The following is a 55,752-nucleotide window of genomic DNA, read 5'->3' as shown; positions in this document are numbered from 1 at the left end:
TAGTCGCCCCCTCCTACTCGATCATCCACGCTAATCTGAAACAGATACGAGGGCGTGCTTTAGCCAACCACGTCTGATAAACAAGTCGCTTTTCCCGCCTGTTTTTGGCATAATATACCATAACAACCAAAAGCAACGACAGCTCATCCAGATAGGCTAGGCTGAGCTGAGCGGAAAAAGCAAACTCGGACAGGAAAGGAACTGGAGAATGAATAGTAGCGCTCTATTTCAGGAGTTTCCGGTGTTGAAATCGGACCATTTGATACTGCGAGAGATTGAAGATTGTCACCTGGAAGAAGTGTTTGAAATTTACAGCAACGATAGCGTCTTTGAGTATTGCGGCATCATTCCCAAGCACAAAAAGGATACCGTTCTGACCATGATCGGCCATTTTAAAAGAGATTACCTGAAAAAATCGAGAGTGAAATGGGGGATTTTCCCCGTTCAGCAGAGCGATACATTAGTCGGCATTATCGAAGCCTTCGAGTTGAATCAACGCGTAAACATGGCAACGATCGGTTACTTTTTGGCGGAAGCGCACTGGGGAAAAGGGATTGCCTCGGAAGCGGTCAAAATGGTTGTGCGCTTCCTGATGGAAGAAGTCAACGTGAACAGAATCCAGGCAGAAGTCATGCCGCCAAATGAAGCGTCCAAAAAGGTGTTGCGCAATAATGGCTTCCTCATGGAAGGAACGCTCAGACAGGCAGCGCTCTGGTCAGGCAAAGGAATTGTCGATTTAGAAATATACGGCTTGCTGCGGGAAGACTACCAAAGCCTGCAAACGAGGTAGACAGATCGTGCAACGAGCAGTTATCCGCTGAATTGAGCTGTTTTGTCGGCCGCAAGCGGTCACATCCCATTTCAAAAAAGTCGAGACGTTATTCACAAAAAAAGGTTTCATCCCCGGCAGCGAAGAGGGGATGAAACCTTTTTTGTTGCCACGCTGTCAATCAACGGCTGAGAAAATACGAAACGAGCGTATCCATCGGCACGATTTCCACGGTTTCACAAAACGAATCGTTTTGCGCACAAGCAGTCAAGGTGTATTCGTCATCCAGAAAGTACGTCTTGAAGTGCCACCTCGCTTGTTCAAATACGCGCGCGCCCTCGACAGTTCCCTGGCTGACAGTGGAGAAGCTGTTCAGCGGAAGCGAAAGCCCTTTGCCGATCGCTTTGATGTAGCTTTCTTTCGCCGTCCAGACCGCAAAAAAACGTGCTTGTCTTCGTTCGCTGTCCGGTTCCTCCTCGATATACTCGTATTCCTCTGGCGCAAAAAACTGCCTGGCAATTTGCAAGTCAATCTGATGCTTTTTTTCAATATCGATTCCTACGGTACAGTCACCGGTGATACAGACCACCCAGTCGCCCGAATGGGAAAGGTTGTAGTGCAAGCGGTTCCACGGCCCTTGCAGGGATGGTTTTCCATAGGCGTTCGTGCCAAACGAAATGCTTTTCGCAGAAACGGCGAACGTTTCGGCGGCAATTTTTCTAATCAGCAGATCGGCCAGCAGTCCGCGGACGCGATCTTCGCGGCGGAAGAAAGCACCGAGCCGCTGTTTTTTGTCTTCGGCAACAAAGGACAGCAGGTGAGGAATGTAATCATCTGAAAAATCGGCAATAGAGACTGCGTATATGGGCATCATGCTGAACCTCCAACTCTGTATGCAAACACACTTTCTGTAAAAGGACGCGCGTGCAGTCTAGCTCATGTGCGGGTGTGGGCATGGCCTGATGACACCATTGGCTCGATCAGCTCAATGCCAAGGTCGATCATCCGCTCATCGCCCATGAGCGACACGAGCACTTTTACCCGCCGTTTGTGCTTGTCCACTTTTTTCACAATTCCTTCCATCCCTTTGAGTGGGCCAGACTCCACATATACCTTGGAATCTTGCGTGTAGACCTGGGAAAAATCAATCTGCTCATCGTGATTCAGCAGCCTGAGAATGATCGTGATTTCTTCCTCGGGAATCTTTTTGAAACAGAGCGCCTCTTCCCTGTTTTCCACCGGATCGCGGCTTTTCCGGGGAGAAGTCGATCTGTCGTACATCAGGTCGATTTTATTCAGATAGTTCAACATCCGAATAATTTTGGAGTGACTTCTAATAAAGTAATACTTCGAGAAATTCATGTCCGTTTTTACAAAAATGTAGCCTGGAAACAAATCCTTTTCAACCCGCATAATCTCGCCGTTTTTCTTCTCGGGAACGATACGTTGTGGAACCATGGAATACAGTGTTTCTTTGTCAAAAGATTTATTCAACCAATTTTTCACAGAATGTTCATAACCCGTTTTCACATAAAACGCATACCAGTTCATAAAAATGCAAGACTCCTTTTCATAACGTTTCTAAGATCATTGGCAGGTGCAGCAGCTCAGAAATCCTCAGCCTTCATTAAACTCGTCGCTCTCTAGTTGGTTCCTGACTCGGCTCGTTGAAGCTCTTTTCCTGTAACAACCATTGGGAAACCTTATGTCTCGCTTCGCATACATGAACCGGATTTTCGGTCTGCAAATGGAAGCAACATCAGCCATGCGCAATAATGTGCGATATAAGTAGTTATTTACATAATATTATTTTATTTTACAAATAATGGTAACGAAAAGTTTACTCATCGTCAAGGTCATCCAGAAACAGTAGTCGTTCTGGTCACTATTCGGGCTTGCATTTTCCATAGGCTGAATGTAGAGCTTCTGTAGGTGAGCAGGGAACGAAAGAGAGCAAATACTGACGAATATGTATAGACAGCTGGTGGATCGCAAAGTACATGCCAAACTGCTGGTGGATTTTCCTTGAACCAAATTTCGCTGGCAGCCAGCATGGTTCAAACCTTTTCTCTAAAAAGCTGCGTACGTCAAAAAAGAGGGGGTAGGAATTGTGCCTTTTTATCACATGCCTTTTTACGAAAGTCTGCGGACTGATCAGGACAATAGCTGCTGATCCAGATAGGCAGCACACAGGAAAACAGCCTCTCGTTTTTCCGTAGAAGAAAATTCCTGTTTTCCCAGTATAAAGCATTATATGGCTTGTGAACATATAAAAATTTTAATGTTATGAAAATATTTATCGTCAAAATATAGCCGCTACGCTTTCCTTTTTTATAGACAAGTTGAAAAGGAAAAATGTTGCAGCGCCGAAACGAGCCAATCACTGGCTTCACCAAAGGGAAAAACACGTGTGCCGCTTATTGATTACGCAAGCGGGAGCAGGTTTGCCAAGCAAAACTTGGATTTACGTAAAAAGGTTGTAAAAAAACTTGTTGAATTTTTTGCAAAATATCCCTATTTTTTAATCGACTTCCAATTTTTCTCTGCTATAATGAGTTTCAGCGTCAGTAACCTAGTGCTTTCAGCCTGTCAGCCGATCGGGGAACTTCCTGTGATTGTTTTCATGCAAATCAGTTTTCCTTCGTTCGCAGGCGGTAAGCAGGGCCGTATCCGGCAGGCGGGAATACCAGCACCCATTTTCCGCTACAGCATGAGCAAAATATGACTTTAGTATGAAGGGAATTTCCCAGAAACAGGAAATTTTCTTGTTGTTAAAATTACCCAAATGATGGAAAATGGGAAATTGGGAATGGAACGTTGACCTTGCCTGTCTCTTGTTGGCAACCATTTCGTCACACTTCATGATAAGCAGAAGTAATTCCATTATCGGAGGGGACATATGTTAGCAAATCAGGCCAATCTCATCGACAACAAGCGGGAACTGGAGCAGCATGCGCTAGTTCCATATGCACAGGGCAAGTCGATCCATCAATTGTTCGAGGAACAAGCAGAGGCTTTTCCAGACCGCGTTGCCATCGTTTTTGAAAACAGGCGGCTTTCGTATCAGGAGTTGAACAGGAAAGCCAATCAACTGGCAAGAGCCTTGCTCGAAAAAGGGGTGCAAACAGACAGCATCGTCGGTGTGATGATGGAGAAGTCCATCGAAAATGTCATCGCGATTCTGGCCGTTCTTAAAGCAGGCGGAGCCTATGTGCCCATCGACATCGAATATCCCCGCGATCGCATCCAATATATTTTGCAGGATAGTCAAACGAAAATCGTGCTTACCCAAAAAAGCGTCAGCCAGCTCGTGCATGACGTCGGGTACAGCGGAGAGGTAGTTGTACTCGACGAAGAACAGTTGGACGCTCGCGAGACTGCCAATCTGCACCAGCCCAGCAAGCCTACGGATCTTGCCTATGTCATTTACACCTCAGGCACGACAGGCAAGCCAAAAGGCACCATGCTTGAACATAAAGGCATCGCCAATTTGCAATCCTTTTTCCAAAATTCGTTTGGCGTCACCGAGCAAGACAGGATCGGGCTTTTTGCCAGCATGTCGTTCGACGCATCCGTTTGGGAAATGTTCATGGCTTTGCTGTCTGGCGCCAGCCTGTACATCCTTTCCAAACAGACGATCCATGATTTCGCTGCATTTGAACACTATTTGAGTGAAAATGAATTGACCATCATCACACTGCCGCCGACTTATTTGACTCACCTCACCCCAGAGCGCATCACCTCGCTACGCATCATGATTACGGCAGGATCAGCTTCCTCCGCACCCTTGGTAAACAAATGGAAAGACAAACTCAGGTACATAAATGCATACGGCCCGACGGAAACGAGCATTTGCGCGACGATCTGGGAAGCCCCGTCCAATCAGCTCTCCGTGCAATCGGTTCCGATCGGCAAACCGATTCAAAATACACATATTTATATCGTCAATGAAGACTTGCAGCTACTGCCGACTGGCAGCGAAGGCGAATTGTGCATCGGCGGAGTCGGCTTGGCAAGAGGCTATTGGAATCGGCCCGACTTGACCGCAGAAAAATTCGTAGACAATCCGTTCGTACCAGGCGAAAAAATGTACCGCACAGGTGACTTGGCCAAATGGCTGACGGATGGAACGATCGAGTTTCTCGGCAGAATCGACCATCAGGTGAAAATCAGAGGTCATCGCATCGAGCTTGGCGAAATCGAGTCTGTTTTGTTGGCACATGAACACATCACAGAGGCCGTGGTCATTGCCAGAGAGGATCAACACGCGGGACAGTATTTGTGCGCCTATTATATTTCGCAACAAGAAGCAACTCCTGCGCAGCTCAGAGACTACGCCGCCCAGAAGCTTCCGGCTTACATGCTGCCATCTTATTTCGTCAAGCTGGACAAAATGCCGCTTACGCCAAATGACAAGATCGACCGCAAAGCGTTGCCCGAGCCTGATCTTACGGCAAACCAAAGCCAGGCTGCCTACCATCCTCCGAGAACCGAGACAGAATCGATTCTCGTCTCCATCTGGCAAAACGTTTTGGGAATTGAAAAGATCGGGATTCGCGATAATTTTTACTCGCTCGGCGGAGATTCGATCCAAGCGATCCAGGTCGTGGCTCGTCTGCATTCCTATCAATTGAAGCTAGAGACGAAAGACTTGCTGAATTACCCGACGATCGAGCAGGTTGCTCTTTTTGTCAAGAGCACGACGAGAAAAAGCGATCAGGGCATCATCGCTGGAAACGTACCGCTTACACCCATTCAGAAGTGGTTTTTCGGGAAAAACTTTACGAATACAGGCCATTGGAACCAATCGTCTGTGCTCTATCGCCCGGAAGGCTTTGATCCTAAAGTCATCCAAAGTGTCATGGACAAAATCATCGAACACCACGACGCGCTCCGCATGGTCTATCAGCACGAAAACGGAAATGTCGTTCAGCACAACCGCGGCTTGGGTGGACAATTATACGATTTCTTCTCTTATAATCTGACCGCGCAACCAGACGTCCAGCAGGCGATCGAAGCAGAGACGCAACGTCTGCACAGCAGCATGAATTTGCAGGAAGGACCTCTGGTGAAGGTTGCCTTATTTCAGACGTTACATGGCGATCATTTGTTTCTCGCAATTCATCATTTGGTCGTGGATGGCATTTCCTGGCGCATTTTGTTTGAAGATTTGGCAACCGGATACGCGCAGGCACTTGCAGGGCAAGCGATCAGTCTGCCCGAAAAAACGGATTCTTTTCAAAGCTGGTCACAATGGTTGCAAGAATATGCGAACGAGGCGGATTTGCTGAGCGAGATTCCGTACTGGGAGAGTCTCGAATCGCAAGCAAAAAATGTGTCCCTGCCGAAAGACTATGAAGTGACCGACTGCAAACAAAAGAGCGTGCGAAACATGCGGATACGGCTGCACCCGGAAGAGACCGAGCAGTTGTTGAAGCACGCCAATCAGGCCTATCAAACGGAAATCAACGATCTGTTGTTGGCGGCGCTCGGCTTGGCTTTTGCGGAGTGGAGCAAGCTTGCGCAAATCGTCATTCATTTGGAGGGGCACGGGCGCGAGGACATCATCGAACAGGCAAACGTGGCCAGAACGGTCGGATGGTTTACGTCGCAATATCCGGTATTGCTCGACTTGAAGCAAACCGCTCCCTTGTCCGACTATATCAAGCTCACCAAAGAGAATATGCGGAAGATTCCTCGTAAAGGGATCGGTTACGACATCTTGAAGCATGTGACACTTCCAGAAAATCGCGGTTCCTTATCCTTCCGCGTGCAGCCGGAAGTGACGTTCAACTACTTGGGACAGTTTGATGCGGACATGAGAACGGAACTGTTTACCCGCTCACCCTACAGCGGCGGCAACACGTTAGGCGCAGATGGCAAAAACAATCTGAGTCCTGAGTCAGAGGTGTACACCGCTTTGAATATAACCGGATTGATTGAAGGCGGAGAGCTCGTCCTCACATTCTCTTACAGCTCGGAGCAGTATCGGGAAGAGTCCATCCAGCAATTGAGCCAAAGTTATCAAAAGCATCTGCTTGCCATCATCGCGCATTGCACCGAGAAAAAAGAAGTAGAGCGAACGCCCAGCGATTTCAGCGTCAAAGGTCTCCAAATGGAAGAAATGGACGATATCTTCGAATTGCTTGCAAATACACTGCGCTAAACAGATGTTGGCCACCATTTTCAGGGGCAACTGCGTGCTTTCATTCCCATTTTTATACATTTATAACAAATAAAGATATATCCGAGGTGCCGTAATGAGTGTATTTAGCAAAGAACAAGTTCAGGATATGTATGCGTTGACCCCGATGCAAGAGGGGATGCTGTTTCACGCCTTGCTCGATCAAGAGCACAACTCGCATCTGGTACAGATGTCGATTTCGTTGCAGGGCGATCTTGACGTTGGGCTATTTACGGATAGCCTGCATGTGCTGGTAGAGAGATACGATGTATTCCGCACGTTGTTTCTCTATGAAAAGCTGAAGCAGCCTTTGCAAGTTGTCTTGAAGCAACGGCCTATTCCGATCGAATTTTACGACTTGTCTGCCTGCGACGAGTCCGAGAAACAACTTCGCTATACGCAATACAAAAGGGCGGATCAGGAGCGGACGTTTCATCTGGCAAAAGACCCGTTGATGCGGGTCGCCCTTTTCCAAATGTCCCAGCACGACTACCAGGTCATCTGGAGCTTTCATCACATCCTCATGGACGGCTGGTGCTTCAGCATTATTTTTGATGACTTGCTTGCCATCTACTTGTCCTTGCAAAACAAGACGGCACTCTCCCTGGAGCCCGTACAGCCATACAGTCGCTTTATCAACTGGCTGGAAAAACAAAATAAACAGGCCGCTCTCAACTATTGGAGCGACTATCTGGAAGCCTATGAACAAAAGACTACCTTGCCGAAGAAGGAAGCTGCCTTCGCCAAAGCATTTCAACCAACCCAATACCGCTTTTCGCTGAACCGCACCTTGACCAAGCAGCTCGGGACCATCGCCAGTCAAAATCAAGTGACGCTATCGACGGTGATTCAAACGATCTGGGGAGTTCTCCTGCAAAAATACAATGCGGCCCATGATGTGCTGTTCGGCTCTGTTGTATCCGGACGCCCTACAGACATCGTCGGAATCGACAAAATGGTTGGCTTGTTTATCAATACGATTCCATTCCGGGTGCAAGCGAAAGCTGGTCAAACGTTTTCCGAGCTGTTGCAAGCTGTGCACAAAAGAACTTTGCAATCACAGCCGTATGAGCACGTGCCTTTGTACGACATTCAAACTCAGTCCGTCTTGAAGCAGGAGCTGATTGACCACCTGCTGGTCATCGAAAATTACCCGCTGGTAGAGGCTTTGCAGAAAAAAGCATTGAACCAGCAGATCGGCTTCACGATTACTGCTGTGGAAATGTTCGAGCCGACCAATTACGACTTGACTGTCATGGTGATGCCAAAAGAAGAGCTTGCCTTCCGTTTTGACTACAATGCGGCTCTGTTTGACGAACAGGTCGTGCAAAAACTGGCGGGGCACCTCCAACAGATCGCGGATTGCGTGGCAAACAATTCGGGAGTCGAGCTTTGCCAGATTCCGTTGCTGACAGAAGCAGAAACTAGCCAGCTGTTGGCAAAGCGTACGGAAACAGCGGCTGACTATCCTGCCGCAACCATGCACGAGCTGTTTTCGCGGCAGGCAGAAAAAACGCCTGAGCAAGTGGCGGTAGTCTTCGCGGATCAGCACCTGACGTATCGGGAGCTGGATGAAAAATCCAATCAGCTCGCCCGCTTTTTGCGCAAAAAAGGCATTGGCACGGGCAGTCTTGTCGGCACGCTGCTGGATCGCTCGCTGGACATGATCGTCGGAATCCTCGGCGTCTTGAAGGCAGGCGGCGCATTTGTGCCGATCGACCCGGAGTTGCCTGCCGAACGAATCGCTTACATGCTGACGCATAGCAGAGTTCCATTGGTCGTGACGCAAAATCATTTGCGGGCAAAAGTGACCACGCCTACAGAAACAATTGACATCAACACAGCGGTGATCGGGGAAGAGAGCCGCGCCCCTATCGAATCGCTCAATCAGCCGCATGACTTGTTTTACATCATCTATACGTCCGGAACGACAGGGCAACCGAAAGGCGTCATGCTGGAGCATCGCAACATGGCGAACCTGATGCATTTTACGTTTGATCAGACGAACATCGCTTTTCATGAAAAAGTGTTGCAGTATACCACGTGCAGCTTTGATGTTTGCTACCAGGAAATTTTCTCCACGCTGCTATCCGGGGGCCAGCTCTACCTGATCACGAACGAGCTGAGACGGCATGTGGAAAAGCTGTTTGCTTTCATCCAGGAAAAGCAGATCAGCATTTTGTCTCTCCCGGTGTCCTTCCTGAAATTTATTTTTAACGAACAAGACTACGCGCAAAGCTTCCCGCGTTGTGTCAAACATATCATCACGGCCGGGGAACAACTCGTCGTCACACACGAGCTGCAAAAGTATCTGCGCCAGCATCGCGTATTTTTGCACAATCACTACGGCCCGTCGGAGACGCATGTGGTGACGACATGCACGATGGACCCGGGACAGGCGATACCAGAGCTGCCGCCCATCGGAAAGCCGATCAGCAACACAGGCATTTACATTTTGGATGAAGGGCTGCAATTGAAGCCGGAGGGGATCGTCGGGGAGTTGTACATTTCCGGCGCAAACGTAGGAAGAGGGTATTTGCACCAGCCGGAGCTGACCGCGGAGAAGTTTCTCGACAATCCGTATCAGCCAGGCGAAAGAATGTACCGAACGGGTGATCTGGCGCGTTGGTTGCCGGATGGCCAGCTCGAATTTTTGGGCCGAATCGACCATCAGGTAAAAATCAGGGGCCATCGCATCGAGCTGGGAGAGATCGAATCGCGCCTGCTCAACCATCCCGCCATCAAGGAAGCGGTGGTTATCGACCGAGCAGACGAGACAGGCGGCAAGTTTTTGTGCGCCTATGTCGTCCTGCAAAAAGCGCTCAGCGACGAAGAGATGCGGGCATACTTGGCGCAAGCGTTGCCGGAGTATATGATCCCTTCCTTTTTCGTGACGCTGGAGCGGATTCCAGTCACGCCGAACGGAAAAACAGACAGGCGAGCTTTGCCGAAGCCGGAAGGAAGTGCCAAGACGAAAGCGGATTACGTCGCCCCGACGACTGAGCTGGAACAAAAGCTGGTCGCGATTTGGGAGCAAATTCTTGGCGTGTCGCCGATCGGCATTCAGGATCATTTTTTCACGCTGGGCGGCCATTCGTTAAAAGCGATTCAGCTCATTTCCCGCATCCAAAAGGAATGCCAGGCGGATGTCCCGCTGCGCGTCCTGTTTGAGCAACCGACGATTCAAGCGCTGGCAGCGTATGTGGAAGGCGGGGAGGAAAGCGCGTATCTCGCCATTCCCCAGGCCGAGCCGCAAGCGTATTATCCCGTATCGTCTGCGCAAAAACGCATGCTCATCTTAAACCAGCTCGATCCGCACAGCACGGTTTACAACCTGCCTGTCGCGATGATCCTCGAAGGAACGCTGGATAAAGCTCGGCTGGAGCACGCCATTTCCAACCTGGTGGCTCGCCATGAGTCGTTGCGCACGTCGTTTCATACGATCAACGGGGAGCCAGTTTCCCGCATCCATGAGCAAGGCCACTTGCCGATTGTTTACTTGGAAACGGCGGAAGAGCAAGTGAACGAGGTCATTTTGGGGTTCATGCAGCCGTTTGATCTGGTAACAGCTCCGCTATGCCGGGTTGGCTTGGTGAAGCTCGCAGAGAACCGTCACGTCCTGATCATCGACATGCACCATATCATTTCGGACGGAGTCTCTTCTCAGCTCATCCTGAATGACTTTTCCCGTTTGTATCAAAACAAAGCTTTGCCAGAGCAGCGCATTCACTATAAAGACTTCGCCGTTTGGGAAAAAGCGTGGACACAAACGACCGATTACCAAAAACAGGAAAAATATTGGCTCGATCGATTTGCGGGCGAAATCCCGGTTTTGAACCTGCCGATGGATTACCCGCGGCCAGCTGTTCAAAGCTTTGAGGGCGAACGTTATTTGTTCCGCACAGAAAAACAGTTGTTGGAAAGTTTGCAGGACGTAGCCCAAAAGACAGGCACGACCTTGTACATGGTGCTTCTCGCAGCCTATCATGTGCTGCTTTCCAAATACTCCGGGCAGGATGACGTGATGATCGGCACCGTGACTGCCGGCAGGGTGCACCCGGATACGGAGAGCATGACGGGGATGTTCGTCAACACGCTGGCGATGCGCAATCAGTCTGCGCCGACCAAAACGTTCCGGCAATTTTTGCTGGAGGTAAAAGACAACACGCTGGCCGCTTTTGAACACGGGCAATATCCGTTTGAAGAGCTTGTCGAAAAGTTGGCGATCCAGCGAAACCGGAGCCGAAACCCGCTGTTCGACACCTTGTTCATTTTGCAAAACATGGATGCCGACCTGATCGAGCTGGATGGACTGACCGTGACGCCTTATGTGCCAGAGGGGGAAGTCGCCAAGTTCGATCTGTCGCTGGAAGCAAGCGAAAACCAGGCGGGACTTTCCTTCTGCTTCGAATTTTGCACCAAGCTGTTCGCACGCGAGACGATCGAGCGCATGTCGCTTCATTACTTGCAAATTTTGCAGGCAGTCAGCGCAAACACGGAGCAGGAGCTGGCGCAAATCGAGATGCTGACTGCGCATGAGAAGCAGGAGCTGCTCGTTCACTTCAACGACACGGCCGCCCTGTATCCAGCGGAGAGCACGCTGTCGCAGCTGTTTGAAGATCAGGCACAGAAAACTCCTGAGCAAACCGCCGTCGTCTTCGGTGACAAACGACTGACGTACCGCGAACTGAACGAGCGGGCCAACCAGCTCGCGCACACTTTGCGGGCAAAAGGCGTGCAGGCTGAGCAAAGCGTAGGGATCATGGCGCAAAGATCGTTGGAAATGGCGATCGGAATTATCGCTATTCTCAAAGCGGGCGGGGCGTATGTGCCGATCGATCCGGATTATCCGAATGAGCGGATTGCTTACATGCTGGAAGATTGCGAAGCCCGTCTGGTGCTGACCCAGCAGCAGCTCGCCGAAAAGATGACCGCAAACGTGGAATGCCTGTATCTGGATGAGGAGGGCAGCTACTCGCCTCAGACGGAAAACATCGAGCCGATCCATACCGCTGCTGATCTCGCTTACATCATCTACACATCCGGTACGACAGGCAGGCCAAAAGGCGTCATGGTAGAGCATCGGGGAATCGTCAACAGTGTGACGTGGAACAGGGACGAGTTTGCCCTTTCTGTCCGGGACAGTGGAACGCTGTCGCTATCTTTTGCCTTCGATGCCTTTGCCCTTACTTTCTTTACGTTGATTGTATCAGGCTCCACGGTCGTCCTGATGCCGGATCACGAAGCCAAAGATCCGATCGCGCTACGCAACCTGATTGCCGCTTGGGAATGCAGCTACGTCGTTTTCGTGCCCAGTATGTTCCAGGCGATATTGGAGTGCAGCACTCCGGCAGACATCCGCTCCATCCAGGCAGTCATGCTCGGGGGCGAAAAGCTGTCGCCGAAGCTTGTTCAGCTGTGCAAAGCGATGCATCCGCAGATGAGCGTGATGAATGCATACGGCCCGACGGAGAGCAGCGTCATGGCCACCTACCTGCGAGATACACAGCCAGATCAGCCGATCACCATCGGGCGGCCGATTGCCAACACCGCCATTTACATCGTAGACCAGCACCATCAACTGCTGCCTGTCGGGGTGGTAGGGGAAATCTGCATCGGCGGTCACGGCTTGGCGCGGGGCTATTGGAAAAAGCCGGAGCTTACTGCGGAGAAATTCGTGGCCAATCCAGCTGTTCCGGGAGAGCGCATGTACAAAACAGGCGATCTGGGCAGATGGCTCCACGACGGCACGATTGATTTTATAGGCCGCGTCGATGACCAAATCAAGGTGAGAGGATACCGGATTGAGGTCGGGGAGATTGAAGCGGTTTTGCTCGCTTACGATCAGACGAATGAAGCTATCGTCGTCGCTTATCAGGACGATCGCGGCGATTCCTATCTGGCTGCGTATGTCACGGGAAAAACGGCGATAGAGGAATCCGAGCTTCGCGCGCATCTGTTGCGAGAGCTTCCGGCCTACATGGTGCCGACCTACCTGATTCAACTGGACGCTTTCCCGCTCACGCCAAACGGCAAGGTCGACCGCAAGGCACTGCCCAAGCCGGAAGGAAAGCCTGCAACAGGAGCAGCTTATGTCGCACCCGCTACAGAAGTGGAGGCGAAGCTGGTCGCCATTTGGGAGAATGCGCTGGGGATTTCCGGCGTCGGGGTGTTGGATCACTTTTTTGAGCTGGGCGGTCATTCCTTGAAAGCGATGACGGTTGTGGCGCAAGTGCATCGCGAGTTTCAAATCGACCTTTTGCTGAAGCAGTTTTTTGCAGCGCCAACCATCCGGGACTTGGCCCGCTTGATCGAACATAGCGAACAGGCAGCCGGCGCCGCCATTCAACCGGCAGAGCCGCAAGCGTATTATCCGGTATCTTCTGCTCAGCAGCGGATGTACTTGCTCCATCAGCTTGAAGGTGCCGGAATCAGCTACAACACACCGGGCATCATCATGCTGGAAGGCAAGCTCGATCGCGAGCAATTGGCGAATGCGCTGCAAGCGTTGGTAGATCGTCACGATATTTTGCGGACGTCTTTTGAGATGGTCGGAGACGAGCTGGTGCAAAAAATTCATGACCGCGTGGCCGTGAACATGGAGTATGTGACGGCAGAAGAGCAGCAGATCGATGACCTTTTCCACGCGTTCGTCCGTCCGTTTGATCTTTCTGTGCCGCCATTGCTCCGCATGAGCCTGGTGAAACTCGCGGATGAGCGTCACCTGCTCCTGTACGACATGCACCATATTGCTGCCGATGCCGCATCGATCACGATCCTGTTCGATGAACTGGCTGAATTGTACCAGGGAAGAGAACTGCCGGAAATGCGCATCCAGTACAAAGATTTTGCTGTCTGGCAAAAAGCCTTGCATGAGTCGGATGCCTTCAAGCAGCAGGAAGCGTATTGGCTGAGCACGTTCGCTGGAAATATCACCGCTGTCGATGTGCCGACAGATTTTCCGCGCCCAGCCGTGAAAAGTTTTGCAGGGGGGCAAGTCACCCTGTCCATGGACCAAGAGCTGCTCAGTGCTTTGCACGAGTTGGCTGCGCATACGAATACGACGCTGTTTATGGTTTTGCTGGCCGCCTACAACGTGCTGCTCGCAAAATACGCTGGGCAAGACGACATCATCGTGGGAACGCCGATCTCCGGCAGGTCACGCGCCGAGCTTGCGCCTGTCGTCGGCATGTTCGTCCATACGCTGGCGATCCGCAACAAACCGACCGCCGAGAAGACATTCAAGCAGTTTTTGCAGGAGGTCAAGCAAAACGCGCTCGATGCTTTCGACCACCAGGACTACCCGTTTGAAAGCCTTGTGGAAAAGCTGGGCATTCCGCGCGATCCGGGGCGCAATCCGCTGTTTGACACCATGTTCATCCTGCAAAACGATGAGTTGCACGCAAAAACGCTGGATCAGCTCGTCTATCGCCCTTATGAATCGGACAGCGCGCTTGACGTGGCGAAATTCGACTTGTCGTTCCATCTGACCGAGCGGGAAACCGACCTGTTCTTGCGCCTGGAATACTGCACCAAGCTGTTCAAGCAACAAACGGTAGAACGAATGGCGCACCACTTCTTGCAAATTTTGCGAGCGGTCACGGCCAATCCGGAAAATGAATTGCAAGAGATCGAGATGCTGACAGCAGCAGAAAAGCAAATGCTGCTGGTGGCGTTCAACGATACGCACAGAGAATACCGGGCAGATCAAACAATCCAGCAACTTTTTGAAGAGCTGGCGGAAAAAATGCCTGAGCACACGGCGCTCGTATTCGAAGAAAAGCGCATGTCGTTCCGGGAGCTGAATGAAAGAGCGAACCAGCTCGCAGCCGTTTTGCGGGAAAAAGGAGTCGGGCCAGCGCAGATCGTCGCTTTGCTGGTAGAGCGTTCCGCCGAGATGGTCATTGCCACGCTTGCCACGTTAAAAGCGGGCGGCGCCTTTTTGCCCGTCGATCCTGATTATCCGGAAGAGCGAATCCGCTACATGCTGGAGGACAGCCAGGCAAAACTGGTGGTGACCCATGCGCACTTGCTGCACAAAGTGAGCAGTCAGTCCGAAGTCGTTGATGTGGATGACCCTGGAAGCTACGCAACACAGACAGACAACCTGCCGTGCGCAAACACACCGTCTGATTTGGCTTATATCATTTACACGTCCGGTACGACGGGCAAGCCAAAAGGCGTCATGCTGGAGCACAAAGGGGTAGCGAATCTGCAAGCGGTATTTGCCCATCATCTAGGCGTCACGCCGCAAGATCGGGCAGGGCATTTTGCCAGCATCTCGTTTGACGCATCGGTGTGGGATATGTTTGGCCCGTTGCTGTCGGGAGCGACCTTGTACGTCTTGTCCCGAGACGTCATCAACGATTTTCAACGATTCGCCGAATACGTTCGCGATAACGCGATCACCTTCCTCACTTTGCCGCCGACGTACGCGATTTATCTGGAGCCGGAGCAGGTGCCGTCGTTACGCACCCTGATTACAGCCGGATCGGCTTCCTCCGTTGCATTGGTGGATAAATGGAAAGAAAAAGTCACCTATGTCAATGGATACGGCCCAACAGAGAGCACCGTTTGCGCGACACTGTGGAAAGCCAAACCGGATGAGCCAGTCGAAACGATCACGATTGGCAAACCGATTCAGAACACCAAGCTGTACATCGTGGATGACCAGTTGCAGTTGAAAGCGCCGGGGCAGATGGGAGAACTGTGCATCAGCGGCTTGTCGCTGGCGAGAGGCTATTGGAATCGTCCAGAGCTGACCGCCGAGAAGTTCGTCGACAACCCGTTTGTGCCAGGAACAAAGATGTACCGGACAGGCGACCTGGCAAGATGGCTGCCAGATGGAACTATCGAGTATCTGGGCAGAATCGATCACCAAGTGAAAATTCGCGGACATCGTGTGGAACTCGGCGAAGTGGAAAGCGTGCTGCTGCGGTATGACACGGTCAAAGAGGCAGCTGCCATCACACATGAGGACGACCGCGGCCAAGCTTACTTGTGCGCCTACTACGTAGCGGAGGGAGAAGCCACGCCTGCGCAACTTCGAGCCTATATGGAAAACGAGTTGCCGAACTACATGGTTCCCGCCTTCTTTATCCAGTTGGAAAAGATGCCGCTGACACCGAATGACAAGATTGACCGAAAAGCGCTGCCGAAGCCGAACCAGGAGGAGAACCGGACTGAGCAATATGCAGCGCCGCAAACCGAGCTGGAACAGTTGCTGGCTGGCATCTGGGCAGATGTACTGGGGATCAAGCAAGTCGGGACGCAAGACAACTTCTTTGAATTGGGCGGCGATTCGATTAAAGCGATCCAGGTATCCACCCGCCTGAATGCGTCAGGCTGGACGCTTGCGATGAAAGAACTGTTCCAGTACCCGACGATTGAAGAAGCTGCTCTGCGCGTCATCCCGAACAGCCGAGAGAGCGAGCAGGGTGTCGTAGAAGGCGAGATTGCCTTGACACCGATCCAGAAATGGTTCTTCGCGAACAACTTCACGGATCGTCACCATTGGAATCAGGCTGTCATGCTGTTTCGCGAGGACGGCTTTGACGAGGGACTCGTGCGGCAAGCGTTCCAGCAAATCGTCGAGCATCACGATGCGCTGCGCATGGTCTACAAGCAAGAGGACGGGGCGATCAAGCAAATCAACCGCGGGCTGACCGACGAGCGCTTCCGTTTCTACTCTTATGACTTGAAAAATCACGCGAACAGCGAAGCTCGCATCCTGGAGCTGTCTGATCAGATCCAGAGCAGCATCGATTTGGAGCACGGCCCACTCGTTCACGTGGCTCTGTTCGCCACAAAAGACGGGGATCATTTGCTGGTCGCGATCCACCATCTTGTCGTGGATGGCGTCTCCTGGCGCATTTTGTTCGAAGATTTTTCCTCAGCCTACTCGCAGGCTCTCCATCAGCAGGAGATCGTCTTGCCGAAAAAGACGGACTCCTTCAAAGACTGGGCGGCTCAATTGCAAAAGTACGCGGACAGCGACGAGCTGTTGCGGGAAGTGGCATATTGGCACAACTTGGAGACTACAACGACGACTGCGGCACTGCCAACAGATTTTGTCACGGCAGATCGCAAGCAAAAACATACGCGGACACTGTCGTTCGCGTTGACAGTCCCGCAGACAGAAAACCTTTTGCGTCACGTTCATCATGCCTATCACACAGAGATGAACGACCTGCTGCTGACAGCGCTCGGCTTGGCCGTAAAAGACTGGGCACATACGAATGGCGTCGTCATCAATCTGGAAGGCCATGGGCGCGAAGACATCCAGAACGAAATGAACGTCACGCGCACGATTGGCTGGTTCACTTCGCAATATCCGGTGGTGCTCGACATGGAAAAAGCCGAGGACTTGCCGTACCAGATCAAGCAAACCAAAGAAAACTTGCGACGGATTCCGAAAAAAGGGATCGGCTACGAGATTTTGCGCACGCTGACGACAAGCCAGTTGCAGCCGCCATTAGCCTTTACGCTGCGGCCGGAAATCAGCTTTAACTATCTCGGTCAATTCGAGTCGGACGGAAAAACAGGCGGGTTTACATTCTCGCCGCTCGGAACAGGGCAGTTGTTCAGCCCGGAATCGGAGCGAGTGTTCCTGCTGGACATTTCCGCCATGATCGAGGACGGCGAGCTGCGGATCAGCGTGGGGTACAGCCGTCTCCAATATGAGGAAAAAACGATTGCCAGCCTGGCAGACAGCTACCGGAAGCACTTGCTAGGCATCATCGAGCATTGCATGGCAAAAGAAGAAGGCGAGTACACCCCGAGCGACCTGGGGGATGAAGAGCTGTCCATGGAGGAGCTGGAAAACATCCTGGAATGGATTTGACCCGGCGACAACAAAATTGATTTTCCTCCAATAAAAGTGGGGCACGCGGCGCTTTTATTGGAGGAACCCTCTTTGAACCGATAAATCACAGAGTTGAGGTGCCAAATGAAAAAGCAGGAAAACATCGCAAAAATTTACCCGCTAACCCCATTGCAAGAGGGTATGTTGTTTCACGCTGTCACAGACACGGGCAGCAGCGCCTATTGCCTCCAGATGTCTGCAACGATCGAGGGCGATTTTCACCTGCCGCTTTTTGAAAAGAGTCTGAACAAGCTCGTGGAAAACTACGAAGTATTGCGCACGGCTTTTGTATACCAAAACATGCAGCGACCTCGCCAAGTCGTGTTCAAGGAAAGAAAAGTGACCGTTCCTTGCGAAAACATCGCGCATTTGCCAAGCGCAGAGCAGGACGCGTACATACAAGCGTACACGAAGCAACATCATGCATTCGACCTGACAAAAGACAACTTGATGAAAGCAGCCATTTTTCAAACGGCCGAGAACAAGTACCGATTGGTTTGGGCCTTCCATCATATTATCGTGGACGGTTGGACATTGGGCGTCTTGCTGCATAAGCTGCTGACCTATTACGCAGCGCTGCGAAAAGGCGAGCCGATTCCGCGGGAAGCGACGAAGCCGTACAGCGAATATATCAAGTGGCTGGATAAGCAAAACAAGGACGAGGCCCTCGCTTATTGGCAAAACTACCTGGCAGGGTATGACCATCAGGCTGCTTTTCCGAAAAAGAAGCTTGGAACGGAAGCAAGCCGCTATGAACATGTCGAGGCGATGTTCACGATCGCTCCCGAGAAGACGCAGCAGCTGATCCAGATCGCGAACCAAAATCAGGCGACGATGAGCAGCGTGTTTCAAGCTCTTTGGGGCATTTTGGCCAGCACATACAAAAATGCGGACGATGTCGTTTTCGGCTCGGTCGTATCAGGCCGCCCGCCGCAAATCCAAGGAATTGAGAGCATGGTCGGCTTGTTCATCAACACGATTCCGACCCGCGTCCAGACGAACAAACAACAGACGTTCAGCGAGCTGCTGCAAACCGTGCAAAAGCAAGCCCTGGCGTCTGCCACCTACGATTTCGCGCCGCTGTACGAAATTCAGAGCACAACAGTGCTGAAACAGGAATTGATCGATCATTTGGTCACGTTTGAAAATTACCCCGATCATTCGATGAAGCATCTGGAAGAATCATTAGGGTTTCAATTCACCGTAGAAAGCGGAGATGAGCAGACCTCCTATGATTTGAACGTGGTCGTCGCCCTCGCTCCCTCGAACGAGCTGTACGTGAAGCTAAGCTACAATGCCGCGGTGTATGAATCGTCATTCGTAAACAGAATCGAAGGGCATCTCCGCACCGTCATCGACCAGGTGATCGGCAATCCGCATGTACACCTGCACGAGATCGGCATCATCACCGAAGAGGAAAAGCAGCAACTGCTCGTCGCCTACAACGACACGGCTGCTGAATATCCGCGGGACAAAACGATTTTCGAGCTGATCGCGGAACAAGCGAGCCGGACACCAGCGAAAGCAGCAGTTGTTTGCGGCGAGGACACCCTGACCTATCAGGAGCTGATGGAGCGTTCTGCCCAGCTTGCCAATGCTTTGCGCGAAAAAGGAATCGCCAGCGGCAGCATCGTCTCGATTATGGCGGAACATTCACTGGAGCTGATCGTGGCGATCATGGCTGTCTTGCGGTCAGGTGCTGCCTACTTGCCGATTGATCCCGAGTACCCGCAAGATCGCATCCAGTATTTGCTCGATGACAGCCAGACCACGCTGCTGTTAACCCAGTCGCATCTGCAACCAAACATCCGGTTTGCAGGCAGCGTGCTTTATTTGGACGATCGTTCCTTGTACGAAGGCGGCAGCACATCCTTCGCACCCGAGAGCAAGCCTGATGATTTGGCGTACATGATCTACACTTCCGGTTCTACCGGCAATCCAAAAGGGGCGATGATTACTCATCAAGGCCTGGTCAATTACATCTGGTGGGCCAACAAGGTGTACGTCCAAGGCGAAGCGGTGGACTTTCCGCTGTACTCATCTATTTCGTTCGATTTGACCGTCACCTCGATCTTCACGCCGCTTCTGTCCGGCAACACGATTCATGTGTACAGAGGGGCAGACAAGGTACAGGTCATTTTGGACATCATCAAAGATAACAAAGTCGGGATCATCAAGCTGACGCCGACACACCTGAAGCTGATTGAACACATCGACGGCAAGGCCAGCAGCATCAGACGGTTCATCGTCGGCGGCGAGAACTTGCCGACAAAGCTGGCGAAGCAAATATACGACCATTTCGGAGAGAACGTGCAAATTTTCAACGAGTACGGACCGACCGAAACCGTTGTCGGTTGCATGATTTACTTGTATGACCCGCAAACAACGACCCAGGAGTCGGTGCCAATCGGTGTCCCGGCAGACAACGTCCAGCTTTATTTGCTCGATGCTTCCATGCAGCCGGTGCCCGTCGGCTCGCTTGGCGAAATGTACATAGCCGGAGACGGCGTAGCCAAAGGGTATTTCAACAGACCGGAGCTGACGAAGGAAAAGTTTATCGACAACCCGTTCCGTCCGGGAACCAAAATGTATCGAACAGGCGACCTGGCAAAATGGCTGCCTGATGGAAACATGGAGTATGCAGGCAGAATGGACTATCAAGTGAAGATTCGCGGCCATCGGATCGAGATGGGCGAAATCGAAACGCGCCTGACGCAGCATGAGGCGGTCAAGGAAGCGGTCGTGATCGTGGAAAAGGATGAGAGCGGCCAAAACGTGTTGTACGCGTACCTTGTTTCCGAGCGGGAACTGACGGTAGCTGAGCTGAGAGAATTTTTGGGGCGCACGCTGCCTTCCTATATGATTCCTTCCTTCTTTATTCGCTTGGCGGAAATTCCGCTGACCGCGAACGGAAAAGTAGAGCGAAAAAAATTGCCGAAGCCAGCTGGCGCAGTCGTTACAGGCACCGCGTATGCAGCTCCGCAAAATGAAATCGAGGCAAAGCTGGCCGAGATATGGCAGCAAGTGCTGGGCATAAGCCAGGTAGGGATTCACGACGATTTCTTTGACTTGGGCGGACACTCGTTGAAGGCGATGACTGTCGTTTTCCAAGTCTCGAAAGCGCTGGAAGTGGAATTGCCCGTAAAGGCCTTGTTCGAACATCCAACCGTTGCGGAGCTGGCCCGCTTCCTTTCGCGGTCGGAAAAAACCGAGTACACCGCGATTCAACCCGTGGCAGCGCAGGAGTTTTACCCGGTTTCATCTGCGCAAAAAAGAATGTATATCCTGCAACAGTTCGAAGGCAACGGAATCAGCTACAACATTTCGGGTGCGATTCTCCTGGAAGGAAAGCTGGACTACGCCCGGTTTGCCAGCGCTGTGCAACAGCTGGCAGAGCGCCACGAAGCTTTGCGCACCTCGTTCCACCGGATCGACGGCGAGCCTGTGCAAAAAGTGCACGAGGAAGTAGAAGTGCCGCTTTTCATGCTGGAGGCTCCCGAAGACCAGGCGGAGAAAATCATGCGCGAGTTTGTCCGTCCGTTTGATCTCGGGGTCGCTCCGCTGATGCGAACAGGTTTGCTCAAGCTGGGCAAAGACCGCCATTTGTTTTTGCTCGACATGCACCATATCATCTCGGACGGCGTTTCTTCGCAAATTTTGCTGCGTGAATTTGCCGAGTTGTACCAGGGAGCAGACTTGCAGCCGCTTTCGCTGCAATACAAAGATTTCGCTGCTTGGCAAAATGAGCTGTTTCAGACGGAGGCATACAAGAAGCAGGAGCAGCACTGGCTGAACACGTTTGCTGATGAAATTCCGCTCTTGAACCTGCCGACTGACTATCCGCGCCCTAGCGTGCAAAGCTTTGCAGGCGATCTCGTCCTTTTTGCCGCCGGAAAAGAACTGCTGGAGCGGTTGCAACAGGTAGCGTCAGAAACAGGCACCACCTTGTACATGATTTTGCTTGCCGCCTACAATGTGCTGCTGTCCAAGTATACCGGCCAGGAAGACATCATCGTCGGGACGCCTGTCGCTGGACGTTCCCATGCGGACGTGGAAAACATCATGGGCATATTCGTGAACACATTGGCGCTGCGCAACCAGCCTGCCAGCAGCAAAACGTTTGCGCAATTTTTGCAGGAAGTCAAGCAAAACGCGCTTGCAGCCTATGACCATCAAGATTATCCATTTGAAGAACTCGTGGAAAAACTGGCGATTCAGCGGGATATTAGCCGAAATCCGTTGTTTGACACGTTGTTTTCTTTGGAAAACGCGAACCAGCAGTCGCTTGCCATCGCCGAGCTGACAGCGTCGCCCTATGAGCTGTTCAACAAAATTTCCAAGTTTGATCTTGCTTTGAACGCAAGCGAATCGCCAGCGGACATTCAGTTCCAGCTCACATTCGCAACCAAGCTGTTCAAGAAAGAAACGGTCGAGCGAATGGCCCGGCATTACCTGGAAATTTTGCGCTGGATCAGTGAGCAGCCAACGGCAAGCCTCGCGGACATCGACATGATGACGGAAGCGGAAAAACGCACACTCCTTCTGAACGTGAACGATACGTTTGTCGAGCGGACTGCCGCGACCGCCTTGCATCAATTAGTGGAGGAGCAAGCAGCACGCACGCCTGATGAAGTGGCCGTCGTGTACGAAGAATATGCCTTGACCTATCGCGAGCTGAACGCCAGGGCGAACCAGCTGGCCCGTTTGCTGCGCAGTCACGGAACCGGACCAGATACGTTGATCGGCATTATGGTGGACCGTTCGCCAGGCATGGTCGTCGGGATGCTGGCTGTGCTCAAAGCAGGCGGCGCGTACACGCCAATCGACCCAAGCTATCCGCCAGAACGAATCCAGTACATGCTCAGCGACAGCCAGGCGCCGATTTTGCTGACGCAGCGTCATTTGCAGGAGCTGGCTGCTTATCAAGGGGAGATCATCGACGTAGACGAGGAAGCGATTTACACCGGAGCCGACACGAACCTGGACAACGTCGCTGGCAAAGACGACTTGGCCTATGTGATCTACACATCGGGATCGACGGGCAATCCGAAAGGCGTCATGATCTCCCATCAGGCGATTTGCAATCACATGTTGTGGATGAGAGAGACGTTCCCGCTGACGACCGAGGATGCTGTCCTGCAAAAAACGCCGTTCAGCTTCGACGCTTCCGTATGGGAGTTTTATTTGCCGCTCATCACCGGAGGACAACTGGTGTTGGCAAAGCCGGACGGGCATCGCGACATCGCCTACATGACTCGTCTCATTCGAGATGAGAAAATCACGACCTTGCAGATGGTTCCGTCCTTGCTGGATCTGGTCATGACCGACCCGGGCTGGAGCGCATGCACGAGCTTGCAGCGAGTGTTCTGCGGCGGGGAAGCATTGACGCCTGCCCTCGTCTCGCGTTTTTACGAGACACAGCAAGCTCAGTTGATCAACTTGTACGGCCCTACAGAGACAACCATCGATGCGACTTATTGGCCTTGCCCGCGCCAGCAGGAATACAGCGCAATTCCGATCGGCAAACCGATCGACAACGTCCGGCTGTATGTCGTCAATGCCAGCAACCAGCTTCAGCCAGTAGGCGTAGCGGGAGAGCTGTGCATTGCCGGAGACGGTTTGGCCCGCGGCTATTGGCAGCGCGAGGAGCTGACGAAAGCAAGTTTTGTCGACAACCCGTTTGAGCCGGGCGGCACCATGTACCGTACCGGAGACATGGTCCGCTATTTGCCAGATGGCCATATCGAGTATTTGGGACGCATCGACCATCAAGTCAAAATCAGAGGTCACCGCATCGAGCTGGGGGAAATCGAAGCCACGCTTTTGCAGCATGAAGCGGTCAAAGCGGTCGTCGTCATGGCCCGCCAGGATGGCAAAGGGCAAAACAGCCTGTACGCCTATGTCGTAGCGGAGCAGGACATCCAGACAGCGGAGCTGAGAACGTACCTGTCTGCCACCTTGCCAGCCTACATGGTTCCGTCCGCTTTTGTTTTCTTGGAGCAGCTGCCGCTTTCAGCGAACGGCAAAGTGGATCGCAAGGCATTGCCTCAACCGGAGGATGCCGCCGCCTCTGCTGCCGTGTATGTGGCGCCGCGCAACGAATGGGAAGCCAAGCTCGCAGCGATATGGGAAAGTGTGCTTGGAGTCGAGCCGATCGGGGTTCACGATCATTTCTTTGAACTGGGCGGACATTCTTTGAAAGCGATGCACGTCATTTCTTTGCTCCAGCGCAGCTTCCAGGTGGACGTACCGTTGAAAGTCCTGTTTGAATCGCCAACGATCGCGGGCCTGGCCCCACTTGTTGCGGCTGCCCGCAAAGGCACGTACACAGCGATCCCCCCTGTCGAAAAGCAGGAGTATTACCCGGTTTCCGCGGCACAGAAGCGAATGTTCATTCTGCAGCAAATGGAAGGAGCAGGTATCAGCTACAACATGCCAGGCTTCATGTATCTCGACGGCAAGCTGGATACAGAGCGGCTGCAACAGGCGCTGAAAAGTTTGGTGCAACGCCACGAATCGTTGCGCACCTCGTTCCACTCCGTGCAAGGCGAGACGGTTCAGCGTGTGCATGACGATGTCGATCTGGCCATCTCGTTTGGCGAAGCGACCGAAGCAGAGACCCGGCAAATAGCCGAGCAGTTTATCCAGCCGTTCGATCTGGGAACAGCCCCGCTGTTGCGTGCCGGACTCATCAAGCTGGCGCCGGAACGCCACCTGTTCATGCTCGATTTGCACCATATTGTCGTCGATGGCGTCTCCATCGGCCTGCTCATCGAGGAATTTGCCCAGCTCTATCACGGGGAAGAGCTGCCAGCGCTGCGCATTCAGTACAAAGATTTTGCCAAGTGGCAGCAGGACTGGTTCCAGACCGAGGAATTTGCCGAGCAGGAAGCCTACTGGCTCAACACCTTTACGGGAGAAATCCCCGTGCTTAATCTGCCGACGGATTATCCAAGACCGTCTGTGAAAAGCTTTGCGGGAGATCGCTTCGTCTTTGGCTCCGGCACTGCTTTGCCAAAACAATTGCATCAGCTCGCCCAAGAGACAGGCACGACGCTCTACATGGTTCTGTTGGCCGCCTACAACGTGCTCCTGTCCAAATACTCCAGGCAAGAGGACATCATCGTCGGCGCTCCTACGGCTGGCAGGTCCCATGCCGAAACGGAGTCCATCGTCGGAATGTTTGTCAACACACTGGCCTTGCGCAACGAGCCAGCCGGGGGCAAAACTTTCCGCGACTTTTTGGCCGAAGTGAAAATCAATACGTTGGGAGCGTTTGAGCATCAAGATTATCCGCTCGATGAACTCGTCGACAAGCTGGACATGCAACGGGATTTGAGCCGCAACCCTTTGTTTGACACGGTTTTCATTTTGCAAAACATGGAGCAAAAGCCGTTCGAAATGGAGCAGTTGACGATTACTCCTTATTCGGCAGAGGTGAAACAGGCCAAGTTTGACCTGTCGCTGGAGGCGTACGAAGAAAACGCGGAAATCATCTTTAGCCTGGATTACAGCACCAAGCTGTTTTCGCGCGAGACGATCGAAAAAATAGCGACCCATTTTATCCAAATCTTGCGGGCGGTCATTGCGGAACCGGAAATGCCGTTGTCCGAGATCACCATGCTCACAGAGGCGGAAAAGCAGCGCTTGCTGGTCGACTTCAACGGTGCGCACAAAGATTTTCCGCAAAACAAAACGCTTCAGGCGCTTTTTGAAGAACAAGCGGAAAAGTCGCCGCAGGCAACAGCCGTGGAAATCAGCGGGCAGCCCCTGTCCTATCAGGAGCTGAATGAGCGAGCCAACCAGCTTGCCGCTACGCTGCGGGAGCGGGGAGTACAGCCTGACCAACCTGTAGGGATTATGGCGAACCGCTCTGTGGAGATGGTCGTCGGCATCCTCGCCATCTTGAAAGCAGGCGGAGCTTACGTGCCGATCGACCCGGAATATCCGGAGGAGCGTGTCGCCTACATGCTGACGGATTGCCAAGCCCGCCTGGTGCTGACGCAAAAGCATCTGGGAGCGAAGCTTGGTTCCAGCGTGACCGCGGAATGCCTGTATCTCGACGACGAGAGCAACTATGGTGTGCACCGCTCGAATTTGCAGCCGATCAATACCGCTTCCGATCTGGCTTACATCATCTACACATCGGGTACGACTGGCAAGCCAAAAGGGGTCATGGTCGAGCACCGGGGCATCGTCAACAACGTGCTGTGGAAGAAAGCGGAGTACCAAATGAAGGTTGGCGACAGAAGCTTGCTGTCTCTGTCCTTTGCCTTTGACGCTTTCGTTCTGTCCTTCTTTACGCCTGTGCTTTCCGGGGCAACTGTCGTACTGGCGGAGGATGAAGAAGCCAAGGACCCAGTCTCTTTGAAAAAGCTCATCGCCGCTTCGCGCTGCACCTTGATGACAGGCGTGCCGAGCTTGTTCCAGGCCATTCTGGAATGCAGCACGCCAGCGGATATCCGTCCGCTGCAAACCGTCACACTCGGCGGAGAAAAAATTACGGCGCAGCTTGTTGAAAAATGCAAGCAGCTGAATCCCGATCTGGTCATCGTCAACGAGTACGGCCCGACAGAAAGCAGTGTCGTCGCCACCTGGCAGCGCCTTGCGGGTCCGGATGCTGCCATCACCATCGGGCGGCCGATTGCCAACACCAGCCTGTACATCGTGAACCAATATCACCAGCTACAGCCAATCGGCGTGGTCGGGGAGATTTGCATCGGCGGCCGCGGCTTGGCACGAGGCTATTGGAACAAGCCAGCGCTCACGGAAGAGAAGTTCGTTTCCCATCCGTTTGCGGCAGGCGAGCGCATGTACAAGACGGGCGATCTTGGCAAGTGGCTCCCGGACGGAACGATTGAATACATTGGGCGCATCGACGAACAGGTCAAAGTCCGAGGCTACCGAATTGAAATCGGCGAGATCGAGTCGGCTCTGCTGGCTGCGGAAAAGCTGACAGCGGCTGTTGTGGTCGTCTATGAGGATCAGCTTGGCCAGTCGGCTCTGGCAGCGTATTTTACCGCCGACGAACAGCTTGATGTCACGAAGCTGTGGTCGCATCTGTCGAAGCGACTCCCGTCGTACATGATTCCTGCGCATTTTGTGCAGCTCGATCAGCTTCCGCTTACGCCAAACGGCAAAGTCGACAAGAAAGCCTTGCCGAAGCCAGAAGGCAAGCCCGTAACCGAAGCGCAATATGTCGCGCCGACAAATGCGGTGGAAAGCAAGCTGGCAGAGATTTGGGAACGCGTGCTCGGGGTTAGCGGCATCGGCATTCTCGACAACTTTTTCCAGATCGGCGGACATTCCTTGAAAGCGATGGCTGTCGCTGCACAGGTGCATCGCGAGTATCAGGTTGAGCTTCCGCTGAAAGTGCTGTTCGCGCAGCCTACGATCAAGGCGTTGGCCCAGTATGTCGCCACGAGCGGAAAAGAGACGTATGTGCCGATCGAGCCTGCACCGTTGCAAGAGTATTATCCTGTTTCATCTGCGCAAAAGCGGATGTATGTCCTGCGCCAGTTTGCGGACACAGGCACGGTTTATAACATGCCGAGCGCGTTGTATATCGAAGGCGATCTGGATCGGAAGCGTTTTGAAGCCGCCATCCACGGATTGGTCGAGCGGCACGAATCGCTGCGCACATCCTTCCACACCGTAAATGGCGAGCCTGTCCAGCGCGTACACGAGCATGTCGAGCTGAATGTGCAGTACGCGGAAGTGACGGAAGCGCAAGTGGAGCCAACCGTCGAGTCGTTCGTGCAAGCATTTGATCTGACAAAAGCTCCGCTATTGCGGGTCGGACTTTTCAAGCTGGCAGCGAAACGGCATCTGTTCCTGCTGGATATGCATCACATCATCTCGGATGGCGTCTCGGCCGGAATCATTATGGAAGAGTTCTCGAAGCTGTATCGAGGCGAAGAACTGCCTGCGCTTTCCGTCCATTACAAAGATTTCGCCGTCTGGCAGTCTGAACTGTTCCAGAGCGACGTCTATACCGAGCATGAAAACTACTGGCTGAACGCGTTTTCTGGCGACATTCCGGTGCTTAACTTGCCAGCCGATTTTTCTCGTCCGCTGACACAGAGCTTTGAAGGAGATTGCGTTTCGTTCCAGGCAGACAAAGCGTTGCTGGACGATCTTCACAAGCTCGCTCAGGAGAGCCAATCGACGTTGTTCATGGTATTGCTGGCGGCTTACAATGTGCTGCTTGCCAAGTACAGCGGACAGGAAGACATCGTCGTCGGCACACCGATTGCGGGCAGATCGCACGCCGATATCGAGAACGTTCTGGGGATGTTTGTCAACACGCTCGCTTTGCGCAACTATCCGGTCGAGACGAAACACTTCCAGGCATTTTTGGAAGAGGTCAAGCAAAATACGCTGCAAGCATACGCCCATCAAGATTATCCGTTCGAAGCACTGGTCGAAAAGCTGGACATCCAGCGGGATCTCAGCCGCAATCCGCTGTTTGACACCATGTTTATTTTGCAAAACCTGGACCAAAAAGCTTACGAGCTGGATGGGCTGAAACTGGAGGCATATCCGGCACAAGCAGGCAACGCCAAATTCGATCTCACGCTGGAAGCGCACGAGGACGAGACAGGCATTCATTTTGCGCTCGTCTACTCGACCAAATTGTTCCAGCGAGAATCAATCGAAAGAATGGCGGGTCACTTCCTGCAAGTGCTGCGCCAAGTCGTTGCCGACCAAGCAACTGCCTTGCGCGAGATCAGCCTGCTCAGCGAGGAAGAGCGCCGAATTGTGACCGTTGATTTCAACAACACGTTTGCCGCGTATCCGCGCGATCTGACGATTCAGGAGCTGTTCGAGCAGCAGGCAGCAAAAACTCCGGAGCATGCAGCGGTCGTGATGGACGGACAGATGCTGACGTATCGGGAGCTGAACGAAAAAGCGAACCAGCTCGCCCATGTCCTTCGTCAAAACGGAGTCGGGAAAGAGAGCATCGTCGGTCTGCTCGCAGATCGTTCGCTGGAAATGATTACAGGCATCATGGGGATTCTCAAAGCGGGCGGCGCCTACCTGGGACTGGACCCGGAGCATCCGTCCGAACGCCTGGCTTACATGTTGGAAGATGGCGGCGTGAAAGTTGTCCTCGTGCAAAAGCACTTGCTGCCGCTCGTCGGCGAAGGGCTGATGCCAATCGTTTTGGAAGAGGAGAGCCTGCGCCCGGAAGATTGCGGCAATCCGGCGATTGTCAACGGTGCGAGTGACCTGGCTTATGTGATGTACACCTCAGGCTCTACAGGCAAGCCAAAAGGAGTCATGGTCGAGCATCGCAACGTCACCCGCTTGGTCATGCATACGAATTACGTGCAAGTGCGCGAGAGCGACCGGATGATTCAAACCGGCGCGATTGGCTTCGACGCCATGACATTTGAGATTTTTGGAGCCTTGCTGCACGGGGCCAGCCTGTATTTGGTGAGCAAGGACGTCTTGCTGGATGCCGAAAAGCTGGGCGACTTCCTGCGGACGAATCAGATTACGACCATGTGGCTGACCTCGCCGCTCTTCAACCAGCTTTCGCAAGACAATCCGGCGATGTTTGACAGCTTGCGCGCCTTGATCGTCGGTGGCGAAGCGTTGTCGCCGAAGCACATCAACCGGGTAAAAAGTGCCCTTCCTGACCTGGAAATCTGGAACGGATACGGCCCGACCGAAAACACGACCTTCTCGACGTGCTATTTGATTGAGCAGCATTTTGAAGAGCAGATTCCGATCGGCAAGCCGATTGCAAACTCCACCGCGTATATCGTCGACGGCAACAATCAGCCGCAGCCGATCGGCGTACCGGGTGAACTGTGCGTCGGTGGTGACGGTGTCGCAAGAGGCTATGTGAACAAGCCGGAATTAACCGCCGAAAAGTTTGTGCCCAATCCGTTTGCGCCTGGCGAAACGATGTATCGCACCGGAGATTTGGCGAGATGGCTGCCGGATGGGACGATTGAGTATTTGGGCCGAATCGACCAGCAGGTCAAAATCAGGGGATACCGGATCGAGCTTGGGGAAATCGAGACGGTCTTGTCCCAGCAGGCACAAGTAAAAGAAGCAGTCGTGGCCGTGATCGAGGAGGCGAACGGGCAAAAAGCTCTCTGCGCTTACTTTGTGCCAGAACAGGCCGTCGACGCCGCAGAGCTGCGAGAAGCGATGTCCAAACAATTGCCTGGCTACATGGTCCCTGCTTACTATGTGCAAATGGAAAAGCTGCCGTTGACCGCGAACGGAAAGGTCGACCGCCGGGCATTGCCGCAGCCATCCGGCGAGCGGACGACAGGAAGCGCCTTTGTCGCTGCGCAAAATGATACCGAAGCGAAGCTGCAACAGATTTGGCAAGAAGTTTTGGGCATTCCGGCAATCGGCATTCACGACAACTTCTTTGAAATCGGCGGTCATTCCTTGAAGGCGATGAACGTCATCACGCAAGTCCATAAAACATTCCAGGTGGAGCTGCCGTTAAAAGCGCTGTTTGCCACTCCGACGATCCATGAGTTGGCTGCGCATATTGCCGAGAGCGCATTCGAGCAGTTCGAGACGATCCAGCCAGTCGAGCCTGCCGCGTTTTATCCCGTGTCGTTTGCCCAAAAGCGAATGTACATCCTGCATCAGTTCGAAGGAAGCGGGATCAGCTACAACGTGCCGAGTGTGCTGGTGCTGGAAGGCAAGCTCGATTATGACCGCTTTGCTGCTGCCATCCAGAGCCTGGTTAAACGGCATGAATCTTTGCGCACCTCGTTCCATTCGGTAAACGGGGAACCGCTGCAACGAGTACATCCGGATGTCGAGCTGCCTGTCCGCCTTTTGGAGGCGACAGAAGATCAGAGCGAATCGCTCATCCAGGAGCTAATCCAGCCGTTTGATCTGGAGATAGCCCCGTTGTTCAGAGTGAATCTGATCAAGCTTGGCGCAGAGCGGCACTTGTTCTTCATGGATATGCACCACATTATTTCCGATGGCGTATCGCTTGCGGTCATCGTCGAGGAAATTGCCAGCTTGTATGCAGGAAAACAGCTTTCCGACCTGCGCATCCAGTACAAAGACTTTGCTGTGTGGCAGACCAAGCTGGCTCAGTCGGATCGCTTCCAAAAACAGGAGGATTTTTGGACCCGGACGTTTGCCGGGGAGATTCCTTTGCTGAATCTGCCCCATGATTATCCAAGACCTTCTGTGCAGAGCTTTGACGGTGACACGGTCGCGCTTGGCACCGGACATCACCTGCTGGAACAACTGCGCAAGCTCGCTGCCGAGACTGGCACGACCTTGTTCATGGTGCTGCTGGCTGCCTACCATGTGTTGCTCTCCAAGTACGCCGGACAGGAAGAAATCGTCGTCGGCACACCGATCGCAGGCCGCTCGCACGCAGATGTCGAGCGCATTGTCGGGATGTTCGTCAACACGCTCGCTTTGAAAAATACGGCCGCTGGCAGCCTGAGCTTCCGCGCCTTTTTGGAAGACGTGAAGCAAAATGCGCTCCATGCCTTCGAGCATCAAGACTATCCGTTCGAGCATCTGGTCGAGAAGCTGCAAGTGCGGCGCGATCTGAGCAGAAACCCGCTGTTTGATACGATGTTCAGCCTGGGGCTTGCCGAATCAGCCGAAGGAGAAGTAGCGGATCTGAAAGTGTCGCCTTATCCGGTGAACGGCCACATCGCCAAATTCGACCTTTCCCTGGATGCGATGGAAAAACAGGATGGACTTCTTGTTCAATTCAGCTATTGCACGAAGCTGTTCGCAAAAGAAACGGTTGATCGACTGGCCGCCCATTACGTTCAGCTTTTGCAAACAATCACAGCCGATCCCGACATCGAGCTCGCCCGGATCAGCGTGTTGTCCAAAGCAGAGACGGAGCACATGCTGCACAGCTTCCTCGCAACCAAAACAGCCTATCCGACGGACAAAACGTTCCAGAAGCTGTTCGAGGAGCAAGTGGAAAAAACACCGAACGAGATTGCCGTTCTGTTCGGCAATGAACAGCTGACCTATCAGGAGTTGAATGCAAAAGCAAACCAGCTCGCCCGCGTCCTGCGGCGAAAAGGCGTCAAGCCGGAGAGCACCGTCGGCATCCTCGTAGACCGCTCGCTCTACATGGTCATCGGCATGCTGGCCGTGTTGAAAGCAGGCGGAACATTCGTCCCGATTGATCCGGACTACCCGCTGGAGCGCCAAGCGTTCATGCTCGAAGACAGCGAGGCGAAGCTGCTGCTCACCTTGCAAAAAATGAACAGTCAAGTTGCCTTCCCTTATGAAACCTTTTATCTGGATACAGAGACAGTGGATCAGGAGGAGACGGGCAATCTGGAGCACGTTGCGCAGCCGGAGAACGTCGCTTACATCATCTACACATCCGGTACGACGGGCAAGCCAAAAGGGGTCGTCATCGAGCACCGCAGCTATGCCAATGTCGCATTTGCCTGGAAAGACGAATATCACCTGGACAGCTTCCCGGTCCGTTTGCTGCAAATGGCGAGCTTCGCCTTTGACGTCTCGACGGGCGATTTTGCCAGGGCGCTGCTGACAGGCGGGCAACTGGTCATCTGCCCGAATGAGGTCAAAATGGACCCAGCTTCGCTGTACGAGATCATCAGGCGTCACGAAATTACCATTTTCGAAGCGACACCCGCCTTGATCATGCCGTTGATGCACTACGTTTACGAAAACGAACTGGATATGAGCCAAATGAAGCTGCTGATTCTCGGAGCAGACAGCTGCCCGGCGGAAGACTTCAAAACGTTGCTCGCGCGCTTCGGTCAGAAGATGCGCATTATCAACAGCTACGGCGTGACAGAGGCGTGCATTGACACCAGCTACTACGAAGAAACAGACGTCACCGCCATCCGCTCGGGAACGGTGCCGATCGGCAAACCGCTTCCGAACATGACGATGTACGTGGTCGATGCGCATTTGAATTTGCAGCCTGTCGGCGTCGTAGGCGAATTGTGCATCGGCGGAGCAGGGGTTGCGCGCGGTTATTTGAACAGACCTGAGCTGACGGAAGAGAAGTTCGTGCCGAATCCGTTCGCCCCAGGTGAACGATTGTACCGCACAGGTGATCTGGCGAAGTGGCGCGCAGATGGCAATGTCGAGTTCCTCGGACGCAATGACCACCAGGTAAAAATCAGGGGTGTCCGCATCGAGCTGGGCGAGATCGAGACACAACTGCGCAAGCTGGACGGAATTACGGAAGCAGTCGTGGTTGCGAGAGAAGATCGCGGGCAGGAAAAGGAATTGTGCGCATACGTCGTGGCGGACCACAAGCTTGACACCGCAGAATTGCGGGCGAATTTGCTGAAGGAACTGCCGCAAGCGATGATTCCAGCGTATTTCGTCACCTTGGATGCGCTGCCGCTGACTGCCAATGGCAAAGTAGACAGACGTTCCTTGCCAGCGCCGGATGTCACCATGCTGAGAACGACCGAGTATGTAGCGCCGCGCTCCGTCTGGGAAGCCCGATTGGCCCAAGTATGGGAGCAGGTGCTGAATGTTCCGCAAGTGGGTGCGCTAGACGACTTTTTCGCGCTCGGCGGTCACTCATTGCGTGCCATGCGCGTCATTTCCAGCATGCACAACGAATACCAGGTCGACATCCCGCTGCGCATCTTGTTCGAAAAACCGACGATTCAGGAACTGGCGGCGTTCATCGAAGAGACAGCCAAAGGGAATGTCTTCTCGATCGAGCCTGTGCAAAAGCAAGCGTACTATCCGGTTTCCTCGGCACAAAAGCGCATGTACATCCTCGATCAATTTGAGGGAGTCGGCATCAGCTACAACATGCCGTCGACTATGCTGATCGAAGGCAAGCTGGAGCGAACACGGGTGGAAGCGGCGTTCCAGCGCTTGATTGCGCGACATGAAAGCCTGCGCACTTCGTTTGCCGTCGTCAACGGAGAGCCTGTGCAAAACATTCACGAGGACGTTCCGTTTGCGCTTGCCTATTCGGAAGTCACAGAACAGGAGGCGCGCGAACTCGTTTCTTCTCTCGTGCAGCCGTTCGATCTGGAGGTCGCACCACTCATCCGCGTGTCGCTGCTGAAAATCGGCGAGGATCGTTACGTGCTCTTTACCGACATGCATCACAGCATTTCCGATGGCGTATCCTCCGGCATTCTTTTGGCAGAGTGGGTGCAGCTGTACCAGGGTGACGTTTTGCCGGAGCTGCGTATCCAGTACAAGGACTTTGCTGTGTGGCAACAAGAGTTTTCCCAGTCGGCTGCCTTCCACAAGCAGGAAGCGTACTGGTTGCAAACGTTTGCCGATGACATTCCTGTGCTGAACTTGCCGACCGATTTCACCCGCCCCAGCACCCAAAGCTTTGCCGGGGATCAGTGCACGATCGGCGCGGGCAAAGCGCTCACGGAAGGCTTGCACCAGTTGGCGCAGGCGACGGGAACGACTTTGTACATGGTTTTGCTCGCCGCGTACAACGTGCTGCTCGCCAAGTATGCCGGGCAGGAGGACATCATCGTCGGCACGCCGATTACAGGCAGATCCCATGCCGATCTCGAACCGATCGTCGGCATGTTCGTGAACACCTTGGCGATGCGAAACAAACCGCAGCGCGAAAAGACTTTTAGCGAGTTTTTGCAAGAAGTCAAGCAAAATGCGCTGGATGCGTACGGCCATCAGGATTACCCGTTTGAAGAACTGGTGGAAAAGCTCGCGATCGCGCGCGATTTGAGCCGAAATCCGCTGTTTGACACCGTGTTTACGTTCCAAAACAGCACGGAAGAGGTCATGACGCTGCCTGAATGCACGCTTGCGCCGTTTATGACGGACGAAACAGGCCAGCACGCCAAGTTCGACTTGACTTTCAGCGCTACGGAAGAGCGGGAAGAAATGACGATTGGCGTGGAGTACAGCACAAGCTTGTTTACGCGGGAAACGATGGAACGGTTCAGCCGCCACTTCCTGACGATTGCAGCGAGCATCGTGCAAAATCCGCACATCCGTCTGGGCGAGATCGACATGCTTTTGCCAGAAGAAAAACAGCAGATTTTGGCCGGGTTCAACGATACGGCAGTCAGCTATGCGCTGGACAAAACGCTGCACCAGCTATTCGAAGAGCAGGTCGACAAAACACCGGATCAGGCAGCGCTTCTCTTTAGCGAGCAATCGCTGACGTACAGCGAACTGAACGAGCGAGCAAACAGACTGGCAAGGGTCCTGCGCGCAAAAGGAGTCGGACCGGACCGTCTGGTAGCGATCATGGCGGAGCGCTCGCCGGAAATGGTGATCGGTATTCTCGGTATTTTGAAGGCAGGCGGCGCTTATGTTCCCGTCGATCCCGGCTATCCGCAGGAGCGCATTCAGTACCTGCTCGAAGATAGCAACGCAGCCCTGCTGCTCAGCCAGGCGCATCTGTTGCCGCTGTTGGCCCAGGTGTCAAGCGAGCTGCCGGAGTGCCTTGATCTGAACGCTGAACTGGATGCCGGACTGAGCGGCTCCAACCTGCCAGCTGTCAACCAACCGACTGACCTTGCCTACGTCATCTATACATCCGGTACGACCGGCAAGCCGAAGGGTGTCATGATCCCGCATCAAGGAATCGTGAACTGCTTGCAGTGGAGAAGAGACGAATACGGGTTCGGGCCGAGTGACAAGGCGTTGCAAGTGTTCTCCTTTGCCTTCGACGGTTTTGTAGCCAGCTTGTTCGCTCCGCTGCTCGGAGGGGCAACGTGCGTGTTGCCGCAAGAAGCAGCTGCCAAAGACCCGGTCGCGCTGAAAAAACTGATGGCCGCAACGGAAGTCACCCATTACTACGGCGTACCGAGTCTGTTCCAGGCCATTCTCGATTGCTCGACGACAACCGACTTCAATCAGTTGCGTTGCGTCACTTTGGGCGGCGAGAAGCTGCCTGTGCAGCTTGTGCAAAAAACAAAAGAAAAGCATCCGGCAATCGAGATCAACAACGAGTACGGCCCGACGGAAAACAGCGTCGTCACCACCATCTCGCGCTCGATTGAAGCGGGGCAAGCGATCACGATTGGCCGACCGCTTGCGAACGTCCAAGTCTACATTGTAGATGAGCAGCATCACTTGCAGCCGATTGGCGTGGTCGGTGAGCTGTGCATCGGCGGAGCCGGGCTTGCCAGAGGCTATCTGAACAAACCGGAGCTGACCGCAGAGAAGTTTGTCGCAAATCCGTTCCGACCAGGCGAGCGCATGTACAAAACAGGCGACTTGGTAAAATGGCGGACGGATGGCACGATCGAGTACATCGGCCGCGCAGACGAACAGGTCAAGGTGAGAGGGTATCGCATCGAGATCGGCGAGATCGAGAGCGCCGTACTCGCTTACCAGGGCATCGATCAAGCGGTGGTCGTTGCGCGAGACGATGACGCTACGGCTGGTTCCTATCTTTGCGCCTACTTTGTCGCAGCAACAGCCGTGTCCGTATCCGGCTTGAGAAGCCATCTGGCCAAAGAGCTGCCTGCTTACATGATTCCGAGCTATTTCGTCGAGCTGGATCAGCTGCCGCTTTCCGCCAATGGAAAAGTGGATCGCAAAGCTTTGCCGAAGCCGCAACAGTCCGATGCGACCACGCGCGAATACGTGGCCCCGAGGAATGCGACCGAACAGCAACTGGCAGCCATCTGGCAAGAAGTTTTGGGAGTAGAGCCAATCGGCATCACCGACCAGTTCTTTGAACTCGGAGGACATTCCTTAAAAGCTACGCTGTTGATTGCCAAAGTGTATGAGTACATGCAAATCGAGCTGCCGCTGAATCTCATCTTCCAGTATCCGACGATCGAAAAGGTGGCCGATTTCATCACGCATAAGCGCTTTGAGAGCAGATACGGCACAGCCATTTTGTTAAATCAGGAGACGGCGCGAAACGTATTTTGCTTCACGCCGATCGGCGCACAAAGCGTGTACTACCAGAAGCTTGCGGCGGAAATTCAAGGCGTCTCTTTGTACAGCTTTGATTTCATCCAGGATGACAACCGGATGGAGCAGTATATCGCGGCGATCACCGCAATTGATCCAAGCGGTCCGTACACGCTCATGGGCTACTCCTCGGGAGGCAATCTGGCTTTTGAAGTGGCGAAAGAACTGGAGGAGCGGGGCTATGGCGTCACCGACATCATCTTGTTCGACTCGTACTGGAAAGACAAGGCGATTGAGCGGACTGTCGCGGAAACAGAAAACGACATTGCCCAGCTATTCGCCGAGATTGGCGAAAACACCGAGATGTTCAACATGACGCAAGAAGACTTCCAGCTGTACGCCGCCAATGAGTTTGTCAAGCAAAGCTTCGTTCGCAAAACGGTCAGCTATGTGATGTTCCATAACAATCTGGTCAATACCGGAATGACCACTGCCGCGATCCACCTCATCCAATCCGAGCTGGAAGCAGACGAGGAAGCTCCGGTGGCAGCCAAGTGGAACGAATCAGCCTGGGCAAACGCAACGCAACGACTGCTGACGTACAGCGGGCACGGAATCCACTCGCGCATGCTGGCGGGCGATTACGCGTCGCAAAATGCTTCGATTTTGCAAAACATCCTGCAAGAACTGTTCATCCTGAAATAAGACGGCAAATGTGTAAGGGATTCCCCTTGGGAGAAAGCTGTTCCGAGGGGAGTCCATCCCTAACATCCTTGGAGAGGAGCCGCACATGATTGTTACCAAGCAAGATCCACAGACAAGGAAAAGGAAAAACGCCGTATTCGGCTGGGTATTGTCGTTTGTCAAGCCGTACCGAACTTGGGTAGTCATCTGCATCTTTGCTTCGCTGCTCGTCGCGGTGGCAGACATTTTGATGGGGGTCCTGATTCAGCGCATGGTCGAACATACAAACGACTTTGACAAGCTGGTCCAAATCGCCCTGATCATTTTTTGTCTCACCATCGTCGGTTTTCTCGCGAAGTATTTTATTACATACTCGGCCGCGCGGTTTAGCGCCAGAGCCATGCGGGATTTGAAAAACAAAATGGCGGCGCATCTCGAAAAAGTCCCGATGTCCACGATGGATCAATATCATTCGGGCGATCTCGTTTCTCGCTTGACGAGCGATGCGCAAATCTTGCAAAGCTTTTTGCAGCAGCACTTTTTCCAACTGTTCTATTTGCCGGTTGTGTTTGCCGGGGCACTGACCTTGCTGCTGTCGATCAATTGGAAGCTGATCATTTTCAGCGTCGCGATTCTGCCCATTGCTATCGTGATTACAGGGAGAATGAGCAGACCTTTGCAAACGTATGCCGAGCGCATGCAGGAGCATTTGGGGCAAGCCAATACCGTTGCCCAGGACACTTTGTCCGGGATTCACATGGTGAAAGCTTTTCAACTGGAAGACGTGATGTACCGCAAATACGCAGCGGGCATGAAGCAGGTGCTGAAAAACGGCATACTGGCTGAGAAAAAGCGCGCCTGGATGACCGCTCCCGGAATTTTGCTGTTTTCTGCGCCGATCCTGTTTTTTGTCGCCTACGGTGGCTACTTGATTCAGACCGGGGAGCTGAGCTTGGGCAGCCTGGTCATTTTCAGCTATTTGCTCCACTTTATTATCGAGCCGCTGTCACTCGCCCCTGTGCTGTTTGCCCAAGTCCAGGAGACTTCCGGGGCAGCCAAGCGCCTGCAAGACATTTTTTTGCAGCCTGTGGAGGAAAATGGCCGGACAGCTATTCCAATTGATCCAGCAGCCGTTCCGGTCGAGTTTGAGAACGTCTCGTTTGCCTACGAAAAGACGAAGATACTCGAAAATGTAAGCTTTGTGTTGCCGCCAAACAAAACCGTTGCCTTGGTCGGAGCGAGCGGCAGCGGAAAGAGCACCATCCTGAAATTGCTGTGCGGGTTTTACCGCATCGAGCCAGGCAACGGGTGCATGAAAGTGTTCGGACACTCCCTGAACGACTGGAATACCGCGGAGATGCGCCATTATTTGTCGCTGGTTTCGCAGGATACGACGCTCTTCCCGGTATCGATTGCGGAAAATATCTCGTACGGCCGGGTGCATGCGACGCGAGACGAGATTATCGCAGCGGCGAAAGCGGCCAATGCGCATGATTTCATCCTGGAGCTGCCCCAGGGCTATGAAACAAAAGTCGGGGAACGAGGCTCCCGTCTATCCGGCGGACAAAAACAGCGCATTGCCATTGCCCGCGCGCTTTTGAAGGATGCACCGATTTTGCTGCTGGATGAACCGACGTCAGCCCTCGATACGGAGTCTGAGGCACTCGTTCAGGAGGCGCTGGAAAATGTAATGCGCAATCGGACGGTACTGGTCATTGCCCATCGTCTCTCCACGATCAAAGATGCGGATGAAGTGCTTGTCCTGGAGCAAGGGCAAATCGTCGAAAGAGGCACGCACTACGAATTGCTTGCCCAAGGCGGCGTGTACACCCGCTTGTATCAAAAACAGTTTGCTACAGATGAACAAAGAGCGCTGGCAGCAGAGGGGGTATAGTGTTGTGTTCATCCAGAAGTTAACGCAGGAGCTGCTGCAACTGCTGTCGCTGATGAAAGCGAAAAAGCGCGCGTATTTTTTGGGGCTACTCGGTGATGGAATCGGTCAAGCCGCTGTTTTGGTCGCTTTGCCATTTGTGTTTAAAGATTTGACAGACTTTGCGAGCTCGAAAGACCCGGCACTGCTCACCAGAGCGATCGTGACCATGGCTGCGATGTTTCTTTTGTTCAGTCTGCTGTCGCCTTTTTTCAGCTACATATATCGGCGCTGCGTCCGCGAGGTGGTTGCCAACATTCGGCTGCTTGTCTTTCAGCGATTGAGCCGCTTGCCTTTCGCCTACTACGAGCAGCATCATTCGGGCGATACGATGTCGCGGCTGGGCAACGACGTCCAGCTGATGGAGCGGGCGTATGCCGAACAGTTGAAAACGCTGTGCATCATTATGTTGTCGCTGGTTGGCTCGATCGTCGGGATGTTTGCTTTGGATGGGAAAATTGCCACGGTCCTTTTGCTCGTGAGCACGCTGACCCTTTACGTGAATGCGCAGTTTGCCAAGTCGGTGCGGCGCATTGGCGACCAAATGCAGCAGCAGCTTGGAACGGGCACAGAACGGCTGAGCGATTTTTTGGCAGGCTTGCCCGTCATCAAGATGTTTCATTTACAGAAGGTTGTGACGGCACGCTACACGGAAGCCAATGAACAAGTGACCTTGTCCGCGATCAAGCAAGGACATAAACACGCGCTGTTGGAAGGAACCAACTTTTTCATCCAGTTTGTCAGCTTCGGGGGAATGCTTGTGTTTGGCATCATGATGGTCGCCAAACAAATGATCGGACTCGGTGTGCTGGTCGCGATGGTTCAGCAGCAAATGCTGGTGACACTGGCTTTTTTGCAGCTTGGGCAGGTCATCACGACATTGCAAGGCTCGCTGGCAGGCGCTTCGCGGATTGTCGGCTTTCTCCAGGAACCGCTCGAACCGAAGCGGTACGAACCAGCTTCCGCCCCTACCGCAACCCGGATATACGACAGCATGCTGACAGTGGAGCAGGTCGACTTTGGCTACACCGCCGATACAAAGGTGCTCCAAGGTGTGTCGCTGCAAGTCGGGCGAGGTCAAATGGCTGCGCTGGTAGGGACGAGCGGAGGCGGAAAAAGCACGGTGATGAAGCTGTTGTTAGGCTATTACCCGCCTTCAGCCGGCTCGCTTTCCTTGCTGGGCAAACCGATCGGCCAATATTCGATCGCGGAGATGCGGAGCCTGATTTCCTACGTGCCGCAGGACGCCTTTTTGTTCGAGGGAACCATCGAAGAAAACATTCGCTACGGTTGCCTCGACGCCACGGAAGAAGAGGTGATAAGAGCGAGCAAAGCCGCCTACGCTCACGATTTCATCATGGAACTGCCGGACGGCTATCAGACCCGCACAGGCGAGCGAGGGGCCAAGCTATCGGGAGGACAGCGCCAACGCATCGCGATTGCCAGAGCGATCCTGAAAAATGCGCCGATTCTTTTACTGGATGAAGCAACCTCTGCTTTGGATACGGAATCGGAGTTCTGGGTGCAGCGAGCGTTGGCGGCTCTCATGCAGGAAAAAACCGTCCTGGTCATCGCTCATCGCCTGTCGACCATCGAGCATGCGGACATGATTTACGTGCTGCACGAAGGAAAAGTGATGGAACAGGGAAGGCATGCGGAATTGCTGGCGCAAAACGGCTTGTATGCCAGCATGTATGAAGTACAGCAAAGAAAGGACAGACCTGCTCCCGCCTTGTCGGCGCCGGAAAGCAGCGCAAGTCTCATCTGACCCTGTTTTCCATCTGCCAAACTATCAATCGATCAATCAGCAAAGATGGGAGGAAAGAAATGAAGCTATTTTGCTTTCCGTACGCAGGCGGACTTCCCGGCATCTACTACAGCTGGAAGTCGAGACTTCCGCCGACCTTTTTGGAAATCGACGCATTCGAGGTGCGCCCACACATTCCCCAGCCGAACCGGGACGTGTTCCTGCCAACCAGCTTTTATGAGCTGCTGGAGGATGTATGCGACCGGATCACGCCCGCACTGACTGAGACGCCGTTTGCCTTTTTTGGCCACAGCATGGGCGGACTGGTCGCATTTGAACTGACCCGCAAGCTGATGCAAAAGGGCGCACCGTTGCCACAGCACTTGTTTCTGTCCGCCTCTCGCGCACCGCATGCGTATGGCAAACTTGCCAAGACGTACAACCTGCCGCATGACGAGTTTGTCGAAGCGCTGCGCAAGCTCGGCGGCACTCCTGACGACGTCTTGGAAAATCAAGAGCTGCTGGAGCTGTTTTTACCGATCCTGCGTGCCGATTTTCAAGCGGTGCAGACATACGAAATGAATCCCGATCTTCCTCGCCAGGTGCCTGTCAACATGACCGTGCTGTACGGTACGGAGGATACGATTGCACTCGAAGATATTTGGGCGTGGCGCGACTACTGCCAGGGAGCGTGCCAGTTTTTCCCGGTGTCTGGTGGCCATTTTTTCATTCACCACCAAACGAGTCCGATTCTCGAAATCATTCAAAATGTCCTGAAGGAAGAAAAAACGGTGGCAATCCATTCCTCTTTCTAGCAAAGGGGAATGGCACAAATAAATCCTATGTTAAGGTTGGTGTTATGATGAAGAACCGCAAAGCTTTGTCCCGAATGCTGGCAGCCGCTACGTTAACGACGGCACTGGTCTGCCCAACTGTCGCAAGCGCAGCAGCTCCGGCTCCTGTGCTGCATGACGACAATCCGAACGGCCATTTTGGCGACTGGTACACGGGTGCTGTCCCTCCCAACGCGTCCAATAACAAACCCGTGATTCTTTTTGTGCAAGGCTTGCACTCGACTTACAACACCTGGTACACGACAGACGGGTTTTACGATGCCGCGTATAACGCCGGGTATCGTACCGCTTTTGTCCAATTGAAAGACGCAGACGGCACTGGCGGAAACATGTGGACAAACGGGGCCAAGCTCGCCGAAGTGATCAAAAAGGTGGCGGATCATTACGGCGTCTCGAAAATCAACATCATTGCGCATTCCAAAGGCGGCATCGATACGCAGACCGCGCTCGTCCACTACGGGGCACATCCGTATGTAAACGTGGTCCATCAGCTGTCTACGCCGAACAAAGGTTCAGAATTGGCAGACCTGGCCTACAGCAACTGGGCAGGGTGGCTCGCCGATATTCTCGGCAAAAAAGACGACGCCGTGTACTCCTTGCAAACGTCATACATGGCGAATTTCCGCTCCCAAACCGACAACCGCAGCGAAAATCGCTCCACGACCACTTATATGGCTGCCGGAACAGGCGACGACGGCTGGTTTAGCGCTACGTGGTTTGCCCATGCCGTTCTGCCTGGTGAAGACGACGGCGCCGTTTCTGTAGACTCTGCTCTCGGTTTGCCTTACGGGATCAAAAGCTTTACGAAGGACATTTCCCACGGTCAAATCGCGAAGGCTTCGCAAACATGGAATCTGGTCGAGCCCAAATTGAAAAAAGCATCGGCAACGCTGCGGGAACAGCCGAACAAAGTCAGCAAAACGAAAGCAAAAGCTTCCGCAGAAGAAGAAAGCTCCTTCATTTTGCGCGGGGGCGAAGTAGAGGACACCGCTACAGAAACGTTTTTCCTGGAGAGCGGGATTGAAAAGCTGAATCTCGACACCATCACTTCTTCGCAAGCGACAAAGGTGACATTGATCAGCCCGTCCGGCGAAGAGTACGAAGCGGACTTGCGCGATCAGAGCGAATCGGAGGACGAGCCTCTCATTTTCGCCGAAGCTGTTCATCATTTCATTGAAATCGCTGAGCCTGAAGCGGGCGAGTGGACACTTGAGGTCGAAGGAGAGGACGATGCCTTCTTCATGGTCGCTTCGATTGAAGGCGGCGAGCAGGCGAAGGTAAAAGCGAGCAAAAAAGTATTCGAGCAGGGCGACAAAGCGAAAATTTCCGTGGAGCTGGGGGATAGCGAAATTGATCCTTCCTTGCTGCAAAAAGCAAATGTGACGCGTTCGCTCAACGGCGAAAAGGCCAGCGTGCTCGATCAGGTGAAGTTCGCGATCAAAGGCGATGAGCTGACAGGCAATTTTACCGTCCCAACGAAGCCGGGCGTGTACAATCTGTCTTTTGACGTAACGGGCATCAATGAAGACGGCGAGCCATTTACCCGCTCGATCAACTACAATTTTGCGGTAACGGATGACGATGGCGAGTTGGAAAAGTAAGCGGCAAAACATGGACGACCCTTTTTCCAGGGTCGTTTTTTCTGTGCACAGGAAAAGCAGCTTTGTCCGAGCCAGGCACATGACCGATCTTCCCGGCGAGAAAAACAACAAGACAAACGCGTCTTGCTCGACTATACACACCCAAGAAATGGTACAATGAGAAGATGAGCAAAAAGGAAACGATCGGGAGGGTGTTGCGCATGAGCGAAGCAAATCAGGAGTATATCGTCATCTCGGGTGCGCGAGAAAACAATCTGAAAAACGTATCCTTGCGCATTCCCAAGCGGAAAATTACAATCTTCACCGGAGTATCCGGCTCCGGCAAGTCATCCATCGTCTTCGATACGATCGCCGCAGAATCGACACGACTGCTGAATGAGAACTTCAGCATGTTCGTGCGCAATTTCTTGCCGCGCTATCCCCAACCAGATGCGGACGCGATCGAGAACTTGAGCATGGCCGTGATTGTCGACCAGAAGCGGCTGGGCGGGGGTTCCCATTCCACGATGGGCACGATTACCGATATTTCGCCGATTCTCCGTCTGCTTTTCTCGCGAGCGGGGCAGCCGTACGTGGGACAAGCGCACCTGTTTTCGTTTAACGACCCGCAAGGCATGTGTCCGGAGTGCAACGGGATCGGCCGCAAATTGGGCGTAGACATGAGCAAGGCCATCGACATGTCCAAGTCATTGAACGAAGGGGCTATCATGCTGCCGGACTATAAAGTGGACAGCTGGGATTGGACGTTGGTCTTGCAGTCAGGCTCGTTTGATCCGGACAAAAAGCTCTGCGATTACACGGAAGAAGAACTGGAGCTGCTGCTGTACGGCAAAGCGAGGAAAGTGAAGATGGACTTCGCCGGGAAGCTGACGAACATTACGGTCGAAGGCGTCATCGAGAAGTTCACCAACAAGTACATCAAGCAGGACGTGAAGACGAAGTCCGAACGCACGCAAAAAGCGGTGGCACCGTACATCTCCGAAGGTCCATGCCCGAGTTGCAAAGGCGCGAGACTCAGCCAAGCCACGCTCAATTGCCGGATCAACGGACGCAATATCGCGGAAATGTCCGCTATGGAAGTTGGACAGCTCATCCTCGCCATTCGCGAAATCGACGATCCCGCCGTTGCGCCGCTCGTCAAGTCGCTGACGGAGCGGTTGCAGCATCTGGTGGATATCGGACTGGACTATTTGACGCTGGACCGCGAGACGGACACGTTGTCCGGCGGCGAGTCGCAACGGGTTAAAATGGTGAAGCATCTGAGCGGCAGTCTGGTGGATGTCACGTACATTTTCGACGAGCCGAGCGTCGGCTTGCACCCGCGGGATGTACACCGCCTGAACGGATTGCTGCAAAAGCTGCGCGACAAGGGCAACACCGTCATTGTCGTCGAGCACGATCCCGATGTGATCAAGGTGGCGGATCATATCGTCGACGTCGGGCCTCACGCCGGAAGCCGCGGCGGTACGATTATATATGAAGGAAGCTATCAGGGACTGCTTGCCTCCGGTACACTGACAGGCACCCATATGAAACGCCCCCTCCAGTTGAAAAGCGATTGCAGACAGCCGTCTGGCAAACTGTCCATCAAGGACGCTACGCTGCATAATTTGCAAAATGTGAGTGTCGATATTCCGACCGGAGTGCTGACCGTCGTGACAGGCGTGGCCGGATCAGGCAAAAGCACCTTGATTAACGAAATTTTCCTCAGCCAGCACCCAGATGCCATCGTCATCGACCAATCGGCGATAGGCGTATCCACGCGCTCGAATCCTGCGACCTACACAGGGATTATGGACGATGTGCGCAAGGCGTTTGCTTCCGCGAACAAAGTCAATCAAAGCTTGTTCAGCTTCAACTCCAAAGGAGCTTGCGAGAACTGCCAAGGGCTGGGCGTTGTGTACACCGACCTCGCCTTCCTCGACAGTGTGAAGCTGCCATGCGAAGTGTGCGGCGGGAAACGGTTCAAGGAAGAAGTGCTCGCCTACAAGCTGAACGGCAAGTCCATCGCAGAAGTGCTGGAGATGACGGTAGAGCAGGCGCTGGAGTTTTTCGAGCTAAAAGAAGTCGTGCGCAAGCTGCAGGCGATGAGCGATGTAGGTTTGAACTACATCACACTGGGACAGCCGCTCAGCACGCTATCAGGCGGGGAATGCCAGCGCATCAAGCTGGCAAGCGAGCTGCACAAGAAGGGGAGCATTTACGTCATGGACGAGCCGACGACAGGTTTGCATATGTCGGACATCGGCCATCTTCTTGCGATCATGAATCGGCTCGTGGACACCGGAAATACGGTGATTGTCATTGAACATAACCTCGACGTGATCAGCCAGGCGGACTGGATTATCGATATGGGGCCGGACGGCGGCAGCAAGGGCGGTCAGGTCGTGTTTGAGGGCACACCGGAGCAAATCGTCGAAGCGGAGCAGTCGATCACAGGTAAATATTTGAGGTAGTGTGTAAAACAAAAAGGAGCAGGGAGAAGCAAGCCCTGTTCCTAAATGATTCCCACTTGTCCAACTTTGTAGTATGCTTGCCAAACAGGGAGGAGATGAATATATGACAAAACAACTGATCTTTGGCGACGCTATGCGCGAGCTGACTGCTACGCGCCGTATTTTGGAGCGCTTGCCCGAGGAACATCTGGACTGGAAGCCGCACGAGAAATCGATGACTTTGGGCGGACTTGCTACACACCTGGTCAACTTGCTGAACTGGCAACTCGCGATTTTGCAATACCCGCAGTTTGACCTTGCGACGGTACCGCTGCAGCGGGAGGCTTTGCAACGACGAGAGGAATTTCTGGAGGAGTTCGACGGGAACATCGGCAAGCTGGAAAAGCTGCTGGACGAATGCGACGAGAAATGGCTCAGCGAAGAGTGGACGTTGAGCCACGGCGATCATATCATCTTCTGTCAACCGCGGGCGATCGCGCTTCGCACTTTCGGCTTGAGTCATATGGTCCATCATCGTGCCCAGCTCGGGGTTTACTTGCGACTGCTCGACGTTCCGGTGCCTGGTTTTTACGGCCCTTCGGCTGATGAGCAAAACGGAGCTTGAACCAACCAACTGTAAGTGAGAGCTGAGCCTGGACAATCACTGGAGCGATTGAAGCAATTGCCGGATGGTGAACAAAAAGCGGGCGAAACAAAACGCATGATCGACCTGCTTCGCCAGTTTATCGGCTATCGGGAATATCCAAAATACGGCATAGTCAGGCGCTATTTTGTGTATAAACAGGCTTTGCTGAAAGAAGCCGAACAGCTCGTACAAGCTGGCGTGATTCGTGAAACAGAAGATATGTACTACCTTACGTTTACAGAACTGCACGAAGCCGTACGCACAAACAAGCTTGATTACCGGATCATCAGCACGCCGCATTCGCGTGAATGGGACGGAAGGGTATATTGAAATAGTGTAGTTGACTTAAAAAAAGGTATTCAGGTGCGCATAAGTACGCCTCTGAGTACCTTTTTATTTTCCGATGCGTTGAATGCAGGAGCACGTTAGGGCGTTCACAATTATAGCGTTCTCTCTAACAGTGCTCCCACTTTTTTAGCCATGGCTTTGGGAGGGTAAGGCATTCCATTTTTTATCCACCATTCTATTACACCTACATAAGCGTTCCCGGCGTATTGCAAGACAACATCTTCACTAAAATCCGGATTTCTCCTGCTTTCTGTGTCAATCTCACCTTTAAATCCTTCGATAATCAAATCAAAAAGCCGTATGCGGAAAGAGGGCGCCCCTTTACTTGCTAACATCGTCGCAAAAAACACATAGTTTTTCTCAAAATACTCGAAGAAAGGTAAAAGTCCATTGCTCCAATCCAGCTTGCAAGCCCATTCGCCCATATCGCCCAGCTCATTCATGTGCGCCTCTATGAGTTTGTCTAATAAATCAAATTTATCCCGATAGTGGAGGTAAATGGTCCCTCGGTTTATGTTTGCCCGGTCGGCAATATCCTGAATCGTAATTTCATCGAAGTTTTTTTCAGCCATCAGTTCAATGACTGCCTTTTTCATCGCTTCCTGTGTTTTAAGAACTCTCCGATCTACTTTTGCCACCGTATTTTAACCAACTTTCTTAGATAATCAACATTTTCGATCGCTGTGTTGGAATATCAACAAATTCCGTGATTTTAACCATTGAATGTGCTTCCCTGACACCTATAATAATAGACATGAGTTGATTAAACAACTTGTTTTGTTTATGTAATCCAACACTGACCAGAGATGCAGAGGAGCGAAAAATATATGTGCAAAACTCATGTTCTAAGTGTCCCAAGTGCAAAAGCACCGTTTGAGAAGATTGTTATCGAAAGAAGACATCTTCGCCCGAATGATGTGCTAATCGATATTAAGTTTAGCGGCGTATGTCACTCTGATATTCACAGCGCTTACGGCGAATGGGCGAATGGAATCTTCCCCATGGTTCCGGGTCACGAAATCGCCGGAGTTGTAACAGCAATCGGATCGAAAGTTACGAAATTTTCTGTCGGTGATCGCGTTGGCGTTGGCTGCTTTGTTGACTCTTGCGGAGAATGCGAATATTGTCTCAGCGGAGAGGAGCAATATTGTACGAAAGGCGTTATCAACACGTATAACCAACTAGACTACGATGGTAATCCAACATACGGAGGATACAGCCAAAAAATCGTTGTAAAGGAAGGGTTCGTTGTCCATATTCCTACTGCTTTGAATTTGGATGTGGCGGCGCCGCTTTTATGTGCAGGTATCACCACGTATTCTCCCTTGAAGTACTGGAACGCTGGCCCGGGCAAGAAGGTTGCGATTGTCGGAATGGGGGGACTTGGCCACCTGGCCATTCAATTTGCGCATGCCTTTGGTGCAGATGTAACGGTTTTGAGTCGGTCGATGAATAAAAAGGACGAGGCCCTGGAATTGGGTGCAGACCAGTATTTTGCCACCAACGATCCCGCCACGTTCGCTGAATTGGCTGGTCATTTTGACCTCATATTAAATACCGTTTCTGCAAACCTTCCTGTCGATGCATACTTGTCGTTGCTTCGCGTAGATGGAACCCTTGTCAATGTTGGTGCGCCTGCCGAGCTTGATAAGTATCATGTGTTTTCCTTAATCATGGGCCGTCGCAGCATTGCCGGTTCGCTTGTCGGTGGCATTCGCGAGACACAAGAGATGCTCGACTTCGCCGCAGAACATGGCATTGAACCAAAAATCGAGATCATTCGCGCTGAACAAATAGAAGAAGCTTATGAGCGTGTTTTGCGCAGTGATGTGCGCTACCGATTCGTAATGGATATATCTACTTTGTAGTCTTTCATGATCCGAAATACATGTTCCCTAGGAAAAATGGGTTAGCCACTTTGCAGGTTAACCCACCTTTTGTTAAGAGCTTCCAAGCAATGAAGATAGGCGGTGTTTTTTTGGCTAAACGAGATCATTTATTCATTTTCATCTTAGCCATAGGGGCTTTCGGCATCATCAATACCGAAATGGGAGTTATAGGAATATTACCTTACATGGCTGATCACTTTCATATCAGTATATCTAAGGCCGGGTGGCTGGTGAGTCTCTTCGCACTTGCTGTATCCATCTCTGGTCCAACTATGCCGTTGTTATTTTCGGGGGTAAATCGCAAGACGGCCATGTTGCTCGTCCTTGGTATTTTCGTGCTGGGTAACATTGTCGCTCTATTTACAACGAACTTTGCTATTGCAATCATTGCGCGAGTGATTCCCGCTATTTTTCACCCCATCTATTTTTCAGCAGCTTTTACAATGGCCGCCAGCTCCGTGTGCAAGGAAGAAGCGCCAAAAGTTGTTTCAAAAGTTTTTATTGGAGTATCTGCAGGCATGGTACTTGGTGTACCCATCGCAAGTTTTCTGGCCAGTGCCGTTTCGTTTCAAGTATCCATGTCCTTTTTCGCAATCGTAAACGCTATCGTCTTTATCGCGATATTCGTATTTTTCCCTTCCATGCCTGTTCAAGAAAGACTTTCTTACGGCGCTCAATTATCGGTATTGAAAAAATCAATTACCTGGCTTTCCATTGTAGCTGTCATTTTACTAAATTCCGCAGTATTTGGGGTGTACAGCTATCTTGCCGAGTATCTGAAAGCCGTTACGAATACCTCCGGGAATGTAATCAGCGTCATGTTAGTCATATTCGGAGGAGCGAACATCATTGGAAACATTATAGCAGGGAAGTTACTTTCTCAAGCTGCGATCAAATCTGTCGTATCGTTTCCTTTTGCGTTGGGAGCCGTTTACATTGTTTTACTTCTACTTGGACAGTTTACCGTACCTATGGCTTTCATTACGCTGATTTGGGGAATATTGGCTGGAATAGGGGCGAATATAAATCAATATTGGATTATGTCTGCAGCTCCAGAAGCACCTGACTTCGCTAATGGTTTATTTTTATCATCCGTGAATTTAGGAACAACAATTGGTACAGCGGCAGGTGGATTATTTATTTCCGAATTAGGTACCCAATACGTCGTATTAGTGGGATTTTTATCGTTACTATTGAGTCTGGTATTTATGTTCATGAGAAATCATATGAACAGTCCTGCAAAACAGCAGTTTAGGTGAGAAAAAGGAGTCAAATCGTATGAGATATGCTCCCAACACTATCCATTTGGGACAACGTGAGATTGACTTTCGCTACGAAAGAAGCAGCTTGCCTAAAGGCGTCTGCTTCTTTTTACATGAGATGGATTTGCAATGAGTTTACTATACATTACAGATTAAAATGTTGACAAATTTAAGGGTCAGTGATAAATTTATTCGAAAATACAGAATATTAAGGAGGGCTCAACATGCAACAACCCCAAAGCCAGCCCTGGATCAACGCAGGTACACTGGCGTCGATCCAAGAAAAGGGCCACAAGTTAATCCACGGCGGGATCGCCGTGTTTTATCATGAGCAGCAGGTTTACGCGGTAGACAATCGCTGTCCGCACTTGGGATTTCCCCTGCATATGGGCAGCCTGTGCGACGGGATCCTTACCTGCCATTGGCATCATGCGCGCTTTGACGTCTGTAGCGGCGGAACATTGGACCCGTGGGCGGACGATGTTCCATCCTATGCAGTCAAAATTGAGAATGGAGTAGTGTGGGTAAATCCGCACCCTAAACAGGCGAACAGCATTGAGAAACATATACTTCGGTTGCAAGAAGGTCTGGAGCAAAATCTGGGGCTGGTGATTGCCAAAGCTGTCGTCGGATTGGTGGAAGCCGGCGTTCCAGCAGCGAAAATCATGCAGATCGGCATCCATTTCGGTACCGTCTATGGAAGAGGATGGGATTCGGGGCTTACCATCCTGACCGCGATGGCCAATGTGCTGCCAAAGCTAGATAAGGCAGGGACGATCCTCGCACTCTATCAAGGACTGCTTCATGTGGCTCGCAACAGCTCCGGTGCCGCGGCGCGGCATCTGCTCAAGCCGCTGCCGGAGTCTGACGTTCCGTTCGAGCGGCTGACGGAATGGTACCGCAACTGTATCGAGGTCCGCGACACACAAGGAGCTGAAAGAGTGTTGCTCACAGCGATCCGCCAAGGGGCTTCCCTGGAGCAGCTTTCGGAAATGATGTTGATCGCGGTGACTGATCACTTTTATTTGGATGGCGGCCATACATTCGATTTCCATAATAAAGCCTTTGAAGCGATTGACCTTATTGGCGAAGAGCATACCGAGCAGACACTGACCTCACTGGTTCGGCTTCTCGCCAATCCGACGCGGAGCGAAGAACTTCATCAATGGCAATCGCCAGTGAATCTAGTCGCTCCACTGAAGGAAGTGTTCGCCCAGTTGGATAGTCTTCCTCTGGCCGCGCCTTATACAAATATTTCCGCAGAAGACGAGCAAAAAATGGTGAAGCAGTTGTTAAGCGACGAACCTCTTGAAACGGTGAATCTTGTGACAGAGCTTTTGAAATCCGGCGCACATCCGGCCCAGTTGGCCCAACTGGTTGCTTTGGCCGCGGCGGAGCGGATTGTTGGCTTCCATACCCAGAATGACTTCGGGGATTGGCTCTCCGTTTTGCATACGTTTACCTATGCCCACGCCGTGCACGAACGTTTGCGCCGCTCAAGCCATCCATTGCTCATCCGCGCCATCTACCATGGGCTAATCAGAATTTATTTGGATCGTTTTTTGAATATCCCTGCGGCACGCCGCCCAGATGGCTCGGCCGTACCAGCCGTCGACACTACTTGTCCAGAGCGGCTGCTGGAAATTTTGGATCAACGCCAGCAGGTGAAAGAAGCGGCGCGCTGGACAGCCGGCTACCTGCACGCTGGCGGCAATCCCGACGCCTTGCTTAACACTTTGGGTCATGCGCTTTTACGCGAAGACGCCGAATTTCATTCGTTTCAAATGTACGAAGCGGCGGTAGCCGAATATGACCGCTGGGCGATGCGTAGCGACGCTTTTGCCACTCGCGCTGGTGAAACGATGCTTCTGGCAGCAACCCGCTATTTGGCTGCCCATGCACCAACCCCGCGCGAACAGCCGCATATGGCCCAAATAGCCGTACGGCTGCATCGGGGAGAGCGGCTATTTGAAGAAGCGTAATCCTAACATGAAGCTTTGATTGAAGAGATGACTTACTTGTCATCTTTTTGTTTCTGAATACCTCTTTTATCTTCCAATTACATTAATGACGAAGCGACTAATGCCGGATTTTTGACTTCCACAACGGTCATTATTGTTCCTGTTCCCCAATTCCGGCCAAGCACGGCCCATTCTTACGTATTCGATGTCACAAGTCAGAGCCTTACGTTGTTATATGTGCAAAACGTTAAGGAGCTGAGGAAAGATGAACGACTTAACTTGCGTAATCATTGGAGGAGGCCATGTAGGTCTTCATTCGCTTAAAGCGATAAAGGAAGAAACACATGGAATGGTGAACGGACGTCGTCTTCGGTTTGTTCTGATCGACAAGCAATCCGGTCATATGCGCAAAATGCTGTTGTTCCGGCCGGCTGTTGGCCAGGAAGACATTATGGTTCCATGGACACATTATTCGTTCTCAGAAGGTGTCGAATTCGTTCAAGGCAAGGTTACGTCTGTGGACAGCGGGGCAAAACAGATTCAATATGAAGATACGCATGGTAATCATGCTCTCATGCCATATGATATTCTGGTCGTGGCGGTCGGGAGCATCGTTCGGAGACCGGAACCTGATCGGGGCGGCATCGCCTTGACCGATCCGCTAGCTGCGGCGGCCATCCGGGAACGCTGGCATGCTAACTTGCGGAAGGCAGTTAGTGAGATGAATCCTGAGGAACGAAAGAGATTGATGTCGATCGCGGTTGCGGGCGCGGGCATCAGCGGCGTTGAGACATCTGCCGAGCTGGCGCTTGAGATGCGGAGAGAAGCATCGTCACTAGGGCTGAACCCCTCAAATATCTCTGTTTATTTGTTGAGTGGACAAAAACGATTGTTCATGGAAGGGCCCGAAAAAGTCGGGATAAAATTGGATCAGGCTCTCAGCAATTGCGGCGTAAAAGTTCTTTACAATCGTAAAGTGACAAAGGCGGAAGAAGATGCGGTGCAGCTCAGCAATGGCGACCGTCTGCCCGTTGGTCTATGTATCTGGACAATTGGTTTGATTCCGAATCCCGCCCTTCAAAGCATGGGATTGCCGCTTACTTCGGATGGTCAAGTGCTGGTGGATGAATGTTACCGCGTCCCAGGAGCGCAAGGCGTGTACAGCATCGGAGACTGTGCAAGAATCGTTGATCCGAGTAATGGCAAGGCGGATCTGATGAGAGCCGGAGAAGGTGCGCTGCAGGCAGATAAACTGGGGAAAATCGTAATGGCCGATCTGGAGGGCCGCCCTGCCCCGGTTCACAAATCCCCTAGCTCGATAATCGATTTCTTCTGTATCGGCTTAGGAGAAGATCGCGGGTTTGTATGGGGAAGAAAGTGGGGGCTTAATATGTTCATAACGGGAAAACTGGGGTGGAAAATCAGAAAACTGGCGTGGGACAAAGGCAGCATGCTACGCTAGCAAATAGATACCACAATCAACAGCCGAAATGAGTGAGATGATGGATGGAGGAATTGTTCGTTCAGTATAGAGCGCTTATGTTCACTCTGGCATACCAATTGACAGGTTCCGCAGCAGACGCGGAAGATGCGGTGCAGGACGTGTTTGTCAAGGCGTGCCAAGTACATCCCGAACGTCTAGATGAGCCTAAGGCTTATTTGTGCAAAATGGTAACCAATCGTTGCCTCAATCTGCAGAAATCGGCACGGAAGAAGAGGGAGTTGTACATCGGTCCATGGCTCCCCGAACCGGTTCGGACGCAGGAGGCGGAATCGCTCGAGACGACAGTCATCCGCCGGGATCTGCTGTCATACGCGATGCTTGTACTGCTCGAGCGGCTGACGCCGACAGAGCGGACGGTCTTTGTCCTACGTGAGGCGCTAGGCTTCGACTACCCTGAAATTGCGGAACTGCTCGGCAAGCAAGAGGCGAACTGCCGCAAGCTGTTAAGCCGGGCAAGAAACAAAATGGGCATCGCCGAGGATGAGCAGGTTGCGGCCGAAGTAATCGAATTGGAATGGGTTAGCCGATTCCTCATCTCTCTGGAGCAAGGGAACGTTGATCATCTAATGTCGCTGTTGGCCGAAGACGTCATGTTCGTCGCCGACGGAGGCGGGAAAGCAAAAGCGTTCAGGCATCCGGTGAAAACACCCGAGCTTGTGGCTCGAGTTCTATTCGCCGGAATCCAGAAGTTAAGGTCCTATTCCCAGGGAGATTTCCGTTTCGAGGTTGTCCCTCTGAACGGGGAGACCAGCATCATAATCCGTTTGGGGAGCGAAACCGTGGCTGCAGTATTCATCCAACTCCGACACGGAAAGCTTACGCGAATCTATGCTGTACGTAACCCGGATAAGCTTGCCCAGGTTTAGGTAGTGAAATGAAATTTTCATAAACCATACAACAAACAGGAAACGTTAGATCGACAATACAGCGGCAGTCTATAACTTTATTTTCTCGTTCAGGCCTGCCGCCGTTTGAAATACTACTATAAATTGGACACATATACACAACGACTCTTTGGGCGAACACTTCTACGGTGTTCGCTCTCTTTTATGGTTGTTCATGAGAGTGCTGGGTCTACCTGTTTACCTAACAATATCATTATTATTCAAGTCTGCATCGAATAGTATGTTTACAGGGAGGGGTAGGTTATACAAACACTATTGTCTGTCATCCGGGATTCCCAGAGCGTAGCGGGGGTTTTGCTCAATCGGTAACAAAACCATTAGGGGAAATTGGTGAGCAAAGGAAAGAATACGTATAAGAGGCATAATTAATGAAAAGAATCATCCAAAAATTTAATTATGCTAAGCACGATCAAAAAACAAAAGTTATAATATGGTGAAACTCAGTTCATGAAAATGCTATTTTATGAACTGAAATAGAAAAAACAAAAGAATGCATAACAACTTACCATTTGATTGTAATATTCTCATTTTTATTGATGCTACTCGAGTACATATAGGTATATTCAAGTAAATTGAGGTCGTGTCGTTAATATTAATAAAACTGTGTCACTGGACAGTTATAGCAGCATGTTTGTGTCGTCAAACAGTTACATAAACAAGTGAAAATTTGTGTCTTACACTAGGTATTGTTGCTATGTTTTTGTCAAAAAGTGGCCTAGAATAGAATGTTGCCCTGTTTATGTCAATTATGTAGCTATGTTTTTGTCAACAGACATCAACAGACAACAGTCTCAACGATTTCTGCTCTTTTTATTAGTTTACATAATATATATTATCGGACTCAAAATAATATCAAGCAAAACAGTAGTGAAGAACCACCTATCCCAGCCGAAAATGACCAACCAGCACCAACAACAAACTCAAATCAGGCCAACCGTGCATAACCAGCCATTTGCCATACAGCCGCCACAAATAACCGGCATGATCCAAAGTGTTTTCATTCGACAAAATGCATCATCCGTCAAAGTCTCACATCAAATAGCTAATAGACGTGTAAATGCCCGGCATTGCCGATTTTCCGCTGGCTCAACAGATGCATCCCATGACAACAAATCCAAGCAAGCTTTCACAATAGCTTCAGTAGCCCCGAATCTGTGAAAGCTCTGGATCTACGAACCGTAAACCACAAACCACCACGCTCTAAGACATGTCCCTCAGACAACACCAAAAAATTCACCCATACGAAAAATAATGAAATATTTTTAAAATTATATATTTACATTTATTGTAAATTAAATTATATTATAATTAAGATCACTATGACTAAAA

At 52.2% G+C, this 55,752-nt stretch carries 19 protein-coding genes and 1 pseudogene; 17 read left to right on the top strand and 3 right to left on the bottom strand.

The annotated features are described in order from the left end of the window. The first annotated feature begins 208 nt into the window (after positions 1-208). On the top strand, positions 209-790 hold the full coding sequence (locus DEP07_RS15235) for a GNAT family N-acetyltransferase (protein WP_122966488.1): 582 nt from the start codon (positions 209-211) through the stop codon (positions 788-790). A 160-nt stretch (positions 791-950) separates the two neighbouring features. Here DEP07_RS15235 and DEP07_RS15230 read toward each other — a convergent pair whose 3' ends face one another. Further along, on the bottom strand, positions 951-1,643 hold the full coding sequence (locus DEP07_RS15230) for a 4'-phosphopantetheinyl transferase family protein (RefSeq protein ID WP_173597329.1): 693 nt from the start codon (positions 1,641-1,643) through the stop codon (positions 951-953). Positions 1,644-1,705: 62 nt separating this feature from the next. Then, complete coding sequence (gene loaP / locus DEP07_RS15225) at positions 1,706-2,320, bottom strand: antiterminator LoaP (RefSeq protein WP_173597330.1); 615 nt, start codon at positions 2,318-2,320, stop codon at positions 1,706-1,708. An 859-nt stretch (positions 2,321-3,179) separates the two neighbouring features. Here loaP and DEP07_RS15220 point away from each other — a divergent pair. From DEP07_RS15220 to DEP07_RS15170, 11 genes and pseudogenes are all read left to right on the top strand, one after another. Continuing rightward, a complete protein-coding gene (locus tag DEP07_RS15220) occupies positions 3,180-3,494 on the top strand; it encodes a hypothetical protein (protein WP_287102691.1) in 315 nt (104 codons plus the stop codon). A 174-nt stretch (positions 3,495-3,668) separates the two neighbouring features. Next, the gene (locus DEP07_RS15215; RefSeq protein ID WP_287102690.1) at positions 3,669-6,935 is read left to right on the top strand and encodes an amino acid adenylation domain-containing protein; all 3,267 of its coding nucleotides are present in this window, start codon (positions 3,669-3,671) and stop codon (positions 6,933-6,935) included. Positions 6,936-7,029: 94 nt separating this feature from the next. Next, the gene (locus tag DEP07_RS15210; RefSeq protein WP_287102689.1) at positions 7,030-17,796 is read left to right on the top strand and encodes a non-ribosomal peptide synthetase; all 10,767 of its coding nucleotides are present in this window, start codon (positions 7,030-7,032) and stop codon (positions 17,794-17,796) included. A gap of 105 nt (positions 17,797-17,901) precedes the next feature. Beyond that, positions 17,902-37,362 (top strand): non-ribosomal peptide synthase/polyketide synthase, encoded by a 19,461-nt coding sequence (locus DEP07_RS15205; protein ID WP_287102688.1) that lies wholly within the window; start codon positions 17,902-17,904, stop codon positions 37,360-37,362. A gap of 85 nt (positions 37,363-37,447) precedes the next feature. Then, positions 37,448-39,235, top strand: coding sequence for an ABC transporter ATP-binding protein (locus DEP07_RS15200; RefSeq protein ID WP_287102687.1), 1,788 nt, complete (start codon positions 37,448-37,450; stop codon positions 39,233-39,235). 4 nt (positions 39,236-39,239) lie between these two features. Further along, the gene (locus tag DEP07_RS15195) at positions 39,240-41,039 is read left to right on the top strand and encodes an ABC transporter ATP-binding protein (RefSeq protein WP_242771378.1); all 1,800 of its coding nucleotides are present in this window, start codon (positions 39,240-39,242) and stop codon (positions 41,037-41,039) included. Positions 41,040-41,098: 59 nt separating this feature from the next. Then, positions 41,099-41,833: a thioesterase II family protein gene (locus DEP07_RS15190; protein WP_281869982.1), complete on the top strand. Its 735-nt coding sequence runs from the start codon at positions 41,099-41,101 to the stop codon at positions 41,831-41,833. Positions 41,834-41,880: 47 nt separating this feature from the next. After that, a complete protein-coding gene (locus tag DEP07_RS15185) occupies positions 41,881-43,473 on the top strand; it encodes an alpha/beta hydrolase (RefSeq protein ID WP_173597338.1) in 1,593 nt (530 codons plus the stop codon). Positions 43,474-43,673: 200 nt separating this feature from the next. Continuing rightward, entirely contained in the window at positions 43,674-45,929 is a 2,256-nt protein-coding gene (locus tag DEP07_RS15180) for an ATP-binding cassette domain-containing protein (RefSeq protein ID WP_122966499.1), read from the top strand. Positions 45,930-46,032: 103 nt separating this feature from the next. Beyond that, positions 46,033-46,533, top strand: a complete 501-nt coding sequence (locus DEP07_RS15175) for a DinB family protein (RefSeq protein WP_122966500.1) — start codon at positions 46,033-46,035, stop codon at positions 46,531-46,533. Between the two features lie 39 nt (positions 46,534-46,572). Further along, positions 46,573-46,845: pseudogene (locus DEP07_RS15170) on the top strand (phosphoenolpyruvate synthase); the annotation flags it as partial. A gap of 149 nt (positions 46,846-46,994) precedes the next feature. Here the strand turns inward: DEP07_RS15170 and DEP07_RS15165 are convergent. Continuing rightward, positions 46,995-47,540: a TetR/AcrR family transcriptional regulator gene (locus tag DEP07_RS15165; protein WP_122966501.1), complete on the bottom strand. Its 546-nt coding sequence runs from the start codon at positions 47,538-47,540 to the stop codon at positions 46,995-46,997. A 189-nt stretch (positions 47,541-47,729) separates the two neighbouring features. Here DEP07_RS15165 and DEP07_RS15160 point away from each other — a divergent pair, with 189 nt between their 5' ends. The 5 genes from DEP07_RS15160 (at position 47,730) to sigJ (ending at position 54,384) form a co-directional block, all read left to right on the top strand. Continuing rightward, positions 47,730-48,770, top strand: coding sequence for an NAD(P)-dependent alcohol dehydrogenase (locus DEP07_RS15160; protein ID WP_280648872.1), 1,041 nt, complete (start codon positions 47,730-47,732; stop codon positions 48,768-48,770). A gap of 89 nt (positions 48,771-48,859) precedes the next feature. Then, positions 48,860-50,050: an MFS transporter gene (locus DEP07_RS15155; protein ID WP_425592751.1), complete on the top strand. Its 1,191-nt coding sequence runs from the start codon at positions 48,860-48,862 to the stop codon at positions 50,048-50,050. 227 nt (positions 50,051-50,277) lie between these two features. After that, the gene (locus tag DEP07_RS15150) at positions 50,278-52,035 is read left to right on the top strand and encodes a Rieske (2Fe-2S) protein (RefSeq protein WP_281869978.1); all 1,758 of its coding nucleotides are present in this window, start codon (positions 50,278-50,280) and stop codon (positions 52,033-52,035) included. A gap of 244 nt (positions 52,036-52,279) precedes the next feature. Beyond that, the gene (locus tag DEP07_RS15145) at positions 52,280-53,476 is read left to right on the top strand and encodes an NAD(P)/FAD-dependent oxidoreductase (protein WP_274873945.1); all 1,197 of its coding nucleotides are present in this window, start codon (positions 52,280-52,282) and stop codon (positions 53,474-53,476) included. A gap of 44 nt (positions 53,477-53,520) precedes the next feature. Further along, positions 53,521-54,384: an RNA polymerase sigma factor SigJ gene (gene sigJ / locus DEP07_RS15140; protein WP_122966505.1), complete on the top strand. Its 864-nt coding sequence runs from the start codon at positions 53,521-53,523 to the stop codon at positions 54,382-54,384. Positions 54,385-55,752: the final 1,368 nt, after the last annotated feature.

Origin of the sequence: Brevibacillus sp., assembly GCF_003521185.1 — a bacterium.
Taxonomy (GTDB): Bacteria; Bacillota; Bacilli; order Brevibacillales; family Brevibacillaceae; genus Brevibacillus; species Brevibacillus parabrevis.
This window is presented reverse-complemented; position numbering and strand designations above follow the sequence as displayed.

What these genes read in the sequence shown, in the direction of transcription:
- sigJ (WP_122966505.1), top strand. Translation starts at nt 53,521, where the DNA reads ATGGAGGAATTGTTCGTTCAGTATAGAGCGCTTATGTTCACTCTGGCA.
- DEP07_RS15190 (WP_281869982.1), top strand. Translation starts at nt 41,099, where the DNA reads ATGAAGCTATTTTGCTTTCCGTACGCAGGCGGACTTCCCGGCATCTAC.
- DEP07_RS15215 (WP_287102690.1), top strand. Translation starts at nt 3,669, where the DNA reads ATGTTAGCAAATCAGGCCAATCTCATCGACAACAAGCGGGAACTGGAG.
- DEP07_RS15200 (WP_287102687.1), top strand. Translation starts at nt 37,448, where the DNA reads ATGATTGTTACCAAGCAAGATCCACAGACAAGGAAAAGGAAAAACGCC.
- loaP (WP_173597330.1), bottom strand. Translation starts at nt 2,320, where the DNA reads ATGAACTGGTATGCGTTTTATGTGAAAACGGGTTATGAACATTCTGTG.
- DEP07_RS15145 (WP_274873945.1), top strand. Translation starts at nt 52,280, where the DNA reads ATGAACGACTTAACTTGCGTAATCATTGGAGGAGGCCATGTAGGTCTT.
- DEP07_RS15230 (WP_173597329.1), bottom strand. Translation starts at nt 1,643, where the DNA reads ATGATGCCCATATACGCAGTCTCTATTGCCGATTTTTCAGATGATTAC.
- DEP07_RS15235 (WP_122966488.1), top strand. Translation starts at nt 209, where the DNA reads ATGAATAGTAGCGCTCTATTTCAGGAGTTTCCGGTGTTGAAATCGGAC.
- DEP07_RS15180 (WP_122966499.1), top strand. Translation starts at nt 43,674, where the DNA reads ATGAGCGAAGCAAATCAGGAGTATATCGTCATCTCGGGTGCGCGAGAA.
- DEP07_RS15210 (WP_287102689.1), top strand. Translation starts at nt 7,030, where the DNA reads ATGAGTGTATTTAGCAAAGAACAAGTTCAGGATATGTATGCGTTGACC.
- DEP07_RS15205 (WP_287102688.1), top strand. Translation starts at nt 17,902, where the DNA reads ATGAAAAAGCAGGAAAACATCGCAAAAATTTACCCGCTAACCCCATTG.
- DEP07_RS15175 (WP_122966500.1), top strand. Translation starts at nt 46,033, where the DNA reads ATGACAAAACAACTGATCTTTGGCGACGCTATGCGCGAGCTGACTGCT.
- DEP07_RS15160 (WP_280648872.1), top strand. Translation starts at nt 47,730, where the DNA reads ATGTGCAAAACTCATGTTCTAAGTGTCCCAAGTGCAAAAGCACCGTTT.
- DEP07_RS15185 (WP_173597338.1), top strand. Translation starts at nt 41,881, where the DNA reads ATGAAGAACCGCAAAGCTTTGTCCCGAATGCTGGCAGCCGCTACGTTA.
- DEP07_RS15150 (WP_281869978.1), top strand. Translation starts at nt 50,278, where the DNA reads ATGCAACAACCCCAAAGCCAGCCCTGGATCAACGCAGGTACACTGGCG.
- DEP07_RS15155 (WP_425592751.1), top strand. Translation starts at nt 48,860, where the DNA reads ATGAAGATAGGCGGTGTTTTTTTGGCTAAACGAGATCATTTATTCATT.